Raw genomic sequence first — 57,671 nt, forward strand, 5'->3', positions numbered from 1 at the left:
ATCAGTTGACGAGCAATGTCACTCATGCCTTGTCTCAAGCATTTATCATGCCAGAGGTTTACAGCATCGACTTTGATTTTACTCAACAAATCGTTATTAATATGACTATCAGCTTGGTTACAGTCAAAAGCACGCATATCAATAGCATTATACCAGCTGTTATTCAGCGGTGAGCCAAGTGCTGGTAATTGATTATCAACAGTGACTAACGCTAACGTGGGTACACCTTGGCTTGATAACTCCCCCAAGGTGCCACCCGCTGCCGATATTGCTAACCCTGATTGCATCATTATTTGAGCAACTGATGGAGGGTTACAAATAATCGAAAAGTTTGAATGCTGTCTAGCCAATTGCTCTAAAACTAGCTGTTGCTGATGGACTTGACCAATCAACAAGCAGACATGCGCTTCAGGTAGTGCGTCAATAATGGCTTTTGAAAGTGGTAGCGCCAAAGATTTTGGGTCTGTGCCCCCTAAGGCGATGAGTAAATTTGGACGCTCAGCTATTGGGATATAATCTTGAGCAGCAAACTCTTTACGTAAATAGGTATATTCAGGCCCTAAGCAAAAAGTCGCATTAGGCGCTCGTTTTCGGTACTCTTCAAGACTGACATTGGGGGCCGGATTAATGACAAAGTCCGCCCAAATAGGTTGATGGTCTAAGGCATCATCTAGCTTAACGATAAAAATAGTAAGTTGATTGAGTTCTAACCACTCATCTGTTGTCAGATCATAATCATCAACAATAATGGCGGTAAACGCATGCGGTAAAAGTTCATCTGTCGATAATGGCGCTGCTATTTGTTGCGTGTTGAAATTAGCCTGATGCAGTTTATTAAGTAAAGGCAAACTACAGGTTTTATAAATAAAAGTGATATCAAAAAAAACCTGTGCTGCCTGCGCAAGCGCATATAGACGCATAATATGGCCAGCGCCTATACCATGGGAGTTATTTCCGTAAAATGCGACCCGTGGTTTAACCGGCAAGAAAACCACCATCAACGGCTAAAGTAATACCTGTTGTATTGGCACTTAAGCCACTCAGTAGAAAATAAACACTATTAGCCACATCCTGTGGTGAACTTAACCCTAATGGGTGAGCATCAACTAAAATCTGGCTTTGCTGTTCGCCTAAGGCCGAAAATTGAAGCTCTGCTTTTGCACCACTAACAACAGCAGGCGCAACACAGTTTACTCTAATTTTTTTATTGGCTAACTCCAATGCTGCTGACTGGACCATAGATGATAGCGCCGCCTTTGAAGCCGCATATAATGTCCTAGCCTTTAAGCCTCTTTGACCAGCTGCAGAGCCGATAAATACAAAACTGGCTCCTGAGTTGAAATGTTTCGCCTTAGAAAAAGCCGCTATTAACAATACAGCAGCAGAAAAATTAACATCTAAATATTGGCTAATCTGTTTAGGTGAAATAGTTCTTAGTGGGCTATAGCCTTGATAACTGGCGCTATGCACTAAACCATCTATTGCACCAAATTGGTTGATAAGCGATTTAACCCAGGATTGAATATCTTCAAGGTGACTTAAATCAAAAGCTGCTATTTGATGATGTTGTTGAGTTAATTGACGTTTTGTTTCAATAAGCGCCGCTTCTCGCCGGCCAACTAAAATGAGCTTTGCACCACATTCATCCAGCTTTTTGCAAATAGCGAGTCCAATGTCTGAATCCGCCGCAGCACCGGTAACAACATATAACTTATTGGTTAAATTCATTATAGTTATTGCACCAAGGTTAATGGCTCAAAATCATCACTTATCTCTATAATTTGTGGCGCAAGTATTGGGCCGATATCGGTAATAATAGCTCCCCAAGACCAGCCAACACCAAAACCACCTAACATCACTTTCTTTGTATCAGTTTCGAAAAAACAGCCTAACTTATGGCAAATGGCTAACGGTACAGAGGCGCTGGAGGTATTACCAAAGTCAGCCATGTCGATGAGGTATTTATCTTGTGGGATTTTGGCTTTTTTACGCAAATGTTCAAGAATAAATTGATTAGCCTGATGCATAACGACCATATCTAAGTTATCTGCTTCAATATTAGCTAAAGCCAACGAATCTTTGATTAACTTAGGCACGACTTTCAGCGTAAAAGAGAATACCGCGGCGCCATTTAGATAAAGTCGAGACTCTTTATATAGCTTCTGTTCTTCTTCACTGCTTCTGGCCTCAAGTTTTGGCATCGTCGGGTTTCGTCGCCCACCCGCTTTTACAGCAATATGCTGACCACCAGTACCGTCGGTGCCAAAAACTGCGTATGAATCTGACCAATTTTCATCAAATTGTAATGCTGTAGCTACGCCCGCATCGCCAAAAAGAGGAAGAGTACCGCGATCATCAGGCAAAAGATGACGACTAGACGTGTCGCCACACAGCACTAAAGCCCGCTGACCATCAGAGCCATTAAGCATTTGGCTAGCCATCCAAGTAGCATAAACAAAACCCGAGCAACCCAAACTCACATCAAGACATGCAGCACCTTGAGACAAACCGAGTCTGTTTTGCATTAAACATGCAGTGGCAGGGAGTGCATAATCAGAATCCTGCGAGGCATAAATCAGTACATCAACAGACTCAGGTGCCCAATTCAGTCGTTTTAATAAGGTTTCAGCAGCGGCAATACACATGTCCGATGCGCATAAATGTTTTGGAAGAATTCGACGACTATGTATTCCTGTGCTGGCATAAATCTTATCAGCCTCATCCTGAGTGAAAATATCAGGTGTTTCAACATATGAATGTCTATGGGGAGGAACAGCGGCTTGCATACCTGCAATTTTGACTGATTTTATCACAGTTTTCATAGATAACCTTGTTGAAATAAATGAATAATGTTGGTTTTAACTATAACATTGAATAATATAGCTTGAAAGTGTCATGCTAGCGTCAAATTTGCACTAACCTTTTCTATATAGTGAAAAAATCAGGGATAAGAAATGACCATAACTACTGTTAACAAGGTTTCAATTGCTGGCATTGTCTCCGTCTTACCTGAATCAATTTGTGAAAACACCGACGACACTTCTGAACTTGCGAGTCAAGAAATGGCGCGAATTGTTGCATCTACAGGTATCCATTCAAGGCGTGTAACTGCAGCTGAACAGACGGTATTAGATCTTGGGCTAATTGCATGTGAATCGTTATTAGGCGAGTTAGCTTGGGACAGAGATGACATATCACTAGTAATCTTTGTTACTCAAACCCCAGACTACCCATTACCTGGCAACGCGATACAGTTACAGCATCAACTAGGATTAAGTAAAAGCACTATCGCTTTTGATGTTAACTTAGGTTGTTCAGGTTTTATTTATGGATTGTGGCAGACATCGCAATTACTCAGCGGATTACCAACAGGTAAAGCATTATTGATTGTAGGTGATACGACCAGCCATCAGTACAGCGAAAATAACCGTGCAGTATCATCGCTATTTGGAGATGCGGTTAGTGCTATTGCGCTTGAGAAGATTGAGAATTGCGATGAAATGGTTTTTTCATTAGGTTCTGATGGCGCAGGAGCACCCTACCTTATTCAGCCCAATGGTGGTGCTAGAAAACCCAATTGCGCCCCCGAGCTATTTATGGATGGTATGCAAGTATTTGTATTTACATTAAGAGAAATCCCCACATCTGTTAATACTTGTTTAGCTCATAAAGGCTGGCGAGTGGATGATATAGACTACTGCGTGATGCACCAAGCTAATGAAATGATGCTAAAGCGTTTAGGTGATAAAATAGGTATAAGTCAAGAGCAATTAATCATCTCAATGGGAGAGATTGGCAACACTAGTTCTGCATCAATACCATTAGCATTATGTGTAAGTCTGCAAGCTGTATTGTTGCACCAACCGACTAAATTACTGTTGTCGGGGTTTGGGGTTGGGTGGTCTTGGGGAACCGTAGCTCTTACATTACAGCCACTGAAATCATGTAAGGTTATCGATTTAAAAACATCAACTTAACTTGGATTCAATTACATCTATTATCGCAGTAATGGCGGAAGCTCATATTCTAACTAATCTGCTAAACATAGCCAGTCATGACGTTCTTGTGCAACTAACATACTGGGAATAAGCACTAATATTTGCTTTACATGTAAAAGTGAAACAAGCATTGGTTCTAAATACTCTAAACATTCCCGCAGGCCTTCAGAACCTTCAGCTTCATAACCTAATCTAAATGCATGTGCCGTTGCAATAGCTTCTCCGCTAAGGTATTTGATCTACATAATGTCATAGTTATAAATCCTTATATTGATCACCATGTATCCCAGCACCATCTAGACTTGACGTGGTTTGGTTGATACGACTAACCCAGCCATCAATATAGACGAATACTGAGGCTACATAAGTATCCGTCTGTATCGGTGGCTCGCATACTGAACACCTTGATCTGAACGTATTATCAATCCAGCTTTAGGTTTTCGTTGCCATATAGCCATTGTGAGCGTATCACAAACGAGTTGTGCCTTCATTCTGCTGCCCCATACTCCAACCAACAACTTTACGGGAATAAAGATCGATTATGACTGCTAGATACAACCATCCTTGAGCCGTCCATAGTAGAGTAAGAGGCAGAGCGTAGTCGAACTATTTCTCTGCTTCTCCTCTCCGAACCGTACGTGCACCTTTCAGCGCATACGGCTCTCCGCTTAATTGTGGCTAACTGCCATGGCAACATCGCTATAGCGAGATGTGACAGTATTCCTAATTTCATCTCTAAGGTAGGGGTTTGCTTCTGGTGCTCGCCATCTAAAGGGTAATTTAGTGCTACTCACTAATCTAAATAGTGACGCGCCACATAAATTTCCACGATTGCTTTTGCCAAATAACACCCATGTCGTTGCCTGATTTGGTGTCGGACGTTTGATCCATTTCATCATTAACGATTTAATAGAACAACGATATTTCCTAGCCAACCACTTAGCGAGTTTCCAGAAAATAATACGATCAATTTTGTTGTAAACTTTCGCGGTGTAATCAGTATGTCGATAAAATTGTGCCCAACCCTTAAGTTTGCGATTGAGTTGTTCCACTTTGTCTATCTTGCTACAGCTATGATCCCCTGATAAAGCCTGACTCAATGAATGAGAAAATGCTTTTGCTTTACCGTTTGGAATACCAGACACCACTCGCATATTTCCCTTAGGTCCACGCTTTCGAATGATCCTATGTCCGAGAAATATAAAACCGTCATTCACATGTGTAATATGAGTTTTATCCATATTTAACGTGAGTTGCAGCTTACCTTCTAGGAAGTGTCGACATTGGTCCCGAATTGCCTTTGCTTGTTGTTTATTGCCTTTGACAATCACTAGAAAGTCATCAGCATAACGGCAATAAGCAACGGCTGGTTTCCATTGTCTGTTTTCCTCAACCGCAGGTTTTCGCTTGATTTTGATACTGTGGTTCCAGTACCAGCGGTCTTTACGGGCTTTCTTACTCAAGTAACATTTATCCAAATATTGATCAAACTCATTAAGCATTATGTTTGACAATAACGGAGAAATAACACCACCTTGTGGTACGCCTTCGCTTGTTGCACAAAATAGGTTACGTTCAATGTGTCCAGCTTTAATGAAGCGCCAAAGCAAATCATTAAATCGACGGCAGTTGATCCGTTTACGAACACATTTCATCAATAATCGATGGTGAACTGTATCAAAATAGTTTGATAGGTCTCCTTCAATTATCCAGCGACCTCTAGACTCATTGGATTCGGTCATTTGTAGTTTAACCGTACGAATGGCGTGATGGGCACTGCGCTCTGGTCTAAAGCCATAGGACAACGAATGAAAATCATTTTCCCATATCGGCTCCATTGCCATGAGCATGGCACGTTGAACTATTCCATCCCTAAGTGTTGGTATACCTAAAGGACGTAGCTTTCCATTGGCCTTGGGGATATAGATCCGTCTAGCAGGCATCGGTTGATAGTTACCTGACACAGCAGATTATTTCTGATCTCATCAAGATAACCAGCCAAATTAGCCTGTATATGAATCTTTGTTATTCCATCAACACCAGGCGTTTTAGCACCTTTTGAAGAAAGCGTTACTTCAGCCGCTTGGCGAAGCCAATGCGGGTGACTGATAAGGCGCAGCAGTCGATTAACGCGACGCGTTTTATCGGTTGCTGTCCATGCTGCTAATTTACGTTGCTGTTCGCTGATTATCAAAGGTCTTCACCTCATTAAGGTCAGGTAATTTACTTACGCAAATCAATTAAACTGTGTCCCTTCGCCATGTAATGAGCTTTCCCCATCTCAGACTACTACGAACACTCCGCCAGTTTGTTTGTCATCAGGGTCATGCTCCCTTAGCATTCAAAACAAACCCTCCCCGGTTTACCTACCTGAACTCGAACATATTGGGGTGGATGCCGATCGCAGTCTTTGACCTTATCGTGCTGTAAGGTGATGATGCTTAAACGCAGAATTGTGATTTAACGTTTATCCATTAATAAGTACATATTTATTACTCAATTAATTCGGCAATAGTGCCCATACATTTAGCACTATTACTGCACCATATTGCCTGTTAATTCGTGTAGGCAATGGCGACGTTTCAGCCCATAGATGCGGGTTAATCGGTTCATGTTCTTCATCCGTCCAATACTTAGTCTAGAGAAGCATCTTGGCGTAACGAATTCGCCTCACTCCCCGTTGTCAGCGAGTTACATCACCTTATCAGCATACGATAAGTCACTGCCGCTCAGACTCAACTATCTGCACAACCAGATAGTGCCATAAACAAATTAGCTCCTGCCGTAGTGTTCATGTATTTCAGATAGACTCGTGGTTCATTAAAGCATTCCATGCTAGTGCTGAACTCCGGGCACACTGTACGTAATATCTTGAACCCACGCTTGATTGGCGCATTGAACATCAAAATCCTGTTCAAGCTCATTTTCATATATAGGCTTCTTGTGGTCGCTGTTGGTTGTTGCTTTGTACTTCTTTTTATAGCACACCCAAACGTTAGCTTCTTTCATCAATTGCGCAGTTTTCATACGCCCAGCAGGGTAATCAAGTGAATTCAATGCCTTTTGAATGCGTCTTTGTCCGTAGGTGTTATCGCTAAACTCGGCAATATTCTTCACCCATAGCAATATCTCTTGATGCTCTGTATCAACAGGTGTCAGAGACTTTCGCTTTTGATAGCTGTAGTAATTATTATTTTTCACACCCAACACGTGACACATTAATATCACAGGCCAAATCTTCTTATTTTGGGCAATAAACGCGTATTTTACTTCGCTTCTTGGGCAAAGAAGACCGTCGCTTTTTTTAATATTTCCCGCTCCATTTCTAAGCGTTTTACTTGTGCTTTTAGTTTGCGGGTCTCTTCCTGCTCAGGAGTTAGCTTGCCATTACCTCTAAATGCATGGCCATCATCATTTTCTGCTTCTTTTATCCAGCAGCCGAGTAGTTGAGGAGTCACCTCTAAATTTCTAGCGGCTTCAGCAATACTGTAATTTTGCTCTCTTACCAGTGCAATGGCATCAAGCTTGAATTTTTTGAATAGGACTTACGTGTATTAATTTGAATCTCCAGTTAAATCAATTATGTCTTAACTGGGTTAGCCGTATAAATTAAACCACGTCAGTATTTTTTATGCATCGCTTATGTAAAATTCAACATAAACATAAACAGAAAGATAAGAACTACTTAATATAAATTAAGTAGTATTCCTCTGACTCTTTACAATACGATACATATATCTCACGATTACAATTGGAATGGAAATTGCTTGAATTACTATTAGTCAAAATTAATAGTATGGAAATTTATGAGCAGCGAGTACACATTTTTAAGTCAATGTTTTGATGATTTATTACCTTTTCCACGCTCTATCACTGGATCAGGCATTGAAGCATCAATACATTATTTGCAGCAATTCATGCCCTTGTCTATTGAAAAAGTGCCCTCTGGAAGCCAAGTGTTTGATTGGACCGTTCCGCCAGAATGGCATTTAAAGCGAGCGACTCTTACTGGGCCTGCAGGCGAGCTTATCTGCGATACTAATATCAATAACTTGCATGTAGTAAATTATTCCATTCCCGTAAAAGGTATATTTGAACTTTCAGAACTTCAAGAACACCTGCATAGTCTTCCAAATTTACCAAAAGCAATTCCTTATGTTACGAGTTATTACAATCCCGTATGGGGTTTTTGTATTTCGGATGAAACTAGGCAAAAGCTCAAGCCAGGAGCTTACATTGTCAATATTGATACTGAATTTAAAACCGATGGTGGCGTTCCTTTCGCACATTGTGTTTTAGCAGGCGAAAGCAACAAAGAAATTTTATTAAGCAGTTATTTATGTCATCCATCAATGGCAAACAATGAATTAAGTGGCCCTTTGGTATTGCTATTGCTCTATAAACGCCTAGAAATGTGGCCCAAAAGGCGTTTTAGCTACCGATTTTTACTTAACCCTGAAACTATAGGGTCATTATGTTTTTTGTCGCGCTATGACCAACACCTTAAGCAAAATTTAGCCGCGGGTTTAATCTTAACCTGTGTAGGAGGAAATAATAATACTCTTCGGTATAAGTCAAGCAGGGGAAATAACAGTATATTTGATGAACTTATTTCTAACCTTAGCCAAACAGATACCGATTGGATTCATCAAGAGTTCACCCCATTGAGTGGTTCAGATGAAAGACAATACTGCTCACCAGGTTTTAACTTGCCGATGGGACAAATAGCAAGAACAGTTTACGGTCAATATAGTGGATACCATAATTCTTTAGATGACAAAGAAAGCATGGATATTAATCAACTTATTAAGTCAGTTGATCAAATTGAATCGATGTTAAAAATTGCTGAAGTATGTGGAAAACCAGTTAACCAGTCTCCATTTGGGGAACCTCAATTAGGTAAAAGAGGTTTGTACCCAACGATGAATAAGCCAGGAAATTGGCAATTATCAAATGATAATACTATTGATAACCGCAAGTTTCTTAATATTATTCTGACGACATTAAGCATGGCTGACGGGCAACATTCAAGTATTGACATTGCAAAAAAATGTCACTGCTCGATTCATGAATTAGCCGATGTGATAATGATATTAGAAGAAAAAGGACTCATTAAATTTAATCAGGAGCCATTAATATGAGCATCGTTTTTATTTGTGGCAGTCACCCACGCCATGCATTCATTGCAAGGCAACTGGCTACCACAGGAATTCTTAAAAGTGTTATTGTAGAACAGCGTGAGTGTTTTAATCCTCAGCCCCCGTTGGGAGTTGATAAAGCTCTAAAAGAGATATTTATTCACCACTTCACTCAAAGGGACAGAATTGAGCATGAATTTTTTGGTGAGGTAGATTGGCCCAACGTACCTATTCATCACATACAACTCAATAAACTTAACTCAGAGCAAGTACATACATTACTCACTCAAAGCAGCCCTGATTTATTAATCACATATGGTTGCCATATGTTAACTGAAGCCACATTGGGGTGTGTATCAGGGGAACGCTGGAATTGTCACGGAGGCTTATCACCACAATATCGTGGAGCCATCACACACTTCTGGCCAAGTTATATGCTTGAGCCACAAATGACAGGCATGACAGTACATGATTTAACTCAAAAGCTGGATGCTGGTGATGTTGTCCATCAATGTGTTGCTGATATGGTTAGCGGTGATACCTTGCACCAAGTCGCCTCTCGAGCGGTATTAAAACTAGGTGAAGAGTTACCTCAAGTGATTGTCAAACTGATTAAATGCGGTAGTTTAGTAAAACAAGCACAACGCAACAATGGAACTCTATGGCTCGCCTCTAAATGGCAACCTGAGCATTTACGGCTAATCTACGAAACCTACCAAGATAAGATTGTCGATTTATACTTGGATAAAAAAATCTCACAAAAACAACCTACTCTCTACCGACAGATACTTTAATTGAAAATCAATACTATTGTTTTCATTATATCCACATAGGCAGATTATGATTTTAGTTCAATACAACTTAAAACTTAACCATTATTTGCTATTAAATTTTATAAATAAAATAATGAAAATGGTTAATACTAATGATTGAGTTCAAACTATTAAAAAGCGGAGTTTTGAAGAATGCTTAAAAAAATTCCAAAAAAGTGGTTTCCAGAGGCGGCACATAGGCGGCACAACTTTTGACGATTTTATTAAATTATTGATTTTTAAGACAAAAAGAAGTGTTGTGGTCTCCCCACAGGGACTCGAACCCCGATCGGCCGCTTAGGAGGCGGCTGCTCTATCCTGTTGAGCTATAGAGAGACCCGTTGATTATACTGAGTTTATAATTGATTTAAACCCTTTAAATTTAATTGCTTAAATCTTAATCGCATTAATGATGTTTACGGATAATATTTACCTGATATGTGGTTCAAAACAGCGTTAATGGACTACAAAATACACTTAAATGTTATTGGTGATTAGTTTTTAATCGCAATATCATTTACTTGAATATTATCAGCGCCATCAATGCCATTAAATATTGCAGTGGCACTGTCTTCGCTGACTTGGTCAATAACAATATTTGCCCGACTTTTACTGGCTATTGGCCTCATTGTGTTTAGGCGGTCTGGGATATTTTTTTGCAATACGACCTGAAATTTATCGCCCATTTTCACCCCATTTTTACGGCCCAAATTAATGATAATTCTGTCGCCTTGTCTGGCGATAATTTGACCTAACAACGGGCGGCAATTTAACTGTTTATCTAAATTAAGCACACTCGTTTGAAAAACCTCACTGATGGCTTGACCATAGGATGAACGCCAAAAACGTTGGCTAGCGGGTGATACGGTTTCTTGTTTTTCAAACTCCCACTCTGTTGAGGTGGCAAACGTTTCTGTCCACACAACCTCACCACTAATGCCATGATAGAGCGTGAGTTTTATCATAAACTGCCTGATGGGGTAATCTTCGGTTAACCCCAAAAAACCACTTTGTGGAGGCTCAGTTGAAATATCAATGATTTCAGGCTGTAACACGTATTGGCTTTCGGTTATTTCGCCTAACCAGGTGGGAATACGATAACCTCTAAAGTTAACCAATTGGTTGGTGTTATCTATTTTTTCATCTGCATGTATTCGGGCAAAGCTATAACGTGATTGAGCGTTGATGGTTTTACCCAATTTTTCAGTCATTTGCTGTTCAAAGTTGGCTAATTGGCCATAACGTAATTGGGCGCGTTCTTGTAAATAAGATTGTGGCAACATAATGGCCGCTTTTAATGATTGGCTTTTGCACTGTGCGTTCGGCTCTTGCTCAGAGAGCGCTAACTGTAATACCACGGTGATGGTATTTTGGCTGATCATCTCACTCATTAATTCGACATTATTAGCGGAACCCATGCGTTGAATTTGAAACACATCTTGAGTCAATCGCCCTTGGTCGATGGATTGCTCGCTCGAAAAATTAACACCCGCTTTTAAGCTTGCGTAATTTAACGCTTGGCTAATGGCATCTTCGCGGGCTTTATCTATATCGCCGTTAACAATTTTTGCTCGACCAGTCACCTCAACCAGCTCAGCAAAAGCCGGTTGCACCTGAAATAGACTTGCAAATAGCATTAACGCTAGTGCAATTTTGCTTAAGCGTGTTGCGCGCTTAGTAAGGCGTGTTTGCGTCGGCATACGATATCCTAATGTCAAAAAATCGTCAGTTGGGCAGTTAAAATCGTTGATATTTAACAAGCAAAAATCGCGCCACTAAATTAATTAACACAATTGGGCTTGATCACACTCAAATACAGTAAAGCTTTTAAGGTATTTGCCGATAAAGTTTTATAGTTCATTTGCTGCTTTGTCGCGCACCGTGGTGACAAGCGAGGTAAAAATTATCAAGCCCATGATAAATATAAATAAAACCTTAGCTACTGACACTACAAACAGCAGACATTTAAAAGGAACCATCATGATTAATAGGTTTACTCTCACAGCAGTGCTGGCATTATTAACTGTCGCTGCGTGTAGCCAAACACCGAACCCGGCAAACAATTTAGCGTTTGAAAATAACGGTAAATACTCTAATGTTGCTGATGAAGATGGGGTTTATCAAAATCAGCTCATTTATGACATTCAAGGCGCAGGCTTAGCGCCTAAGGGCCAAGTTAATGTGTGGGCTGAAAAACTGGTTAATGAATTGGTTTTGCAAAACGATGCTTTACGATCGGATCAGCCGCTGCTTATTACAACCCCTGTACTGTCCAATAACTTAAATGCCACCAATGAGTTGGCGTTGCAGTTACAACAAGGCATGTTGGCTGCGTTTCATGCCCGTGAGTTTAATTTGGTTGATATGAATGTTGCGATTAATTTACGTGCAACAGAACAAGGCGAGTTTATGTTGAGCCGCAACTGGGAATTATTACCCTCGGGTTTACCTGTGTCACATGTATTAGTGTCAACAATGTCCATGACACCTGAAGGCGTTGTGTTCAACGGTCGAGTCGTTAATGTAACTAACAACCGTGTACTTTCTGCGGTGCAGTCATTTGTCGCGGCTTCGAGTTTGTCGGGTTATTTACAGCCATCTGAATTAATCGAATCTCGTAACGGCTTACTTTACCGCCATGAGAAAAAAGGCGACAGCCGTTATACCGTGTTAGGAGATGAGCTATGAAGCAACTACTCTGCGTTATTATGCTGGTTTTATTAAGCGGGTGTGCCAGTAAAGATAAATACGTACAGTGGGAAACCGAGGCACCAAAATCATTCCCAACGTTAACGGCGGTAGGTTATGCGCCTTTAGCAACGCAACCCAGCCCTGAAGCATCACATCGGGTTTTAATGGCGATGCAAGCATCAAAAATTGCCGCATACCGTGAGTTAGCAGAACAAGTTTACGGCCAAAAGATTTCAGCGAATAGTGATGTCAGTGAGTGGTTATTAACTGACGACAATGTTAAATCGAGTGTTAGTGGTGTTATTCGCGGTGCTAAAGTGGTTAAGACCTACCCTTCTGGTGAGTTTTATGTCACTGAATTAGCGTTAGACTTTAAACAAGTATGGCAATTGTACGAGCAACAAAACCGCCCTAAACGAGTTAAAGAAGTCACTTATTTTTAATGTTTAAGCTTATTAGCCATTTGGCTGATAGAAAAATGCCGCTGATAACCAGCGGCATTTTTTGTTCTAAAAACGGTAATTTATATCACTAACTTAAAAAGCTAATTTAAACACCAAACCAAACGCGGCCTGGTCTTCAATGTCTTCGGTCACTTTTGGATCGCTCAATTCCATTTCACCTCCAAAGTAATAACCAGCATAAGCATTAAGGCTTAAGCTATCGGTGGCTTTCCAACCTGCACGGACAAAACCGACCCATTCGTCAATCTCGATGGTTTGGTCATCGTCTGCGACTAAAAAGCGTTCGGTACGTTTTGAACTGCCAATGCCAAAATCAATATCTGGGCGATATTGATAACTTAACTCTAAGCCTGCAGGGCCACTGAAACCTGCTTGAAACGGGTTAGCTAGCACTAACTTGTCGTTAATTTGCCAGCGAACGGCTATGTATGGCACAGTGCGCACTTCTGAAATGTCATTCAAATAAGCCACCCCAAAACCCAGCATATTGCCTGAGTCAAAACGGTACATACTGGATGCTACAACACCGTAACTTTGTGCATTAGATGACGATGCAGTATCGGCATAAGCATATTTTAATTGTGGCGCGACTAAAAACATCCAATGTTTATCTAAGCGATATGTCAGTGATAATCCTGCGCTGTATTGATGAACCGTCGACCAGTCTTGCTCGGCTGATCGAAGCTGGGTAGCTTGGTTGATCCGCCAATCATAATCTAAATTATCATAACCAACATTTGCCCCTATAGACCATTGTCGATTTAACGGCATGGAGGCTGAAAAACTGGTTTTCCAAGCGTCACGCTGAAGTTCATTAGCACCATTAGCCCCAACATCCGCTGTGGCGGTTGAGGTGCGCGCAACCGTTAATGAAAAGGGTGAACGGTCAGGTGCGGCAATGGCTTGTTGGCTGAGCAATAAGCCAGGAACCAACAATAACGATTTAATCAATAAGCTCAGTACATTGGGCTTAGCGACAAAAGCTTTATAAGATGTCATAACGATGTGCATCCTTTCAAAATAAAATGATGAGTAGCATTAACTATCTGAACCAATACTGATTAAGTCACGCTTCAGTTCAAATCCTATGTATTATTTTATCGCAACTTTATGAGCCCGCAAAAACATCTCCGCGGTATCTTGTAGGTATTGTTGTCTGCTTAACAATAAATGATCTGTCTCTAACGCTAGCTCTAGACGTAACTTAAGCTCACCAAAAAGCATTAAACATAGCCTTACAGCACTGTCATGTGGGTGCTCAAAGTAGTAATCGCCATGTTGATTAACCTTGGTTAAATATTCACAAATTAATCCTAAAACATGTTTGGGACCCGCGTTGTAAAACAGTTTAGATGCCTCTGGATGGGTATCAGCTTGGGCAACACAGGTTTTAAATACTGTCATGGTGTCTTTGCTAACAATCAACTCTCCAAACTGTTTAGCAAATTGCAGTATGACTCGTTGAGGGTCTGCTGTATCCATTAAGGTATCACTAGTGAGTTGATGTACAACGCATTTTGAATCAATAGCGGCAACAAATAATTCATCTTTAGAACCAAAATGCGAGTAAACCGTTTGCTTTGATACACCCGCATTTTTTGCCACTTCATCCATACTGGTTAACGGAAAACCTTTTTGACAAAATAACTCCATTGCCGACTCAAGCACTTGATTTCGCTTTTGTTCACTGCGACTCAAATTCACTTGCTCGTCGTTATTTTGGGTTGAAGTATCTTTTGTCATGTGGGTTCCGTAGGGTGACTAAAAAGCAATTTCGATTAGCGGTTTGTGCTAGCACGATAAATTCATCATAACCAAAAATAGACTGGACAGTCTAGTTCTATAAAATTAGACTAATAATTCTAGTTAACAAATCAGTTACATCTTACAGTTTGGCGTATCGTTTTTTAGCGCTAAGATCTGAAATAAAGATGAGTTCCCATCGATACACATAGCGCTTTAAAGGATTATTTATGTTTGCTGCAAGCTCATTTACTCAACATGCAAAAGGCTTAGCATTAGGATTAAGCTTAATTCTGCTAAGTGGTTGTGGCTCTGAAGTCAAAGAGCATTCGCACACCATTGAGTATCAGTCCGTACAGGCGCAAACATTAGTCCTGAATGATCGCTACCTACAAATGCAAACTTACACTGGGACAATTCGTTCGGCTAACACCACAGGAATTGGTTTTGAGTTAGCTGGCAAGCTAAATAATATAGTGGTCGACAGTGGTGACAGCGTAAAAAAAGACCAAGTGTTGGCGCAATTAGATACCGATTTACTGATTGCTGAAAAACAACAGCTTGAAGCCAGTTTATTGCAAACTCAAGCAGACATCGATTTAGCCAAAAGTACCCTGCTTCGTACCAAAAAATTAAAAACACAAAACTATGTTTCAGCACAACAACTCGATGAAACCCAACAACAAGTTATCAGCCTACAAGCCAATCAAAAAAGAATAGAAGCAAGCTTAAGTGCCACCAACTTAAAACTTGAAAAATCGACATTACTTGCGCCATTTGATGGAAAAATTAGCCAGCGCTATCATAACCTTGGTGAGGTAATTGCCCTTGGTAGCCCAGTATTTACCTTAATTGGTAATAGCCAGGCAGTGGCTTATATTGGGGTTCCGGTCGATGTTGCGCAGCAATTAACGACTCAACAGCATGTTGATGTACGTGTTGGCAAACAAACCTTTACCGCCAAAATAGCCGGTATAAGTGCTGAGGTGAATGCCATTAGCCGTACCGTGCAGTTGCGGATTCAATTACCTGAGTCCGCAAGAGTGATTAACGGCGAAATTGCCTATCTAGCCTATCAACAAAATAATTTAACCGCCGGATATTGGGTGCCAATGTCTGCGCTTACTGACGGTGTGCGTGGACTATGGAATGTTTATGTACTAGTAAAAGATGATCAAACCCATTATCAAATTGAACGCAGAGACGTCGAGATTATCTACACCAATGAACAACAAGCATTCATCAACGGGGCAATTAAAGCCGATGAACAAATCGTGTCAGACGGGTTGCATAAAATTGTAGTTGGCCAAAAAGTCACTCTCGCCAATACCCAATTAGTGGGGTCGTTATGATTAAAGCGTTTTTAGAAAACGGCCGCTTAACAAGCTTATTTATTGCGCTGTTAATTGTTGCTGGCTTAGGGGCAATATCAAGCCTGCCGCGCACTGAAGATCCGCACATTACCAACAGGTTTGCCTCAGTGATTACCCAATATCCTGGCGCATCTGCAGAGCGGGTTGAAGCATTAGTCACTGAGGTGCTTGAAAACCAATTGCGCCGTTTAGAAGATTTAAAATTAGTGCAGTCGACATCTCGCCCTGGCATTTCGGTTATACAGCTCGAATTAAAAGACACAGTAGTCGATACCGATCCGGTATGGTCGCGTGCACGTGACTTAATCGCTGACAGTAAATTTTTATTACCCGAAGCGGCACAAAATGGTGTGTTAGATGATCAACTAGGCTATGCCAACACGGCCATATTAGGCATAGTGTGGACCGACGATTCTCCAGTAAGAGCCGACATACTTAACCGTTATGCTAAAGAGTTACAAAGCCGCTTACGCTTACTGAACGGTACCGACTTTGCCAAACTTTACGGTGCCCCAGAAGAGGAAATTCTGGTTGAGCTTGATGGCAATAAAATCAGCGAACTGCATTTAACACCTGCAGGAATTGCAGCGATTTTAGCCAATGCTGACAGCAAAATTTCTGCCGGCGAAATCAATAACAGTCAATTTAGAGCCTTAGTTGAGGTTTCTGGCGAGCTTGATTCACAACATCGTATTCGTCAGGTGCCGTTAAAAGTTGATGATTATGGCCAGATTATCCGTTTAGGTGATGTGGCAAATATCTCTCGTCAGGCTAAAACGCCTGCAAGCAGTATTGCACTAATTGATAGCCAACAAGGCATAATGGTCTCTGCCCGTATGCTTAACGACAATAGGGTGGATTTATGGCAACAACAAGTTAGCCAAACCATTGATGCGTTTTCGGTAAACTTACCTGCCAATATTGAAGTACAGTGGCTGTTTGACCAACAAGGTTACACTCAGGATCGCCTTGGCGATTTGGTGGTTAATTTACTCCAGGGCTTCATTATTATCCTGGCGGTGTTAATGCTCACGTTAGGCCTGCGTAATGCCGTCATTGTGGCAATATCACTACCATTAACCGCATTATTCACACTAACTTGCATGAAATACACCGGATTACCGATTCATCAAATGTCGGTCACCGGCTTAGTGGTGGCCTTAGGTATTATGGTTGATAACGCGATTGTCATTGTCGATGCCATTGCTCAGCGGCGTCAACAAGGCATGACAAAACTTGAAGCGGTGTCAAAAACCTTACATCACTTATGGCTGCCGTTAGCAGGGTCAACCGTTACCACTATGCTGGCTTTTGCGCCGATAGTGTTAATGCCGGGCGCTGCTGGTGAGTTTGTTGGCGGGATTGCGATTTCGGTTATGTTTGCCCTGCTTGGGTCTTATATTATTTCACATACTATTATTGCTGGCCTTGCGGGGCGATTTAGCCGCAGTGAAAAACCAAGCGCTTGGTATCAACAAGGCATGGCATTTCCAAAAATTAGCCAGGCATTCACTGCAAGTTTACGCTTTGCGTTGAACCGACCGTTATTGACAGCCGTTGTGATTGGTATTCTGCCTGTGGCTGGCTTTTTTGCGGCCGGTAAAATGACCGAGCAATTTTTTCCGCCATCAGACAGGGACATGTTTCAGCTAGAAGTGTATCTGGCACCTCATGTCAGCATTGAAAACACCCTCGCCCAGGTGAAGTTGATTGATAACAAACTGCAAAAAATTGACGATATTCTCGCTGCCACCTGGGTTGTGGGCGGTAATACCCCATCGTTTTACTATAATTTAACCCAGCGTCAGCAAGGCGCTACAAACTACGCCCAAGCAATGATAAAAGTCACCGACTTTGTTGCAGCTAACAGGCTTATTTTGCAATTACAAAAAGAGTTAGATAAAGAATACCCACAAGCGCAAATACTGGTGCGAAAACTTGAGCAAGGCCCACCGTTTAATGCCCCTGTAGAGCTACGAATTTACGGCCCAAACTTAGACACGTTAAAGACATTGGGCGAACAAGTACGAGGCATTTTAAATGCCACCCCAGATGTGATTCATACTCGTGCCACATTAAGCTCTGGTGCGCCAAAAGTGTGGCTTCAGGTAAATGAAGATGCCAGCCTAATGAGCGGTTTAAGCTTAAGCGACATTGCCAGCCAAATCCAAATGGCCACCACAGGGATTATTGGCGGCAGTATTTTAGAGCAAACAGAATCGTTACCTGTACGAGTCCGTTTAGGCGATATCAGCCGTGAGCAAGCCACTCGTTTAGCCGAAATAAACTTGGTGTCACCGTCGGGTTCTGGCATTCCTTTATCTGCACTTTCTTATAATGAGGTTAATGTGAGCCGCGGCGCCATTCCGCGTCGTAATGGCGAGCGGGTAAACACCATTGAAGCCTATATCACCAGTGGCGTACTCCCCGCTCAGGTGTTAAATGACGCCAAAGGTGCTATCGCAAACCTAAATATTCCAGCCGGTTATCATGTTGAAGTGGGCGGTGAAAGCGCTAAACGTAATGAAGCTGTGGGCAACTTACTGTCTAACATTGTCTTAGTGTTCACCTTATTGCTGGCCACGGTTGTGTTATCGTTTAATTCGTTTAGGTTAACGGCCATTATCCTACTTAGTGCGTTTCAATCGGCGGGGTTAGGCTTGCTCGCAGTATTTGTGTTTGGCTACCCGTTTGGGTTTACCGTGATTATCGGTTTGTTAGGCTTAATGGGATTAGCGATTAACGCCGCTATTGTGATTTTAGCGGAGTTAGAAGATGTGCCCGATGCTAAGCAAGGTAATTTGGCGCTCATTATCGATACAGTGAGCAGCTGCGGGCGACATATTGGTTCAACCACCATCACCACGATAGGTGGTTTCTTACCGTTAATTATCGCAGGCGGCGGGTTTTGGCCACCTTTTGCCATCGCCATTGCCGGCGGGACATTACTGGCTACTATGCTGTCGCTAGTATGGGTGCCGGTAATGTATTTATTGTTGATGAAAACGCGGCGATCAATTCTACACAGACAAGCCGTTACGAGTTAGCACTTTAATACCGTAAGCTAAAATTACAGCCAATAAAAAACCGCTTTATCACTAAAGCGGTTTTTTACTGTATAGGTTCAAAACAATAGATTAATCTTCGTTTTGACGGTCCATGTTTTCAGTGTTCTCAAGCCATAATGCATTGATGATACCGAATGAACAAGCCAGTAATACCCCTAAAATCCACGCAAAATACCACATAGATGTTGCTCCTTAATTTAGTAAAGTGAGGTTTTATTGTTTTCAATAAACTCACGATTTAAACGACCGAACATCTTGTAATAAGTCCAAGCAGTATAAGACAGTATCGTTGGAACGAAAATAGCTGCAACAAAAGTCATTACTGTTAAGGTCATTTCACTCGCCGTTGCATCCCACATAGTTAAGCTCACATTAGGCTCTAATGATGATGGCATTAAGAATGGGAACATCGCAGTACCGCAAGTAAAGATAACGCAAGCAACAGCAAGCGAACTGAACAAGAAGGCAAAACCACTACGATTAAAGCGACTGGCTAAAACAACCAATACAGGCAATATTAAGCCCAAAATTGGGAATAACATTGTCACAGGGTATTTGTCGTAATTGGTTAACCAGGCACCCGCTTCAACAGCAACTGTTTTAGTAGTTGGGTTTGATGGGCCTGCTAAGTCCAGTGTTGATGTAACCACATAGCCATCAATGCCATTGACTAACCAGACACCTGCTGCACCAAATAGTACAAACAACAAGCTCGCACAAATTTGTGATGCTTTAACACTGCGTACACGTAGTTCGCCTTCGGTTTTCATTTGTAACCAAGACGCACCTTGCATCATAAACATGCTGACACTGACAAGACCGGCTAATAGCCCAAAAGGATTTAAAAGACCGAAAAAGCCACCGTGGTAAGTTGCACGTAGATATTCGTCAAAGTTAAATGGTACGCCTTGCAACAAGTTACCAAATGCCACACCAATGATCAGTGGTGGTACGAAACCGCCGACAAACAAAGCCCAATCCCACGACTTACGCCATTTGGGATCTTCAATTTTTGAACGATAATCAAAGCCAACTGGACGCATATATAACGCGAATAACACCAACATCATCGCCACATAAAAGCCAGAGAATGATACCGCGTAAACCATAGGCCAAGCAGCAAATAAGGCACCACCCGCGGTGATAAGCCAAACTTGGTTGCCGTCCCAGTGAGGAGCAATGGTATTGATCATAATACGGCGCTCGGTGTCGTCTTTACCAATAATCGGTAATAAAGCACCTACGCCCATGTCAAAACCATCAGCCACAGCAAAACCGACTAATATTACACCGATTAATACCCACCAGATAAATCTTAATACTTCGTAATCTAACATAATCAAGTCCTCCGATTAGGCGTCTAGGTTTTCAAAGTGATAACGACCAGTCTTTAAGCTACTAGGGCCAAGACGAGCGAACTTGAACATTAAGAAAGCCTCTATCACCAGTAGGATGGTATAGAACACCGTAATCGAAATAATACTGAACCATAAATCCGCAGGGGTTAAACTCGATGCCGACATAAAGGTGGGTAATACTTCTGAGATGGTCCAAGGTTGACGGCCAAACTCTGACACAAACCAACCACATTCAATGGCAACCCAAGGAAGAGGTAAGCTGTAAAGTGCTGCACGTAAAACCCATTTTTTCTCAGCAATTTTATGACGTGTGCTTTGCCAAAATGCTGCGGCAAACACTAGTAGCATTATCACACCGGCACCAACCATAATACGGAAAGTCCAGAACATAGGCGCTACGGTAGGAATAGAATCATATGATGCTGCAATAATTTGCTCTTCTGTTGCATCAACCACTTTATCGGTATAACGCTTAAGTAAGAAGCCATAACCTAAGTCATCTTTAGTCGCTTCAAATTGTGCTCTAACCTCTGGTGTTTCATCACCTGCACGCAATTTTTCAAGCAGTGCATATGCCACCATACCGTTACGAATACGCACTTCATGCTCTTTAATAAGATCTTTAAGGCCTGTCACCTCTTCATCTAAAGAACGTGTAGCAATAATACCCATTACATATGGAATTTTAACGGCGTAATCTGTGTGCATGGTTTCTTGATTAGGAAAACCGACAGCGGTAAACGCTGCAGGAGCAGGCTCAGTGTGCCATTCAGCTTCAATTGCCGCTAATTTTACGCGTTGAACTTCGCCGACTTCATAGCCAGATTCATCACCCAGAACAATAACCGATAAGATTGACGCTAAACCGAAACTTGCAGCAACGGCAAATGAGCGACGAGCAAACGGTAGGTCACGACCTTTAAGGATGTAGTAAGCACTGATAGACAGGACAAACATTGCACCAGCAACATAGCCAGAGGCTACGGTATGAACAAACTTGACCTGCGCAACAGGGTTAAACACTAATGCGGCAAAGTCAGTCATTTCCATACGCATGGTTTCATAATTAAACACAGAACCCACTGGGTTTTGCATCCAACCATTTGCAATCAAAATCCATAATGCTGACATGTTAGAGCCAATGGCCACTAACCAGGTTACCGCAAGATGTTGACGTTTGCTAAAACGATCCCAACCAAAGAAGAACATACCCACTAAGGTAGACTCTAGGAAGAAGGCCATTAACGCTTCAATCGCCAGAGGCGCACCGAAAATGTCACCTACATAATGAGAATAGTATGACCAGTTAGTACCAAACTGGAATTCCATAGCTAAACCCGTAGCAACACCTAAGGCAAAGTTAATCCCGAAAAGCTTACCCCAAAATTTCGTCATATCTTTATATATCTGATTATTTGTCATCACATACAGTGATTCCATAATCGCCAGAATAAAGGCAAGACCTAGGGTAAGTGGAACAAATAAAAAGTGGTACATGGCTGTCAACGCAAATTGAAAACGCGATAGCTCAACAACCTCTTCGATAATCATTGGCGACTCCTTACTTCATTCAGTTCGACCAAATGCGATACGGCAATGGCACATTGCCACAGTGATGATGTTATACCTGAAAACATTATTTTAAAGTTAATAATGTTAATGCGTTTATTAATGAAAATAGACGAATCAAACCATTAGCTTAGATTTTCAAGCCCAATCCTAAACGTTCTATATCTTACGGCATACAAGCGGGTGAGATCAGATTTTTTAATCAAATTTGTGACAAACATTAGATTTTTTGCATGATTGCAATTTAAACTTTAAATAACAATCACTTACAAGAAACCAAAGTGTGTCGAAAACCATAAAATAATCATTTTTGTGACATAAGCCCGAGCAAGTTTTATTATAAAGTCTTGTAGCGCTAGCAAATTGCTCATTTCATCCTCGCTTGAGGTATTGACAATATCAACCCAATTGCTAGGCGCAAGCATTTAAAATACATAAAATGCTTATAAATACTTTATTGATTAATATTGTTAACGAATACATAACCCTTTAGTAAAGTACTAATAACAGATTAGTAAATCTTAATACTCAATAATAATGACATTAAAAATTACCATTACAACTCAGTTAAATAGCCATATTTTAAATCTGACTCCTAGAAAAAATTACAATAAGCATTATTAAAACTAATTCCAAATGTCATTTTTTCTCATTTGAGCTTTGTAAATGTTGATCGTATAATTTATATACAACATTCTCCGTGGTATTTGCCACCTTAGTCTAGATCTACCTTCCCCTTTGATTTGAGATATCGTATGACACTGTTATTTGAAAATATTGTAAACTTATATAAACACGCCTTTTCTGAAATGTTTACCCCGAAAGAGGATAAATAACTGGCGTTAGAATAATACCAATAAGCGGCATTATCAGTATTTTACTGCTCAAAATATGCCATAAAAAAAGCGACTCAATTGAGTCGCTTTTTTTATTCACTAAACATGCTTAGCCAATCTTAACCCGAGCATTACGGAACATGCGCATCCATGGGCTGTCTTCGCCCCAACCATCTGGATGCCATGAGTTAGCAACCGTTCTGAACACGCGCTCAGGGTGTGGCATCATAATGGTAACACGACCGTCAGTAGTACAAATACCGGTTAAACCATTTGGCGAACCATTAGGGTTTTCTGGGTATTGCGTTGCAATCTGGCCGTGACCATCAACATAACGCAGTGCAATCGTCCCCGAAGCTTCAGCACTAGCAAGTGCTTGAGCACTTGCAAACTCTGCTAAACCTTCACCGTGTGATACTGCGATTGGCATACGCGAACCGGCCATACCGTCAAAGAATGCCGATGGTGATTGCTGTACTTCAACCAAGCTAAAACGAGCTTCAAAACGCTCAGAGCGGTTGCGCACAAAGTGTGGCCAATGCTCACTGCCAGGAATGATTTCTTTTAAGTTAGATAACATCTGACAACCATTACACACACCTAGCGCAATGCTTGAGTCACGCTCAAAGAAGCGGCTAAATTCATCACGGGCACGGCTGTTAAATAAAATCGATTTAGCCCAACCTTCACCAGCGCCGAGTACGTCACCATAAGAGAAACCGCCACAAGCCACTAGGCCCTGGAACTCCTCTAAGCTAATACGACCTGATAAAATATCAGACATATGCACGTCGCGGCTTTCAAAACCTGCGCGGTCAAATGCGGCAGCCATTTCAATGTGCGAGTTAACACCCTGCTCACGTAAAATAGCCATTTTAGGCGCTGCGCCTTTTAAAATATAAGGTGCAGCAACATCTTCGCTCGGATTAAAGCCTAATTTAACGGTTAAGCCTGGTGCATCTGCTTGCTGTTTAAGCTCAAACTCTTGCTTAGCACATTCAGGATTATCACGCAGGGCTTGCATGCGGTAGGTAGTTTCAGACCACAAAGTGCGTAATGCGGTGCGGCTATCGGCAAAGATAACGCGCTCGCCATCAGTAATACTGATCTTATCAGCTTTTTCCAGGCCACCAATATGATGGCAGCTCACGCCTTTGGCTTCAAACTGCGCAGCAATGTCGGTTGCTTGCTCTGCACTCACTTGAATAACTGCGCCTAATTCTTCGTTAAATAAACGCTCTAAATCAGTGCCGTTTAAGCCTGCTAAATCGATGCTTAACCCTGTGTTACCGGCAAATGCCATTTCAACTAGGGTGGTAAATAATCCACCGTCGCTGCGATCGTGATAAGCAATGACGGCCTGGTCTGAAACCAATTTTTGCATCACTTCAAAGAAGCCTGCAAGGTTAGCAGTGTGGTCCAGTGTCGGCGCAATATCGCCAAGCTCACTGTACACCTGTGCTAAACATGAGCCACCTAAACGATTTTGGCCATTGCTCAAATCAAGCATTAGCAATGCGCTGTCGCCTTTATCAGAGCGCAGCTCTGGGGTGACGGTTTTGCGAATATCTTGCACAACACCAAAGGCGGTAATCACTAACGACATAGGCGACGTTACGGTTTTATTTTCGCCGTTATCTTCCCATGCGGTTTTCATCGACATTGAGTCTTTACCGACAGGAATGGTAATACCCAGCGCTGGGCATAAGTCTTCACCGATGGCTTTAACCGCTTCGTAAAGGCCGGCATCTTCACCTGGGTGACCCGCTGGTGACATCCAGTTAGCTGATAGTTTAATCCGTTTGAACGAGCCAATATCAGTACCGGCAATGTTCATAATCGACTCAGCAACGGCCATACGCGCAGAAGCATCAAAATCGAGTAACGCTAACGGAGTGCGCTCGCCCATCGACATGGCTTCCCCGGTGTAGCTGTCATAACTTGACGCGGTTACCGCGCAGTCAGCAACAGGCACCTGCCAGGGACCGACCATTTGATCGCGATTCACTAAGCCAGTGACAGAGCGGTCACCAATGGTGATTAAGAACGTTTTGTCGGCAACCGTTGGTAGGGTTAACACACGCTTAACGGCTTCGGTTAACTCAATCTTAGTTTGATCTAATGCCGGAGATACAGCTTTAGCCGTTACCACATCGCGGCTCATTTTAGGCGCTTTACCTAATAACACTTCAAGCGGTAAATCAATGGGTTTGTTATTAAAGTGACTGTCTGCAAGGGTTAAATTCATCTCTTCTGTGGCTTCGCCCACAACCGCAAACGGAGCACGTTCGCGAGCACAAATATCAGCAAACTGTTGTAAATTCTCAGGCGCGACAGATAACACATAACGCTCTTGCGATTCGTTACACCAAATCTCAAGTGGGCTCATGCCTGGCTCATCAGAGGGCACGTTACGTAAATTAAATACGCCGCCACGATTACCGTCGTTAACCAATTCAGGGAAAGCATTAGATAAACCGCCCGCTCCCACGTCGTGAATAAACTGAATAGGGTTGGTGTCGCCCAATTGCCAACAACGGTCAATCACTTCTTGGCAACGACGCTCCATTTCAGGGTTTTCACGTTGTACAGATGCAAAGTCTAAATCTTCACTTGATTGACCAGATGCCATCGAAGAGGCAGCGCCGCCACCTAAACCTATATTCATTGCTGGGCCACCTAGCACGATCAACTTTGCGCCGACGGTGATTTCACCTTTTTGCACGTGTTCTTCACGGATATTACCTAAACCACCGGCAATCATAATCGGCTTGTGGTAACCACGTACTTCAACGCCGTTATGGCTTGACACTTCTTGCTCGTAGGTACGGAAATAACCGGTTAACGCCGGACGACCAAATTCGTTATTAAATGCAGCGCCGCCTAATGGGCCTTCGAGCATGATTTCTAACGGGGTCACGATACGGTCAGGTTTGCCGTAATTGCCTTCCCAGGGTTGAACAAAACCAGGGATTTTAAGGTTAGACACGGTAAAGCCATTTAAACCGGCTTTGGGTTTAGAACCTCGACCCGTTGCACCTTCGTCACGAATTTCGCCACCAGACCCCGTAGCGGCACCGGGGTATGGGCTAATTGCGGTTGGGTGATTGTGGGTTTCTACCTTCATCAATATGTGCATCGGTTCGGTGTGGTAGTTGTATACACCGTCTGGATCGGGGAAGAAACGACCAGCAACAGAACCTGTCATTACTGCAGCGTTATCTTTATAAGCAGATAACACGTTATCAGGGGTCACTTCAAAGGTGTTCTTGATCATTTTAAACAATGATTTCGGCTGTACTTCGCCGTCAATTGTCCAATCGGCATTGAAAATTTTATGACGGCAATGCTCTGAGTTAGCCTGAGCAAACATCATTAATTCAATGTCGTTTGGATTGCGCTTTAAGCGGACAAAGTTTTCGACTAGGTAGTCAATTTCATCATCGGCTAACGCTAAGCCTAACTTCACGTTAGCCACTTCAAGTGCGCGGCGACCTTCGGCTAAAATATTGACGCTGTTAAATTTAGCAGGCTCAGTGCGGGCAAACAGCACTTGGGCGTCATCAAAGCTTGGTAACATCACTTCAACCATGCGGTCATGTAATAAACCTTGTAATTGCTTTTGCTGCTCGGCCGTTAATGTGGCTGACTCAACATAATAAGCAATACCACGCTCTAAACGCTTAACTTTATCTAGGCCACAGTTATGGGCAATATCGGTCGCTTTAGATGACCAAGGAGAAATAGTGCCAGGACGCGGCGTAACAAACAATAACGATCCCTCTGGCGCATGTGACTCAATGGCAGGGCCGTAGGTAAGAATGGTTTCTAGTTGTAGACGTTCATTATCATCGAGTTGTTCAGTCAGATCGGCTAAATGCACATATTCGGCATAAATTTGCGATACTGGAAGCGATGCGTTTTCGCAAGCCTCCATGAGTTTTTGAACTCTAAATGCAGATAGTGCAGGGGCTCCGCGAATGATTTCCATCACGTCTATTCACCTTATAATTTATATAGGAGGGTCAGAATTGGCGCTATTATAGGGAATTGCACCATACAAATCACGCTCGAGCACGGGTGAAAACAGTGTTTCCTGATAGGGAAAATATCCCTGACGATGAATGCTACAGTGAATAGTATGACAACTTTACATCTGAACAATAACAGTACATTTTATGGTGTTTTTTTGTACAAGCCTAGGCGTTTTGCAAAACACCTGATAAAGTATGCGAAAAATAACGCCTACTCCTACATATTTAAAGGCTATTCGACAGTATTAAACTCGTTTTTCTCGTATTACTCTCGTGAACATTAACGATACAACTTAAGATAACCAGTTAATAAATATGATCAAAACCTTATTCATTATTCTACTTTGTGCCATTTTAAGCGCCTGTCAGCCAGTTGATATTCAACAGGTCGATATTGCTGCGCCTGCACAAAAGCGCAGTGTTTTGAAAGTTGGCACCTTGTATGGACCGCAGATTTACCTTAATTCTGAATTAGGTGAAACCGGTTTTGACTTTGAAATGGCGCAGCGTTTTGCTGACTATTTATCGTTGCCATTAGAAATGCTCCCTTACACCGATCGCAAAGCCTTATTTAAAGCATTAAAAGATAACGATATCGACATTATTGCGGCAGGTATTGCTAAAACCCCCAATCGCAGCCAGCAATTTAAACTTGGGCCTACTTTATATAAAGTCAATCAAGTCTTAGTGTACAAAGAAGGCACACCTGAGCCTAAAGACATTGGTACCTTGTCGGGTGAAATCACCGTGATGGCTAATTCTTCATCGGTAAATACTCTGACTCAATTGCAAAAAGATTATCCTGAATTGATGTGGAACCAGGTCAGCGATAAAGATAATGAAGAGCTATTTGCCCTGATCGCCAAAGGTGAATTGAATTACACAATTTCAGACTCAAACAGTCTGCTGATCAATCAGCGTTTTTTACCCGAATTACGCGCAGGGATGATTTTAGAAGAAAAAGTGGAAGTGGTTTGGTTATTGCCGCCAAAAGAAAGTGACCGCCTAATGAGCCAACTATTGGCTTTTTGGCATAAAGAAAAACGCGCTGGCACGCTTGAACACTTAAACGAAAAATACTTTGGCCATGTCAAACGTTTTGATTATGTCGATACCCGCGCCTTTATCCGTGCTATTGACAATATTTTGCCAGAATATCGCGGCATGTTTGAAGAGTACGCTGGCGAACTAGATTGGCGTAAGCTCGCGGCTGCGAGTTATCAAGAGTCACACTGGAACCCAACAGCCCGCTCCCCTACCGGTGTGCGCGGCATGATGATGTTGACTCGCCCTACAGCCACTTATGTGGGGGTGGATAACCGTTTAGATGCTGAACAAAGTATCCGTGGCGGAGCATTTTATTTAAAAGATATGTTAGACCGCTTGCCAGAATCTATTGCCGACTCACAGCGGGTATGGTTTGCGTTGGCTGCATACAATATTGGTTTGGGCCATGTTGAAGATGCGCGCCGCTTAACCGAATCAATGGGCATGGACCCTAGCGCTTGGCGCGACGTGAAAAAAGTATTGCCGCTATTACAACAATCAAAATACTATAAACAAACCCGATATGGTTATGCGCGCGGCAGTGAAGCCGTACACTATGTTGACAGTATTCGTCGTTATTACGACACCTTAGTCTGGGTAGATAACCAAACTAAACAAATGGAAATGATTGAAGAAAACGACAGCATTGAAGTGATTGCTGAAGAAGCACCAATAAATACCAATGTGTCTGCCCAGCAACCTTAATGCCTGTTGATCTTTCTTAATAAACCATTGCATTGTCGGTTTTGAAAAAATATTATGACGGTTATACGATGAGCTATTGCTTATCGTTACACTATTTCACACTGCAATAATGATTGAGGTATGGGTATGAGAAGAAGAATAATGAGCAACATGGTGTCACGCCGCCGTGTGATGCTTAAGGTGCAAAAAAACCGCATTCAAAATCGTCAACGCGCTCATTTTTTACTTGTTCAAACAGAAACTTAATTTAAGTCTTACCACTCATTACACGCTATTGAGTCCCAGCTAAGCGAATGCTAATCTGCGAGTACTCATTAAAAAGTCTTTAATCAGTTTGCTGTTTTGCTAACTGTTTAAGGGCTTTTTTTTCAGCTCGTCTACGCTTAAAAAAAGCACTTAGCTGCGCCGCGCATTCATCGGCTAACACCCCTGCACTCAACGCTAACTGGTGATTAAACGCCGGGTGTTGTAATAAATTAATCACGCTACCCGCAGCACCAGTTTTTAAATCCTCGGCGCCATAAACCACTCGCTCAATACGGCTATGCACCATTGCGCCCGCGCACATTGAACACGGCTCTAACGTCACATACAAGGTTGTGTCCAGCATTCGATAGTTTTCGAGCACTTTACCGGCTTGGCGAATGCATTCCATTTCTGCATGAGCGGTAGGATCGTGATTTAAAATGCTTAAATTAAATCCGCTGGCTATCATCACATCATCTTTTACCAATACCGCCCCGACCGGGACTTCACCTTTTAGCTCCGCTTGCTCAGCAAGCTGCATCGCTACCCGCATCCATTTTTCATCAATGGCTAACTGGGCACGATCTATTTCGGTATTTTTGATGTCATTATCAACATTGGAATGTAACCAAGGGTCGCTTGGGCGTTCTGCCTTTGGAGTATCTGTCACACTATTAACCTAGATAAAGTTTATGCTGTCTATTCTACCAAATAAAAAAGACGCCGCAGCGTCTTTTTTGTAGCACCGAGGGTTAACCCGCTTGGATTATTCCCATTCAATCGTTGCCGGTGGCTTACCTGAAATATCGTAAACCACACGAGAAATACCATCGATTTCATTAATAATGCGGTTCGATACACGACCCAAAAAGTCGTACGGTAAGTGCGCCCAATGTGCGGTCATAAAGTCAATAGTTTCTACCGCGCGTAGCGACACAACCCAATCATATTTACGACCATCGCCCATAACACCCACTGAACGCACCGGTAAAAATACCGTAAATGCTTGGCTGACTTTGTTGTATAAGTCTGCATTATGCAATTCTTCAATGAAGATAGCATCAGCACGGCGTAACAAGTCACAGTATTCTTTTTTCACTTCGCCAAGAACGCGTACACCAAGACCAGGCCCTGGGAACGGATGACGATAAAGCATGTTGTAAGGTAGGCCAAGTTCTAAACCAATTTTACGCACTTCATCTTTAAATAACTCACGTAACGGCTCAACTAATCCTAACTCCATATCGTCAGGCAAACCGCCCACGTTATGGTGCGACTTAATCACATGCGCTTTACCGGTTGCACTGCCTGCAGACTCAATCACATCTGGGTAAATAGTGCCTTGAGCTAACCATTTAGCATTAACGCATTTTTTAGATTCTTCATCGAAGATTTCAACAAACACGCGACCAATGATTTTACGTTTGGCTTCTGGCTCAGCTTCGCCTGCCATCGCATCTAAGAAACGGCTTTCAGCATCAACATGAACAATGTTCAGTCCAAAATGATCGCCAAACATTTCTAATACTTGGTCAGCTTCGTTTAAACGCAATAAGCCATTATCAACAAACACACAAGTTAACTTGTCGCCAATGGCGCGGTGTAGCAGCATGGCCACAACTGATGAGTCTACGCCACCAGAGAGGCCTAAAATCACTTCATCATCGCCAATTTGTTGCTTTAAGCGCTCAATGGCATCTTCGATAATTGATGAGGGTTTCCAATTTGCTTCACAGCCACAAATGTCTAACGCAAAATGCTCAAGCATGCGTTGACCTTGACGAGTGTGGGTCACTTCTGGGTGAAATTGTACGCCGTAAAAGCGTTTTTCTTCGTTGGCCATTACCGCAAAAGGACACGTTGCGGTTTTAGCAACAGTCACAAAGCCTTCTGGGATCACCGAGACTTTATCACCGTGGCTCATCCATACGTCAAGTAATGGCTTACCGTCTGCACTTACGGCATCTTCAATGCTTTTGAACAATGCTGATGTGGTTTGCAGTTCGATTTGAGCATAACCAAACTCGCCCTCGCCTACGCCTTGAATCACTTTACCGCCAAGCTGCTCAGACATGGTTTGCATGCCATAACAAATGCCCAAAACGGGGACGCCTGCAGTAAATACATATTCTGGTGCGCGCGGAGATTGGTCTGCAGTAACGCTTTCAGGGCCACCCGCTAAAATAATGCCGTTTGGAGCGAACTCACGAATTTGTGCTTCGCTTACATCCCACGCCCATAACTCACAATACACACCAATTTCACGAATACGACGGGCAATAAGTTGGGTGTACTGAGAACCAAAATCGAGGATCAAAATCTTATGATCATGAATATTAATCATGGGTAACCTTTACAAATTGATTAAATGCCATGGCCAACACATAGGCCACAATGCGATTAACAAAAGGGCGACAAACGTCGCCCTCACATAAATTATGAACCTGAACGGTAATTTGGAGCTTCTTTAGTAATGGTCACATCGTGAACATGTGATTCACCCATACCGGCAGAAGTGACTTTTACAAATTGTGCTTTTTCATTTAAATCTTTAATGGTGGCACAACCAGTTAAGCCCATGCATGAACGTAAACCGCCCATGTGCTGGTGAATAATCTCTTTAATCTTACCTTTATATGGTACGCGGCCTTCAATACCTTCTGGTACTAATTTGTCAGCGGCGTTATCACTTTGGAAATAACGATCTGATGAGCCTTGGGTTTGACCCATTGCACCTAGTGACCCCATACCACGGTATGACTTATAAGCACGGCCTTGGTAAAGCTCCGTCTCACCAGGCGCTTCGTCAGTACCGGCAAACATAGAACCAGCCATGATGCATGATGCACCTGCCGCTAATGCTTTCGCTAAATCACCAGAGAAACGAATACCGCCATCAGCAATCACAGGAATACCAAGCGCAAGCACGGCTTCAGCAGCATCAGAAACCGCAGTAATTTGCGGCACACCTACACCAGTCACAATACGCGTTGTACAAATTGAACCAGGGCCAATACCCACTTTAACCGCGTTAACACCTGCTTCGACTAACGCTAATGCGCCAGAAGCTGTGGCAACGTTACCGCCAACAATTTGTAACTCAGGATATTTAGCGCGAGTATCACGAATGCGTTGTAATACGCCTTCAGAGTGGCCGTGAGATGAGTCAATTAGCAGCACGTCTACGCCTGCTTTAACAAGTGCATCAATACGCTCTTCATTACCTGCACCAGCACCTACCGCAGCACCTACACGTAAACGACCTAACTCGTCTTTACATGCGTTTGGCTTACGTTCAGCTTTTTCGAAGTCTTTTACGGTAATTAAGCCTTTAAGCTTAAAGTTGTCATTGACCACCAACACTTTTTCAATGCGGTGTGAATGCATTAACTTTTGCACTTCGTCTAACTTGGTACCTTCTGGTACTGTCACTAAACGGTCTTTTGGCGTCATCATGTCAGCAACCGTTTTGCTCCAATCGGTAACAAAACGCACGTCACGGCCGGTAATAATACCCACAAGTTCGTGTGCATCATTTACCACTGGGTAGCCGGCAAAACCATTACGTTCAGTTAAAATACGTAAATCAGTTAAGCTAGTCGTCGGGGTTACGGTAACAGGATCTTGAACGATACCCGCTTCGTAGCTTTTAACTTTACGCACTTCTTCGGCTTGTTGCTCAATGCTCATGTTTTTATGAATAAACCCTAAACCACCTTCTTGCGCGATTGCAATTGCAAGACGAGATTCAGTCACTGTGTCCATAGCGGCAGACACAAGTGGAATATTCAATTCGATTTTATTCGTTAAACGAGTTTTGAGAACTGCGGTATTAGGGAGTACGGTCGAGTGGGCAGGAACCAACAACACATCATCAAAGGTTAGTGCATCTTTCAGTAAACGTAGCATGGCAACATCTCCCTAGTAAGTAGGATTTGAGGTGAAATATTGCGGCGAGATTATACCTTGCATATTACAGTTGGTAAATGGAAAATAGATTTTTATTACCTTTAGAATGAGAACACTCATGAGTGCCACAAAAAACAATGTTTACACTGTTTCGCAATTAAACGGCGAAGTCAGGCATATTCTTGAAGGTCAAATAGGTAAAATTTGGTTAAATGGCGAAATTTCAAACATTTCCTCACCCAGTTCTGGCCATTGGTATCTCACGTTAAAAGACAGCCGATCGCAAATCCGTTGTGCCATGTTTAAGGGCCGTAATCAATCGGTACGCTTTAAACCCATTAATGGTCAACAAGTGTTAGTTAAAGGCGCCATCAGCGTTTACGAGCCTCGTGGCGACTATCAATTACTATTAGAGTCAATGCTACCTGCTGGCGACGGTTTGTTAGCGCAAGAATTTGAAGCGTTAAAGCTCAGATTAGCCGCTGAAGGCTTATTTACCACAGAAACAAAGCGCCCTATTCCCCAAAATATTCAACGCATAGGAGTGATTACTTCGGCAACAGGCGCTGCACTTCGAGACATATTGCACGTATTAGCCAGGCGGGACCCATCAATTGAAGTCATTGTTTATCCAACCCAAGTACAAGGTGCAGCGGCGAGCCAGTTAATTTGCCAGGCCATTGCTAAAGCAAACCAGCGCCTTGAAGTAGATGTATTACTGCTAACCCGAGGTGGCGGCTCGTTGGAAGACTTATGGTGTTTTAATAGCGAGCACCTAGCTCATGCCATTTACAACAGTGCTTTGCCAGTAATTAGTGCTGTTGGCCACGAAATTGATACTACCATCAGCGACTATGTTGCCGACGTTCGCGCCCCTACTCCATCAGCAGGTGCTGAGCTATTGTCTAAAGACAAAGGCAATAAAGCGGAAAAGCTTATTTTGCTGTTATCGCGCTTACAGCAAGGGATGAAGCATTATCAATTACAGCAAAGCGGACGCTTAAGTCAGTTAAGCCACCAGCTTCAGCGCCATGAGCCACAGCGTAAACTGCAACAATTTGAACAACGTTTTGATGAGATGCAAATGCGCTTAGAAAATGCCTTACAGCATAAATTGAGCCGCTTAACCTTACGCCACCAGCAATTACATAACCGCTTACAACAACGTTCACCGGCCAGCACCTTAACATTAGAAAAGCAGCGCCTACAGTATTTAACCGCGCGGTTTAACGACGCCAGCAGCGACTACTTTAAGCAGGCAGCTGAACGCGTTGCCCAAGCATCCCACAAGCTTGATACGGTTAGCCCTTTGGCCACATTGAGCCGCGGCTATTCAATCACTAGCACCAATAAACACGTTATAGAAAATGCTCAGCAGTTAACGCTAGGAGATGAAATTCATACCCGCTTAAAACAAGGTGAAGTGACCTCTACCGTGACTAAAGTATCGAGTAACTAACACAAATCTCGAGACCCTAGATACACAAAAGCCATCTTGCGATGGCTTTTTATTTAAGTAGTAAAACGATTAAAATGTGGTACTTAACCTGAGTTTTGGTTACTTACCGATAGGTGTTAATACAATTTCAACACGACGATTTTGTGCACGGCCATCGGCTGTATTGTTATTTGCTATCGGGTTTGACTCGCCCATGCCGGTTGATGACACGCGTGAACCATTTACGTTTTGGCTAGTGATGTATTGTGCCACTTCACTGGCTCGGACTTGCGATAAACGTAGATTGTATGACTCTGACCCCGAACTGTCGGTATAACCAATCACGTTTAAGCGGGTGTCGCTATATTCTTTGGCCACTAACACGACGCTGTTTAAGACTGATTTAGCGCGTTGGCTTAACACGGTTTGGTCAACGGCAAACGTCACTTCGTTTGGCATGTTAAGGATGATGTTATCACCATCACGAGTCACGCTGACGCCAGTAGACTGTAACTGCTTACGCAATTTCGCTTCTTGCACATCCATGTAGTAACCAATACCACCGCCAACAGCTGCACCCGATGCTGCGCCAATTAATGCACCTTTACCGCGATCTTTTTTGCTCGATGAGGCCACACCAATTGCTGCACCGCCAATAGCACCAATAATGGCACCATTCGTTGCTTTGGCATTTTCAGACTCGCCAGTATACGGGTTAGGTAATTGGCAACCTGACAACAACAGAGCAGCCCCTAATAAACAACCGCATAATAACGATGAATTAAATTTTACTAACATACACTCTCCTAAATACTTATTTTAAAAAAGTAAGTAAAAAACTGAGGACTTCAAAAAAAACGTGATTCTACTCTAGATGAGTCTGATGTTTACGTTATTTTTTGTTCATCAAACGACGGCGCCATGCCAATGCACCAAATAAGCTAACCGTTAACCAGGACAGTGCGCCGCCATGTACTTCTTCCACATAGACTTCTTCAACATATACGGTATCTCTATCGCCACTTTCGAGCGGCAATGCATACAATGAATCGACATCATCACTGCTGATGGTGGCAACAGGGTCAGCATAACCTAGCTCATATAGGTCAACTAACACATCGTAGTGATCGGTTTGATAACCGTTAGTTAACGTGGTTAATACTTCATAATCATCAAAGCTTGAATCAGCATTTAGCGTGAATACGTCGGTCGAGTAATAATGGATCCACGGACCACCGTTTTGGCTTAAATATAACTCAGCAAATACATCTGCTTGCACGTCGCCGCCACTGCTGTTGATGTCAGCATCAAAGGTCACACTAAAGGTTTGATAAAACCCGTCATAATCGAAATCTTCAAATAAACGCGTTTGAGCATCATAAAATGAAAAGTCGTAATAAATGACCTGATTTTGCTGAGCTAATGCCCGTAACTTTTGGTTTGCTTGAGTAGCGGCCGCTTTTTGATGAAGCGCCATACGTTGTTCGCGCGTCACTTTTGAGTGGGTAGCAGTAGCGCTTAATAACGTAGCTTGTTGATGCAATGCTGCCACTTGGGTTTCATTGTCGGCGCTCGCAGGCGCATCCAATAATCTTGCCTGGCTTACCGCGCCATTGACCTGGCTCGCACTGACCTGAATCGCAGTTGCTTCTTCACTGTTGGCGTTAGCAGAGCTAAACCCCAAGGCACATGCAACACCCAAGCTTAATCCTAATTTAACGGTGTTAAATGATGTTATTTTGCTGATTTTATTTGAATATGGGTTCATGGTGATTCCTCACAACCTTAAATGTTGGGTTCATTAAAACCCACTCAAAATGAACACAAGCTGAACATTACCACCTAGTTAACCCCTTTTGATTATTCAACCAACATGTTGTGATTGTCATTCAGTTAATGTTCATCTGTAGACAGGTATACTTACCCTGCAACTCATTTTGAATCGACTCCCATACAATTATTTAAGTAGATGTTTCTATATAGAAAAGGATCTTTTACACTAACGGTAATGAGGTAAATAGGATTAACACCATGCAGCGAATGTTCAAACTCAAGGCCACGCTTTTAGGCTTAATGTTAGTGATATCATCACCCAGCGTTGCTGGCGCTTCGCATGTGTTACCGTTAAGTTCTGCAGCCCCATTTGAGCTTGCACCAGGTCTTAAAAACAATCGTAAAAGTAACAATAATTTGGTGGTCACTAGCGCACAACAAGCCATTCAAATTGCTAAGCGCAGCTATTCCGGCAAGGTGTTAAAAGTTCAATCTAGCAATGTAAATGGACATCCTGGGTATCGAGTCAAACTACTCACCAATGATGGCGTTATTTTTTATGTCTCTGTTGATGCCACCAATGGTTCAGTGAGAAGGAACTAGCCCATGAGATTATTACTGGTTGAAGACGACTTAGCTTTACAAACAAACATTAAGCAGCACCTTATCGAGGCGCAGTACACTGTCGATGTCGCCTCAGATGGTGAAGAAGGCTTGTTCCAGGCTAAAGAATATCAATACGATGTGGCGATTATTGATGTCGGGTTACCTAAAGTTGATGGGTTAACCTTAATCAGCCAACTACGCGAACAAAATATTAGTTACCCCATTATTATTTTAACTGCCCGTGATAGCTGGCAAGACAAAGTGATTGGCCTTGATGCTGGTGCAGATGATTATTTAAGTAAACCGTTTCAGCTAGAAGAGTTAGTCGCACGTATTAATGCATTAATAAGACGCTCAGCAGGCAAAGCCAGCCCAGTGATTCAAAATGGGCCATTTAGTATTAATACCCGCAGCCTTGAAATTAAAATGCACCAAGAAGTGGTTAATTTAAGCGGCTCTGAATACAAATTATTTGAATACCTCATGCTACACCCAGGTTCAGTGCATTCTAAAAGCAGTTTAATTGAACATATTTACGATCAAGATTTCGACCTGGACTCTAACGTTATCGAAGTGTTTATTCGTCGCTTGCGTAAAAAGCTCGACCCAGACAATCAATACCAACTTATTGAAACATTACGAGGCCAAGGCTATCGTTTGCGTCAATTAGGGCAACATGAGTAAGTTATTAGGTTCGCTTAAAGTTCGCATTGTGGTCAGTGCGCTACTGCTTATTTTGGGGCTATTACCCATCATTGGCATTACCGTTAATAATGCCTTTGAAACCCAAATTAACGTTGCCGCCAAAAACCAATTAAAAGCTTATGTGTACTCAGTGTTAGCCATGGCAGAAGTAGAAAACGATGAACTACTCATGCCAGAGCACCTGCTCGAAAATCAATTTAATGTTATCGGCTCCGGACTTTATGCCCTCATTACCACCAAAGATAACCAATTACTGTGGAGCTCAAATTCATTTTTAGGTCTAAATACCCCAATCAACCTACCAAAACCTGCAACAGGTAGAAGCAGTTACGACAGCCTGTTAATTAACGACAAACCGCAATTAATTTACAGTTACAGTGTCAGTTTCGCCACCAGCGAACAACCTTTTACCATGACACTGCACATCATTAAAAACCAGCAAGAATACCAACAGCAAATTAGTCAATTTTCAAAAACTTTATGGACCTGGTTATTGATCTTAATGGCACTGTTATTTAGCGTGCAGTTGAGTTGGTTATTATGGACGTTAAAGCCTTTAGGCAAATTCAGCCAGGAGCTCAGTGCCGTTGAGCAAGGTAAGTCTATGCAGCTAAGCACCCAATACCCCATTGAGCTACAAAAGGTGGCTAAGCAGCTTAATACCCTACTGCAAACAGAGCAAAACCAACGTAAACGCTACCGTAATGCCCTTGCCGATTTAGCCCATAGTTTAAAAACGCCTTTAGCGGTCATGCAAACCCAGGTCAATTTAAATGACGCATCGTTAGAGCAAATTAATCGTATTAATCAAATTGTGGCGTATCAGTTAAAGCGTGCACAAAGTGCTGCTGGCACGGGTTGGCACCTTGGAGTCAGTGTTGATGACATTGCCGCACGGTTAGTGCGAACCTTAGGTAAAATTTATCAACAGCAACAGCTGGCTATTGATTATCAAGGCGATGCCGATGCGCGTTTTAAAGGTGATGAGTCGGACTTAACTGAGGTGCTCGGTAACGTGTTAGACAATGCCTGCAAAGCAGCCAATAGCCGAGTGTTACTCACTGTTAAGCAATTACCTAACAGTTTACACATCTGTGTTGAGGACGACGGCGCAGGCGTACCTAAAGACAAACAACAACAAATTTTTGAACGAGGCATGCGAGCAGACACCTACACACAAGGCCATGGAATTGGCTTGGCAATTGTGCGTGACTTAGTCGACAGCTACCACGGCACATTAAAAGTGACACAATCGTCCACCCTGGGCGGCGCCAAGTTTGAGTTTGCATTTACCCATTAATCAATACCCAGATAATAATCACCAGCTTTTTAAATCCTTTAGTTAGCTTTCAGCTTATGTTCATCTTCGGCTAGTTATGATGGCTTTAACAGTCATCAATGACACTGGAGATAACATGAAAAAAGCCATTCAAACACCCGCTAAAGCGCTTATTGCATTAGCCTTGGTTTGCATGCCATTAGCAAGCGTGCAAGCCGCACAGCCTACTGAGTCATACACTTACAATGCTGTAGATGAAGTAGTCAGTGATGCAGAGTTGGCACAAATGCTCGCGCCTATTGCGCTATATCCAGACAGCCTATTAACGCACATACTGATTGCGTCAACCTACCCGCTTGAAATTGTGCAAGCCAAACGTTGGTTAGCCAGTCAAGGTGATCGGGATACCAGCCAAATTATGACCGCTGTAGAGTCGCAAGATTGGGACCCAAGCGTGAAAGCCTTGGTGGCCTTTCCTAATGTGCTTGAACGCTTAAATGATGATGTAGTGTGGACACAAAACCTAGGCGATGCATTTTTACAAGATGAGGGTCGCTTGTTAGACACTATACAGTCACTAAGACTACAAGCCGATGAAGCGAATAACCTGGCTGATCTTGAACAAGTTAAAGTGACCCGAGTTGAGCGTCGAATTATTATTGAATCTGTTCGTCCTGAAATCGTGTATGTGCCTTACTATGACAGCCGCATTGTTTATGGCAACTGGCGTTGGAACAGATACCCACCTGTGTATTGGCATGCACCTGCTTATGTGCATTACCGCCCAAGTCACAGTGCGATATTTTGGGATGCAGGCGTGCGCATTAGCTTTAACTTCTTTTTTAGTGGATTCCATTGGCATGATCGCCGTGTCATCGCGGTACCGGTTCGTAAAAATTACCGTTATTACACGCCACGTAAAATCAGTTACAGCCATGGTGCACAACATTGGCAACATAAACCTAAACATCGTAAAGGCGTGGCTTATCGCAACCAAGTAGTGAGTAAACGTTACAATGGTCATTTTGAGCAACGTCATAAGCCTGTTAGCTATTCACGTGAGACAAAACGCCAGATGGTTAATGAGCCTCGTAAACAAGTGAGCCACAGCGCCAAACAAAACAAGCGCAGAGAACATGCAACGGTAAAAGGCGTCAACCGTAATCAAGTGGTAGAACATCGCAGCACAGCGCTTAAGCGCGAACTAAGTCAGCAACGTCAAAGCACCACTAAAAGCAAATCGTTTGACCGTAAAGATGAGCCAATGCGTTCGAGCTACAGTAATAAGCGTGATGTGGTGAATAATAAATCCAAGTATGAGGCAAAACCAGTAACCAATGTGGCTCAAAAGTTACGACAGGTTGAATCTAAAAAAGCTGCAACGCAAAAAGTACAACGTGCAGCAAAAGTAGAAAAAACTCGTCAATCACAAGCCGCTTCGCGAAGTGTCCAGCAAGTGGCAAAACAGCAACGCAGAAGCGAACCCAAACAGGTGCGTTCTGTCACTCGAAGTGCACCGCAAAAAGCACAACGCTCAAGCAATTCGAAGCGTAGTATGAGCAACCAACAGCGCAGCAACTCATCGAGGAAAGCAAGCCACTCAAGAAGCAGTAAACCAACCAGAGAAAAACATTAGAACCGCAAAATAAAAAACAGCATGAGTTTGAGCTCATGCTGTTTTCATTTATAGGCTCTAAGCGTGTTATACCAATCCGTTTATGAGATGGCAGGTAAGCGGATGCATACCAATAACCCTTGCGGCTCAATACGGCGAAGACTCAACTCACCTTGATGTAAACTAATAATATGTTGGCAAATCGACAAGCCTAACCCAGCCCCTTGAGAAGCATTTTCATCGACCCGGTAAAAACGGTTTTGGGCTAAACTGATTTGCTCATCTGTCATACCACTGCCCTGATCGCTCACATAAATGTTGATACCCGCATTGGTTTGCTCCGCACGCACAGTAATAACAGAGTCTACAGGGCTATATTTACACGCATTTTCAATGACATTTTTTAACACTAGCTCCAAATAAAATGGGTCGGCATTAACGGTTAACTCATTGGGAATATCAACGTGCCATTGGTAATCGGCGATTAAATGCAATAATTGATTAATTACATTATCAATAATCGCTTGAAGCTGACAATCTTGAGGATTTAAGGCATCTATCGCATCAACCCGTGACAACAATAACAACTGCTCTACCGTGTGGCTGATACGGTTAACCCCTTCATCGATAGCATTAATATAAGGTAAGGTTGCTTGTTGAACCGCCTCTCCATGAGCTGACAACTCATCACTTAACCCATCACTATGAAGCTTAATAATGGCTAATGGGGTTTTAAGCTCATGAGCTGCGTCGGCACTAAAGCGCCGCTCCCGAGCGAGGGTTTCGTTAATGCGCTGTAGATAGTTATTGAGTGCTTTTTGGGTTGAACCTAATTCTGTCGGTAAAGCGTAATTAATCGGGGTTAAATCTTGAGCAGAACGATTAGCGAGATTTCGTTCAAGTAACTTCACGGGCTTAAACAAATAGTAAGTCACCAATAACATCATTAGCATCATCACAGGGGTAATGAGTAGAGGCGCTCGCCATGAGTTGCTAATGATCATCGAGACAATTTCTTGGCGAACATCATCGCGTTGCGCGGTAATAATCCACACTTGTTTAGGCTGAGAGAAAAAACTGTACACATGCCATAATTTACCGCCAACAATGCGGGTGTCATAACCTTGAGTAAAGTGGGTCAATAATTGCTCGCCTGAGCTATCAGAATACGCCAACACTTGCCCTTGCTCTGACAATAATTGAAACGATAATTTGTGTTCATATGACAAGGTGACAGCGTTGGCTTTCTCGGCCAGGGTTTCAATCTGCGAGTCAGCAACATGAAATAACACCGGCTGTTTAATGAGTGCATCTAGTTGCGATGACGTGAGTTGATTAACATAAAATTGTTCAAGCACTTTAGCCGTTTGTACCATTTGGGCGTCAAACAGTTCTTCGACCTCATGGGTTGCATCACGATTACTTAATATGCTCGAAAATGTCACCGTCAACACAATGCCAACAAGCATCAATAAACTTAACAATAATCGTAATGAAAACATAATACCCTTATCTACACCGCAGTTTGGCGACCAATGACTATAGCGTGTCAGTTAAAATATAACCGATACCCCGTACGGTTTTAATTAGTTCTGTGGCGGTTTTTTTACGTAAATGATGAATGTGCACCTCAATGGAATTACTGCCCACCTCATCCCAGCCGTAAGTTAACTGTTCCAATTGATTACGCGTTAATACACGCCCGGCAGATTGAGCAAACTCCAGTAGCACTTGGTATTCACGGCGCGATAATGACACCAATTCGCCACGAAAATGCACCTCGCAGCGAGTAAAATCGATATTGAGTGCGCCATAACTAAATTGATTATTGTCGAGCCCATGTTGGCGCCTAATAATTGCCCGTAATCTGGCAATAAGCTCTCTGACATCAAAGGGTTTACTTAAATAGTCATCGGCCCCAATGTCTAGACAATCGAGGCGGGTATCAAAATCGGTATTGGCCGTTAACACAATAATGGGTAATGATACGCCAGAGCGACGCCACAATTTGAGCAAATCGACACCATTACCGTCAGGTAAACCTAAATCTAAAATGATTGCGCTAAAGTCTTCATTATCAAGTGCCACTTGCGCTTGTTTATAGGAAGGTAAATGGTCGACTTGAATGCCTTCTTTTGCCAAGCTCATCACCACACCTTGAGCCAGTAACTTATTATCTTCAACCAGCAACACTCGCATTTTTTACCCTCGAAAGACGTTAAAATCGACACCTTGTTGCTGCAAAAAGGCTTCAGCATCTGACCCTTTTAACATCGACATAGTGGCTAACATACCGGCCATCACACAATTTGGCGCAAGCACGGTAACCGATAAGGGCGCCTGCTCAACAGGATAGCCCGTTTTAGGATTAATAATATGGCCGTAGCGCTTGCCCTCCACCTCAATGTAACGGCGAGTGGTTCCGCTGGTGGCTAGCGCTCCCTGGCGTATGGTTAATAGCGCTGCGGCATTATCTAATTGTTGCGGATTTTCAATCCCGACCTGCCAACCATCGCTTTTGGTGATCGGGCAAGCAATATCGCCACCAAAGTTAACCAACACAGAGTGATCCGGCCATTGTTTAGCGATCATTTGCGCCGTTTTATCAACCGCATACTCTTTACCTATGCCGCCCAAATCAATACTCATGCCTGAGGGTAAATACACGTGGCTATCGCTAAGGGTCATTTGCGATAACCCAACATGTTCTATGGCCCCTGTTATATCGATGTGTTTCGGTACACTATGTTTACCGTCAAAACGCCATAATGACATTAACGGGCAGGCACTAATGTCAAAGGCGCCGTCACTCAATTGATAACATTGTTGAGCAAATTGCAATAAGTGCACGGTTTCGGCATCAATGGGTTTTGCCACCCCGTTTGCATGATTTACATGCCAAATTAAATTTCCTTCAATAAAGCGACTAAATTTTTGTTCAATACGCTTAGCTTCTTGAAACGCGAGTTGCAGCATTTGCTCGGCAATATGTTGATCATCTAGCGCCATCAAAACTTCACAGGGGCTTGCCATCGCCGTAAACGAACCTAAAAAGCCCCACTCGCGGGGCTGTAAACTTATGTTGTTTGCCTGTGGGTTTGACGAATTAGCGACCATAAGACTCTCGGTTTATAGCAGCAGGCCATTATTACTCATGCAATAATGGCCTACGATTCAAATTACATTAGATCCACATTAAAACGAATAACTGACTTGAGCAACAATCGCTTTCACTGACGGGAACAAATCATAGTTTTGTAATTGCCCCGGGATTTCAGTGCCGTTGTTATCAGGATTTTGCTGATAATACTCAAGACGATATGTCATTTCATGACCACCCGATAAACGCTGACCAAATTTAAGCCCAATGGTATACGCCGTCATATCACCAATTCGGTAATCGGCGCTGGCATATTCAGGTAATGCATCGCCGACCATTAAGAAAGGTTGATAGAACTCAGCCGCTTGTTGTTGATAGTAACGTAAGTGCAACTGACCATAAAAACTCGGGCTAAAGTAATAACGATAATGCGTTTCTAACGTGTGTGAGGTAATGTCCCAATCATCAGTACTGTAGCGATATGAAAAATCCACCACACCAGAGTCAAGCGCGCCTTTTGTCATTAAAAACACACTGTGTTTTAAGCGAGAGTCTGGACGGTTCTCATAACGATAGCCCTGGGTTAACCCGTTAAGGTCTACTTCGCTTAAAATTTTATAAGGGTCGGTCATGTAACCCGACACGCTGGACAAACCGTAATTAGCTTGCATCAACCAGTTACGGTTTAGGATCTGAGTTACACCGATCATCACATCCGTCGTTTGTTTGGTATCATCGCCGTTTAAACGGGTCTGATCAAACGCAGCTTGATACTCAGCGTCACTGTTATAGTCGGCACTAAACACCATTTCAGCCAGCGCCACAGGGCGGCCACCTACAGGGTCAACAACGTCATTCGTAAACGCCCCCGACAATGCAATTGTGGTGTTGTTTTTGTTAAAACTACGTTCTATCCCAGCATTTAAACCCATTGATAAATAATCAAATTCTTTAGAGGCATACATACCGACATTAGTAGTCCAATCTTGATTTAAGATCTCTTGCCAATTGGCACTTAACTGTACGCGAGTATCATGAAAAGTATCGTCAAGCGGCGTATCACCCGCCTTAACTGTGTACTCGCCTTTACCTGAAGGACGGGTAAATGTTTGGCTTTGCGCTTGAGCAACGGCACCTGATGCAGAGGCACCGGTTAAGCTATCTACCACAATCTTTAGGTCTAATAATGACGAGTCGCCAAAGGCTTTTTGTACATTGCCTATCGCTTCAACTGCTTGTACGCGGTCTTGTTCACCGTAATACATAATCGCTGCATCGACTTTCCAATCATCGTTAGCAGGCACGGTTTCTGCCGCTTGGGTTTGGCCAATAAGGCTACAACTGGCTAGTGCCAGTGCACTGGCAATACTTTGTGTTGACGTTAGTTGCATCCACAACCTCCACCGGCTAATGAGCGGCCACCACTGGTGCCTTCTTTACTGAAATAAATGTGATCATCTAGTGCTAAATCCAGCTTTTCACTGCTCAGCGCCATGTCTTCACGGGCAAATTGATCTTTTTCCCATGGCTGCACACCTAAACTCGAACACCCCAACAAACTGCTGGCAATCGCTAATGCCAACACTGTTTTAATTAAAGGCTTATAAAGTACATTACTCATGTGATGACTCCTGTAACAACAATTGAATTTCTTGCTCATAAGCAGGAATATTGTCTTGATAAAATCCCACATGAGTCTGAACTAGTTGCCCCCGACGATTAAACAAAAAGCTACTTGGCATGCCTTGTAAATCATAGGCTTTAGCAACATCACCTTCGGGGTTAAAAACAAGATTAAAATGGGCTGGCAATTGAGCTAAAAACTCATGGGCAAGTGCTGTATCAACATCAAGATTAATGGCCACGACCTCGAATCCCTGTTGTTGATATTTTGCATGCATGGCATTCATCCATGGAAATGACTTACGGCATGGTCCACACCAAGACGCCCAAAAATCAACATAAACCACCTTGCCAGCATATTGCTGCAAACTAACTGATTGACCTTGAGCGTTTAACACTGAGTGCTCTAAAGACGGCGCTGCATACGCTGCAGAGCTTAGACTCAGTGCCACACTAAATAGGGTAAAACTGAATTTATTTGTGAGAGAAAATAACTTTTTAGACATTATATTTTCACCTTATGAGTTGATAAGTCACACACTAGGTTACCAATCTTAAGGTTTACTTAAGCTAAAAACAGATTTAAGTATTAACGATAAACAGCCAATAGTTTCATCTGTATTAACCACCAATCATTTTAGATACAATGCCTTTTTCATCGGTAGATTCGGCAATGAATATACCGGCCACGTGCAAACTGATAAATGGAATAAAATACCATAATGCCAGTTTATGTATTGTTTCTACTTGATGCTCTATGCCCTCAGGACCAAATTTGAGTAGTAACCCGGTGACCACCGACATGGCCACACCGGCATAAAACACCCAATACACCCATGCTTGAAATTTTTGCTTCATTGTCGCCTGACGGCTCAATGGCGAAAGATAATGCAGACCAAATTTAGCCATATACATAAAGCGAGCAAACACCAATACACTCACGGCATAACCAAAATAAATGTGCCATTTAAACATCACTCCACGGATCCCTTTTGCAATATTGACCGCTTGTTTATCGGTGATCATGACATCAATATTGGCTAAGCCTTGAGTGATCACTGCTGCCATGTGATGTTTCTCCATCCAGCCTAAACGTAACAATACGGTTAATAACATCACCAACATGGTTATCGCTAATCCCCAGTGGAGGAAGCGGTGAAGCAATGGAAAATTAGATTGGGTATACATAGACACCTCGATAGATTAAGTTAACCACTGCATTATGGTCTCTTAAGCTTAACATTCACTTACGGTTTTGGATTTTATTCGCAATATGACTGACTGGGCGACAAGATAAATATGAAAGGGATTTATGAATAGGACGCTCTCATGGCTGAATTTTTTAAACGTACACAAACTTTAGCACTGCTGATTGCCGGTATTGGTACATCGTTAGGTGGGCTTTATACTATCGCGCCTCAATGGGCTTTAGCGCAGTTAAACCAATTGCCCTATATTGTTAGCGATACAATATTTATTCAGCATTGGGGCTTTTTAGTGTTGATGATGGGCTGTAGTTTCTTGATTGCGATATTTCGTAATGACTGGATCATCCCAGTGTTTTGGGTGGCATTAATTGAAAAGTTATTTTTTGTCAGTTTAGTGATTAGCCATTCAAGTGAACCGTTTATTAATGGTTTTTGGCTATCCATGGCAATGGACAGTGTTATCTGTCTGTATATTGCCGGCTATCTATTGAGCGCTAGACAATCGAAAACTAAGACGCGCCAATAGCATCTATAGGTTCTTCACGATCACATTTTTTACAGTTAAGTTGCATACCTAAATGTTGAGCGCGACCAAGATCGGTTGTGACCCATTCGCGGACAGTCCAGGGTGGGTCATGGCGCACATGCTGAAAATGCCCACAAACTAACTCGGCAACCCAATGATGTTCTTCATCTTGGTGGTAAGCCATTATAGCTTGTTGCATGCATTTCCCTATTGGAGCCACAAAAAAGCCTGAACATGTCAGGCTTTTTGTCATTGCTTATCGTTATTTTTTACGATCGCGAATATGGCTCATTGCACGCTTACGGCGACGCTCCTGCCCTAAGGTTAACTTGTCTGTTTTACCTTCAAACGGGTTAGCACCTTCGTGGAAACGTAACTGGATTGGCGTACCAACCACTTTTAATGAACGGCGGAAATAGTTCATCATATAACGTTTGTATGAGTCAGGCAGCTTATTGACCTGGTTACCGTGTACCACAACAATCGGTGGGTTATATCCACCCGCATGGGCATATTTAAGCTTAACACGGCGACCATTAACCAATGGTGGTTGGTGATCTTCTTGCGACATTTGCATAATACGGGTCAACATCGACGTGCTCACACGACGGGTTGCACTGTCATAAGCTTCTTCAATTGACTCATATAAATGGCCAACACCGGTACCATGTAACGCTGAAATAAAGTGAATACGGGCAAAGTCGATAAAACCTAAACGACGATCTAATTCACTTTTAACTCGGTCTTTAACAAGTTGATCAATACCATCCCACTTGTTTATAGCAATCACTAGCGCACGGCCAGCATTCAATGTAAAGCCAAGTAAACCAAGGTCTTGCTCTGCAATACCTTCGCGCGCATCAATCACTAACAATACCACGTTAGCGTCTTCTACCGCTTTTAGTGTTTTGATCACCGAAAACTTCTCGATAACTTCATGCACTTTACTACGACGACGAACACCTGCTGTATCAATGAGCACGTATTCACGACCTTCGCGTGACATCGGAATATAAATACTGTCGCGAGTGGTGCCTGGCTCGTCATAAACCACGACACGCTCTTCACCTAAAATACGATTAATCAGCGTTGACTTACCCACGTTTGGCTTACCAATAATGGCCAACTTAATAGGCAAGTTTTGCAAACGAGTTTGTTCAGCTTCAGCTTCTTCTTCGGTGTATTCACGCTCAACCTGCTCGCCTTCTTCGTCAAGCTCACGGACAATGCCCATAGCTTCAGCATAAGGTGTTAGCGCATAGTCAATCATGTTGGTGACGCCACGGCCCTGTGCAGCAGCCATTTGGTATACTTCACCTAAACCAAGTGACCAAAACTCACCACAGGCCGAATCGGCATCGATACCATCAACTTTGTTAGCGACCACAAAGGTCACTTTGTCACGGCTACGTAAATGCTGGGCAATGGCTAAGTCGGCAGCCGTTAAACCGGCGCGGGCGTCAGTCATAAACAAAACGACATCAGCTTCTTCAATGGCAGCTAATGACTGCTCGGCCATTTTAGTTTCGATCCCTTCCTCGGAGCCATCAATACCGCCGGTATCAACAACGATAAACTCGTAACCGGCTAAAAATGCACGGCCGTATTTACGGTCACGTGTTAAGCCAGGAAAATCAGCTACTAACGCATCACGAGTACGTGTAAGACGATTAAATAATGTCGATTTACCGACGTTTGGTCGCCCCACAAGGGCCACTACAGGGATCATGATTTTGCCTCTAAAAAACTTTTCAATAAAAAGCCCCCGGAACGCTTCCAGGGGCTCTAGTAGAGATATTATACCTTAATTAATCCAGAAATGGTCCTAGGACTTATTCTGCACTGGCTACGGTATCGTCCTCAACACGCATTTGTTCTTTGTCTAAGACGACAATGGCAATTTTACCACTGCGACCTTGTACATAAATTTTGTCATCAACCACTAATGGTTGAGCATATAAACCATCGCTGTCTACTTGGATACGGCCTACAACATCTCCGTTAGTACGGTCAATGAAGTGTAAGTAACCTTCTAAATCGCCAACCACTAAATAACTGTCGATAATGGCTGCGGCAGTAAGCTCACGGTTTTTAAGGGTTGAGTTACTCCATAGCTCTAAACCGTTACGACGGTCAACAGAATAAATTCGGCTGTGGTCATCAACAAGGTATAGGCTTAAGCCTGCTTCGGCTAATTCATTAAAGCTTGAATATTTACGCGACCAAACAGTACGTCCGCTGCGCAATTCCATTGACACTAGGTTACCGTTGTAGCTGGCAACATATAAGTTTTCGCCAAGAATTAACGGGGTCATATCAACATCTGCCATACGGGTAAACTCATTACCGCCACTTGGGCTGTATACGGGTTGTTCCCAGGCGGCCTGGCCGTTATTTTTAACCACAACAACCACTTTACCGTCAGCTGTGCCAACAAAAAATCCACCGGCTTCATACGCAGCAGAAGATGTGCCACGCAATGTTAAGTTAGGAAGCTGACTTTCGTAAGTCCATAGCTTTTCGCCAGTATCAATACTAAAAGCTTCAAATGCACCTTTAGCAGTGTTGACGGCCACAACGTCTTCAGCAACCGTTGGCGCTGAGAGTAACTCGCCGTTGGCTTGTGCTGACCAAACCACTTCACCAGTAGCCTCATCTAACGCAACCAATAAACCGGTTTCACCACCCACAAACACTTTTTTACGTGCTGCGGTCACGCCCGCTGCTAAGCGAATGCCTTTGGTTTTGGTTTTAAGCTCTTCTTCAAACGCGTCATTAAAGTCTGTCGACCATAATTTTTCACCGGTTGTTTCATCAAATGCAACAACAACACCGCTTCGATCTGCAACGAATAACTTATCGTAACGAACCGTTGGACGAAGCTGCGAGTAATAATCACCTACGCCTTCGCCTACACTGGTGTCCCAACTGATTTCTGGAAACACGGTTGCTTGAATATCAACTAATTCACTCACAGGCTCTTCTTCAACATCACTCGAAGAACAAGCTGATAAAAAAGCAACACTTAGCCCAACAGCAAGTAGATTTCTACACCACGACTTCATCGGCTAAGTTCCTTATGCCTTGTTTAGATTGTCTAATTTCATTGTCAGCGCAGGACTGGTTAAGGCTCCACCATTATCTACCGCAGCTTGATAAGCTAATTTGGCTTTATCCAAATCACCTTGACGCACTAAAAAGTCGCCTTTTAATTCTTCACGTTGCGAAGCAAATGCTTCGTCTGATACTTGCTCAAGTGTAGCTAATGCCACACCTAAGTTATTTTGTTCAGCTTGCACACGTGCTAAACGAATGGTTGCTACCATGTCTAAACCTGAACCAGGTTTCGCGGCAATCACTTTGGTTAGTGCCGTTTCTGCTTTGGTTAAGTCACCTGCATCAATGGCAGCCTTAGCGACCATTAATTCAAGCAATGCTTGATAACCCGCTTGGTCGTGCTCAGCAGTAAAGTTTTCTGCTTGAGTTAAAAACGCAGCTGGATTTGTTGACTGTTCAGCGATGGTCTGAAAAGTCTCAGATGCTAGTTCAGCTGATTCGACTTTCATGTCTGAATAGGTATTCCACCCATAAAGACCACCAAGACCTACCACGGCCCCTACGGCAATTGAGGTACCATAATCTTTCCAGAACTGCTTGATAGCATCTACTTGTTGTTCTTCTGTGCTATAAATTTCCACTTACGCTTCCCCTCTTAAATCAGTTCTGCAATTTTAGTCACCAGTTCAGTACGGGCGACTAATTGTTGTTCGTTGTTATTTCGTAATGGCTTAATGGCAACTTGGTTATTTGCAACTTCATTTTCACCAATAATCAAAGCATATTGAGCACCGCTTTTGTCTGCGCGTTTCATTTGCTTTTTAAAGTTACCGCCACCGCAATGAGACATGACTTTAAGCGTTGGTAGCTGTTGACGCAACTCTGCGGCAACTTTAATCGCTTCAACTAAGCAATTGTCACCCATTGCTGTGACATATACATCAACTTCAGCGGCAATGTCGTTGGTTAGCTCTAAGGTTTCAAGCAACAATACAATGCGCTCTAACCCCATAGCAAAACCAACAGCAGGTGTATCTTTACCGCCTAACTGGCCAACTAGGCCATCATAACGGCCGCCAGCCAACACAGTACCTTGTGAACCTAAACTCGTGGTTACCCATTCAAATACCGTGCGGTTATAGTAATCTAAACCACGTACTAAACGCGGATTGATGGTGTATTGGATGCCAACAGCGTCTAAGAGTTCACATAAAGTTGAAAAATGTGTTTTTGTGTCTTCTCCTAGGTAGTCCATCAATGCGGGTGCATCGGCTAAAATAGCCTGTACTTGTGGGTCTTTGCTGTCTAATACGCGCAGTGGGTTTGAATACATGCGGCGCTGGCTGTCTTCGTCTAACTTATCTTTGTGTTGCTCTAAAAAGGCAATTAATGCATCACGATAAGCAGCACGCTCAGCAGGATCGCCTAGTGTATTTAACTCAAGCGCGACATGGTCTTTAATGCCAAGTTGGTCCCATAAACGTGCAGATAACATTAATACTTCAGCGTCAATGTCAGCAGTGCCAATACCGTAAACTTCAACACCAAATTGGTGGAATTGACGATAACGGCCTTTTTGAGGGCGTTCATGACGGAACATGGGTCCCATGTACCATAGGCGTTGTTCTTGGTTGTACAGTAAACCGTGTTCATTACCGGCGCGCACTGTTGAAGCAGTGCCTTCTGGGCGTAGCGTTAAGCTGTCACCGTTACGGTCTTCAAAGGTGTACATTTCTTTTTCAACGATATCGGTCACTTCACCAATTGAACGTTTAAAAAGATCGGTACTTTCAACGATAGGAGTGCGGATTTCACTGTAACCAAATGCACTTACTGATGAGCGAAGCACCGCTTCGACTTTTTGCCAAATTGGGCTTTGAGTTGGCAGAATGTCATTCATTCCGCGAATTGCTTGGATTTGCTTTGCCACTGTTACTGGTCCAATTTTAAAATTAGCTTACACTAATAAAAAGTAAATTTACCCGCTCAATCTATGCTTAGCACAACGAGCAGGTTAGAGAATTATTCTGTTTTGTCGGCAATCTCAATACGATTTGCCATCATTGCCGCTTTAGCGCGAATTTTGGCTTCTAGACCATCAACAATACTGTTGTTGTCAAAACGCTCTTTTTGGCGCACGCCATCATCGTAATAGCCACTCTTAGCATGACCACCGGTTAAGCCAATGTGCGACACTAACGCTTCGCCTGGGCCATTCACCACACAACCAATAATTGACACATCCATGGCCGTTGTTAAGTCTTCTAAGCGGCGTTCAAGTTCATTCACAGTGTTAATCACATCAAATTCTTGACGAGAACAAGATGGGCAAGCAATGAAGTTAATGCCACGGCTTCGAATACGTAATGACTTTAAAATGTCAAAACCGACTTTGATTTCTTCAACCGGATCGGCAGCCAAAGAGATACGAATGGTGTCACCGATACCTTCGGCTAACAACATGCCTAACCCAACGGCAGACTTAACAGAACCTGAGCGCATTCCGCCCGCTTCGGTTATGCCTAAATGTAAAGGTTGGCGAATTTGCTTGGCTAGTAAACGATAAGACTCAACCGCTAAAAAGACATCAGACGCCTTAACACTGACCTTAAATTGATCAAAGTTAAGACGGTCTAAAATATCCACGTGACGCATTGCAGATTCAAGTAATGCCTCAGGTGTTGGCTCGCGGTATTTGTCCATTAAATCTTTTTCAAGTGAGCCGCCATTAACACCAATGCGGATAGGAATATTGTTGTCACGGGCACACTCAACCACACTGCGGATACGCTCTTCGTTGCCGATGTTACCTGGGTTGATACGCAAGCAATCAACGCCGTATTCGGCCACTTTTAATGCAATACGGTAATCAAAATGAATGTCGGCAACTAACGGTACATCAACCGATTGTTTGATGATTTTGAATGCTTCAGCAGCGTCCATCGTCGGCACTGAAACGCGCACAATGTCGGCACCCACTTTTTCTAAGGCTTTAATTTGCGCCACAGTGGCTTCAACATCTGTGGTTTTTGTATTGGTCATCGACTGTACAGCAATCGGTGCACCGTCACCAATAGGCACTTTGCCCACGTAAATACGTGTGGAAGGTCTGCGAATAATTGGGGATTCGTTATACATGCAAATACGCTCTACTGCTTGTTGCTAAAGCACACATTATGCTTTTGGCAGGGTTAATCTTGCGACTCGACCGTTAGCAAATTCAGCTAAGCTGACTTGGTCACCGTCAAGGCTGATACTGGCAACCTGTGGGGCGCCGAGTATCACTTTAAAAGGTTTGGTACCACGCACTTCAACTGACTTAGCGGCGGTTTTCACGCCATCGACCAATACTTTACCATTAGCATCTGTCACGTTAATCCAGCAATCACCACTTAATTGAATCGTGAGTAAGCCTTCAGTTCCAGAAACACTTAACGCTGTACTCTCAAGATTAACGATTGATTCAGTGCTAGCTTGATTTAAGGTACTGTTAGCCGCGGGTGTTAACGAACTGGCAGGCATTGCAATGTTTGATGCATTAGGCTGCTCAAGATTGTTAGTTACAGCATCGATTTCGGCACTGGCGGCAACACTTGCTTGCTCTGCATTGACATCAACAGCGGTGCCGTCATCCATCGTGGCTTGAGTATCATCCGTTTGTTCGGTTGGGATTATTTGCTGCGGTTCAGGCATGTCGGCTTCTGCGGCAATTTCTTCAACCGTTGGCATCGATACATCAATATTGGTTAATAATGATGACTTTTGCACCCACCAAAGTACAAACATGGCAATTAACACGGCCAAGATAAGGTAAGTGACTAAGTTAAGGCGACTGTTACGAGCCTGATGAGTTGTTTTGCGTGAAAAGCTTTGCATTGCCGGAGGGACAATTTCAGGCAACTGATGGCTTAAACATAATTGAATGTCGTTCAAGTCCGCATTAATGAAACGCGCATAGTTTCTGATATAGCCCCGAACATAAGTCGTTGAAGCAATGTTATCAAAAATGTCTTGTTCTATGTCGCTGATTATTCTTGGCCGTAAATGTAATTGCGTCGCCACCGTCTCAATAGACAGTCCCTTGGCTTCGCGAGCCGCTTTTAAAATAGCACCCGCGGTAACAACGTCATTCAACAACTCGGCCTTTTCAGCGTCTTGTTCTACTTCGAATTCTTTAGTCATTAATTCAAGTTAGCTCTATAATTTTTGGCTTGTGGAGATGCAGGAAACTTCGCAATTAATAAAATGCCAAATCGTTTTACGGCCTCTAAGTCATTTGCCGCCCGCTCAATCTTGATCCCTAAGGCTAAACTTTCTGCTGATTCACTTACAACTCGATGGTATCTTGCGAGTTGTACGCGCGCATCGTCGTAGTCAGCTTCTTCCATGGCTAACTCGGTTAACTCTAATAAGGTTACTTGTCTTCTTGGATCATACTTTAACGCCATATTAAAATACTGTCGCGCTTTTTCTTTATCGCCTGCCTTGCGACTACACACACCTAAATTTTCGTAACTTGATGCGGAGCGGGTGTATTTAGGCGTATTAATGGCCTCAAGAAACATTTTTTCTGACTCAGCAAATTTACCTTGCTGACATAAAAACACCCCAAAATTATTACGCGCGTCACCGGTTGCATCGCTAAGGCTAATGGCCCGCTTATAAGACTCTTCGGTACGAACCACATCGTCAACCGTTTGGTAATAATACGCCATCGCCACATGCACTTCACTTAAGTTTGGTGCATGCTCAACCGCTTTATTTAAATTGTATTTTGCTTGCTCGCTGTTACCTCGGCTTAAATATTTCAATCCAAGTTGCATGCGCTCGCGGGCCGCACTCACTTTATCAAATTTACGTTCAGCCACCGGAGTATCAGTACCACTATAGGTGCGTTCGGTTACACAACCGGTAACCGACAGCGCCATTAAGGTCATCACAAAAATTTTGTGCATTCCATGCTTCATTTATAAGCCTATTTACTATGCAAACAACAAGTTAATCCATTGTGACTGAAATCTGGTTTTGTTGCATTTGTTTTTTTGCTAAACGCTTTGTTCTATCACGAATATCACCCGCTAATTGACCACAAGCCGCATCAATGTCGTCACCACGGGTTTTACGAACAATGACAGTTAAGCCGTATTCCATCAAGACTTTAGAGAAGCGGTCAATACGTGAGTTCGACGAGCGACCGTAAGGAGAACCTGGATATGGATTAAATGGAATTAAATTAATTTTACAAGGCGTGTCTTTCATTAACTTAGCTAATTCATGCGCTTGGTCGGTACTGTCGTTGATGTGGTCCAACATTACATACTCAACGGTTACACGGCCACGGTTAGCGTTAGATTTTTCTAGGTAACGACGAATACCCGCTAAAAACTCTTGGAGCGGATATTTTTTGTTAACAGGTACAAGCACATCACGCAGCTCATCATTAGGCGCGTGGATACTCACAGCTAATGCGACATCAATCGCATCACCAAGTTTATCAAGCGCGGGGACAACACCAGAGGTCGACAAGGTGACACGGCGTTTTGACAAACTAAAGCCAAAATCGTCTAGCATAATGTCCATTGCAGGGATCACGTTGGCTAAGTTCAGTAACGGCTCGCCCATCCCCATCATAACAACGTTAGAAATTGGACGGTCACCAGTGTCTTTATGAAAACCTAAAAATTGCGATACACGCCAAACCTGGCCAACAATTTCAGACACGCTTAAGTTACGGTTAAAGCCTTGTTGAGCTGTTGAGCAGAAGGTACATTCTAGTGCGCAGCCAACTTGCGATGACACACATAAGGTCGCACGGTCTTCTTCAGGAATATAAACGGTTTCAACTTCTTGGCCTTGGCCTACGTTAATGGCAAATTTAATGGTGCCATCATTTGATTTTTGGAAACTTGAAATATCTGGCGCAACAATTTCACATCTTGCCGCAAGCTTTGCTCGCAACGCTTTGTTAATGTTGTTCATATCTTCGAAGTCACTGACGCCAAAGTGATAAATCCACTTCATTAATTGATCGGCACGAAACGGCTTTTCGCCCATTTCGCTGAACAACGCACGCAGTCCTTTACGATCAAGATCTAATAAATTGATTTTTTTTACACTCATTTGCCTAACCTCAAAACGCCAAAACCTGTAACAGGGCGGCAAATTATACAGGTAGCATTACCTTTTAGCCAGTATATCTACATTAAGCTTGCGTTAACTATAAACTCAGCCAGTTATCCTCATTTGAGTCACCTTAACCTCGTTGATTTTCAACCATTCTGATTGAAATTCAGTTTGTATTAACTTAGATGAGTGTAATATCACGCCTGGCTATGTGGCCTGCCATGAGGCAGTATTGACTTTCAACCTATGATAACCCTTCTGTTTATCGTGTTTTTCGCTATATTTATCTCGTTTTTATTCAGTATTTTTGAAGCCGTATGACTGTCGGTTCTCCCTAGTTATATTGCTAACCTTAAAGAACACCACCCTCACGCTGCTACAAGGCTGCATCAACAAAAGCAAAATATCGACTCGCCGCTCGTGTCTATTCTCACCTTAAACACCATTTCTCATACTATGGGAGCATCGGTAGCAAGTGCCTAGGCGGCAATTATTTTTGGCAGTGAGCTACTTGGGGTGTTTTCTGCGGTTTTGACATTTTTAATTTTATTTTTTTCTGAAATTATCCCTAAAATTATTGGAGCTAATCATTAGCGTAAAGTCGCCCCCGCGGTGTCGCTTTGTTTATATTGGATGGAAAAATTTGCCCAGCCGTTGATTTGGTTATCACAGAAAGTCACTGGCTTGTTGGGGAAAAGTGATAGTCATCATTATATTCGCCAAGAACTCAGCGCCATGAACCAAATGGCCAAAGACAGTGGTGAATTCAGCGAACAAAAATCGCAAATTTTAACCCAAATGTTGGCGATGAAAAACATGACGGTCAGCGACATCAAGCTCCCAAGAACGGTGATATTTAAATTGCCAACGAGCGTAACCAATGAACAATTTATGCGTCAGCACTTAAATAACCTGAGCTCGGGATAATAAACGCTTTTCAAACAGCCCTTTGCCCTGCTAACTGCGTTGAATCGACTTACGACACCTAAACCAGTGAATGAATAAAAAGCACAACAGCGAGCATTTAACATTGAAATAGCAGCACCTAACGCTTTTATGGGTAAGTAAGGTGCAGATAAAGAAGGTGTAGATAAAGAAGGTGTAGATAAAGAAGGTGTAGCGCAGACTGAACTTTACCCAATAAACTGCCGTACTATATGGCAGTTTATTGGGGGCGACACGATAAACATAGCACTCTTTTTTACGTACAAAAATCAGCACATACTAATATTTTATTGTTTTCAAATGACTGCGGATGACAGCATTACGCCAGATACGTTAAGATGATGTCATTACACAGAGGGAACTAATGCAAAATTCTTATCGCTTATCCATTGCACATATCAACGACACGCATTCAAACTTTGAACCAAGCCCAGTCCAATTTAGTTTAACCACCGAGCAGCAATCTTATAAGCTGGAAACAAACTCAGGTGGCTATGCACGCTTAGGGTTTCAAATTGACCAGGCAAGGCAGCAAGCAGTCCAGCAGCAAACCCCATTTTTGTTTTTGCATGGTGGTGATAGTTTTCAAGGCACGCTGTATTTTCGTGAGTTTCAAGGCGCAGCCAACGCCCACTTACTTAACTTGTTAAAACCTGACGCCATGGTGCTAGGTAATCATGAA

Annotated in this window: 49 protein-coding genes, 1 tRNA gene and 2 pseudogenes (2 of these 52 cut by a window edge); 16 read left to right on the plus strand and 36 right to left on the minus strand. The window is 42.9% G+C overall.

Annotated features, from left to right (window positions below; all coding sequences use genetic code 11):
- The 3 genes in view from IEY42_RS01745 to IEY42_RS01755 are tightly spaced (at most 55 nt apart) and all read right to left on the minus strand, a layout consistent with a single transcriptional unit that may run on beyond the window.
- Positions 1-920, minus strand: the 5' portion of a protein-coding gene (locus tag IEY42_RS01745) for a PseG/SpsG family protein (protein WP_188923654.1). Its footprint begins 70 nt before the window's first position; 920 of the gene's 990 nt are visible here — the first part of the coding sequence; it begins with the start codon at positions 918-920; its stop codon lies off the left edge, out of view.
- Between the two features lie 55 nt (positions 921-975).
- Entirely contained in the window at positions 976-1,728 is a 753-nt protein-coding gene (locus tag IEY42_RS01750; RefSeq protein WP_188923655.1) for an SDR family NAD(P)-dependent oxidoreductase, read from the minus strand.
- A gap of 5 nt (positions 1,729-1,733) precedes the next feature.
- The gene (locus tag IEY42_RS01755) at positions 1,734-2,822 is read right to left on the minus strand and encodes a 3-oxoacyl-ACP synthase III family protein (protein ID WP_188923656.1); all 1,089 of its coding nucleotides are present in this window, start codon (positions 2,820-2,822) and stop codon (positions 1,734-1,736) included.
- Between the two features lie 132 nt (positions 2,823-2,954).
- Between IEY42_RS01755 and IEY42_RS01760 the strand changes: the two genes are divergently transcribed.
- Entirely contained in the window at positions 2,955-3,977 is a 1,023-nt protein-coding gene (locus tag IEY42_RS01760) for a ketoacyl-ACP synthase III (protein ID WP_188923657.1), read from the plus strand.
- Between the two features lie 386 nt (positions 3,978-4,363).
- Here IEY42_RS01760 and IEY42_RS01765 read toward each other — a convergent pair.
- The 4 genes and pseudogenes from IEY42_RS01765 to IEY42_RS22300 all read right to left on the minus strand — a co-directional run.
- Positions 4,364-4,583: pseudogene (locus IEY42_RS01765) on the minus strand (DDE-type integrase/transposase/recombinase); the annotation flags it as partial.
- An 83-nt stretch (positions 4,584-4,666) separates the two neighbouring features.
- Positions 4,667-5,941 (minus strand): group II intron reverse transcriptase/maturase, encoded by a 1,275-nt coding sequence (ltrA, locus tag IEY42_RS01770; RefSeq protein ID WP_444544464.1) that lies wholly within the window; start codon positions 5,939-5,941, stop codon positions 4,667-4,669.
- Positions 5,887-6,192 carry a hypothetical protein gene (locus IEY42_RS22755; RefSeq protein WP_444544465.1) on the minus strand — a complete coding sequence of 102 codons (306 nt, stop codon included), beginning with the start codon at positions 6,190-6,192 and terminating at the stop codon, positions 5,887-5,889. Before IEY42_RS22755 ends, ltrA begins: the two co-directional genes overlap by 55 nt.
- Positions 6,193-6,857: 665 nt before the next feature.
- A pseudogene (locus IEY42_RS22300) lies at positions 6,858-7,557 on the minus strand (IS3 family transposase); the annotation flags it as partial.
- 247 nt (positions 7,558-7,804) lie between these two features.
- On the opposite strand from IEY42_RS22300, the gene IEY42_RS01785 reads away from it, so the two are divergent.
- Positions 7,805-9,139 (plus strand): DUF4910 domain-containing protein, encoded by a 1,335-nt coding sequence (locus IEY42_RS01785; RefSeq protein ID WP_188923659.1) that lies wholly within the window; start codon positions 7,805-7,807, stop codon positions 9,137-9,139.
- A complete protein-coding gene (locus IEY42_RS01790) occupies positions 9,136-9,930 on the plus strand; it encodes a formyltransferase family protein (RefSeq protein ID WP_188923660.1) in 795 nt (264 codons plus the stop codon). The genes IEY42_RS01785 and IEY42_RS01790 overlap by 4 nt, the downstream gene beginning before the upstream one ends.
- Positions 9,931-10,208: 278 nt before the next feature.
- Here the strand turns inward: IEY42_RS01790 and IEY42_RS01795 are convergent.
- Positions 10,209-10,284 (minus strand) — tRNA-Arg (locus IEY42_RS01795).
- A 158-nt stretch (positions 10,285-10,442) separates the two neighbouring features.
- On the minus strand, positions 10,443-11,585 hold the full coding sequence (locus tag IEY42_RS01800; protein ID WP_373292768.1) for a flagellar assembly protein FlgT: 1,143 nt from the start codon (positions 11,583-11,585) through the stop codon (positions 10,443-10,445).
- 343 nt (positions 11,586-11,928) lie between these two features.
- Here IEY42_RS01800 and IEY42_RS01805 point away from each other — a divergent pair, with 343 nt between their 5' ends.
- Positions 11,929-12,636, plus strand: a complete 708-nt coding sequence (locus tag IEY42_RS01805; protein WP_188923662.1) for a FlgO family outer membrane protein — start codon at positions 11,929-11,931, stop codon at positions 12,634-12,636.
- Complete coding sequence (locus IEY42_RS01810; RefSeq protein ID WP_188923663.1) at positions 12,633-13,082, plus strand: LPP20 family lipoprotein; 450 nt, start codon at positions 12,633-12,635, stop codon at positions 13,080-13,082. The genes IEY42_RS01805 and IEY42_RS01810 overlap by 4 nt, the downstream gene beginning before the upstream one ends.
- A gap of 93 nt (positions 13,083-13,175) precedes the next feature.
- Here IEY42_RS01810 and IEY42_RS01815 read toward each other — a convergent pair whose 3' ends face one another.
- Both IEY42_RS01815 and IEY42_RS01820 read right to left on the minus strand, forming a co-directional pair.
- Positions 13,176-14,102 carry a DUF6268 family outer membrane beta-barrel protein gene (locus tag IEY42_RS01815; RefSeq protein ID WP_188923664.1) on the minus strand — a complete coding sequence of 309 codons (927 nt, stop codon included), beginning with the start codon at positions 14,100-14,102 and terminating at the stop codon, positions 13,176-13,178.
- A 93-nt stretch (positions 14,103-14,195) separates the two neighbouring features.
- Positions 14,196-14,846, minus strand: coding sequence for a TetR/AcrR family transcriptional regulator (locus tag IEY42_RS01820; RefSeq protein ID WP_188923665.1), 651 nt, complete (start codon positions 14,844-14,846; stop codon positions 14,196-14,198).
- 230 nt (positions 14,847-15,076) lie between these two features.
- Between IEY42_RS01820 and IEY42_RS01825 the strand changes: the two genes are divergently transcribed.
- Both IEY42_RS01825 and IEY42_RS01830 read left to right on the plus strand, forming a co-directional pair.
- Positions 15,077-16,198, plus strand: coding sequence for an efflux RND transporter periplasmic adaptor subunit (locus IEY42_RS01825; protein WP_188923666.1), 1,122 nt, complete (start codon positions 15,077-15,079; stop codon positions 16,196-16,198).
- On the plus strand, positions 16,195-19,266 hold the full coding sequence (locus tag IEY42_RS01830) for an efflux RND transporter permease subunit (RefSeq protein WP_188923667.1): 3,072 nt from the start codon (positions 16,195-16,197) through the stop codon (positions 19,264-19,266). Before IEY42_RS01825 ends, IEY42_RS01830 begins: the two co-directional genes overlap by 4 nt.
- Before the next feature lie 90 nt (positions 19,267-19,356).
- Here the strand turns inward: IEY42_RS01830 and cydX are convergent, their stop codons facing one another.
- From cydX to purL, 4 genes are all read right to left on the minus strand, one after another.
- Positions 19,357-19,467 (minus strand): cytochrome bd-I oxidase subunit CydX, encoded by a 111-nt coding sequence (gene cydX, locus IEY42_RS01835; RefSeq protein ID WP_188917829.1) that lies wholly within the window; start codon positions 19,465-19,467, stop codon positions 19,357-19,359.
- Between the two features lie 17 nt (positions 19,468-19,484).
- A complete protein-coding gene (gene cydB / locus IEY42_RS01840; protein ID WP_188923668.1) occupies positions 19,485-20,624 on the minus strand; it encodes a cytochrome d ubiquinol oxidase subunit II in 1,140 nt (379 codons plus the stop codon).
- A gap of 15 nt (positions 20,625-20,639) precedes the next feature.
- Positions 20,640-22,196 carry a cytochrome ubiquinol oxidase subunit I gene (locus IEY42_RS01845; protein ID WP_188923669.1) on the minus strand — a complete coding sequence of 519 codons (1,557 nt, stop codon included), beginning with the start codon at positions 22,194-22,196 and terminating at the stop codon, positions 20,640-20,642.
- 963 nt (positions 22,197-23,159) lie between these two features.
- Positions 23,160-27,041 (minus strand): phosphoribosylformylglycinamidine synthase, encoded by a 3,882-nt coding sequence (purL, locus tag IEY42_RS01850; RefSeq protein WP_188923670.1) that lies wholly within the window; start codon positions 27,039-27,041, stop codon positions 23,160-23,162.
- A 358-nt stretch (positions 27,042-27,399) separates the two neighbouring features.
- Between purL and mltF the strand changes: the two genes are divergently transcribed.
- Positions 27,400-28,836 carry a membrane-bound lytic murein transglycosylase MltF gene (mltF, locus tag IEY42_RS01855; protein ID WP_188923671.1) on the plus strand — a complete coding sequence of 479 codons (1,437 nt, stop codon included), beginning with the start codon at positions 27,400-27,402 and terminating at the stop codon, positions 28,834-28,836.
- Between the two features lie 325 nt (positions 28,837-29,161).
- Here mltF and tadA read toward each other — a convergent pair whose 3' ends face one another.
- The 3 genes from tadA to guaB form a co-directional block, all read right to left on the minus strand.
- Positions 29,162-29,650 carry a tRNA adenosine(34) deaminase TadA gene (gene tadA, locus IEY42_RS01860; protein ID WP_373292769.1) on the minus strand — a complete coding sequence of 163 codons (489 nt, stop codon included), beginning with the start codon at positions 29,648-29,650 and terminating at the stop codon, positions 29,162-29,164.
- Between the two features lie 198 nt (positions 29,651-29,848).
- The gene (gene guaA / locus IEY42_RS01865; RefSeq protein WP_188923672.1) at positions 29,849-31,426 is read right to left on the minus strand and encodes a glutamine-hydrolyzing GMP synthase; all 1,578 of its coding nucleotides are present in this window, start codon (positions 31,424-31,426) and stop codon (positions 29,849-29,851) included.
- 92 nt (positions 31,427-31,518) lie between these two features.
- Entirely contained in the window at positions 31,519-32,991 is a 1,473-nt protein-coding gene (gene guaB / locus IEY42_RS01870; protein WP_188917817.1) for an IMP dehydrogenase, read from the minus strand.
- A 118-nt stretch (positions 32,992-33,109) separates the two neighbouring features.
- Here guaB and xseA point away from each other — a divergent pair, with 118 nt between their 5' ends.
- Entirely contained in the window at positions 33,110-34,450 is a 1,341-nt protein-coding gene (gene xseA, locus IEY42_RS01875) for an exodeoxyribonuclease VII large subunit (protein ID WP_188923673.1), read from the plus strand.
- Between the two features lie 99 nt (positions 34,451-34,549).
- Here the strand turns inward: xseA and IEY42_RS01880 are convergent, their stop codons facing one another.
- Positions 34,550-35,227: a YiaD family glycine zipper/OmpA-like lipoprotein gene (locus IEY42_RS01880; protein WP_188923674.1), complete on the minus strand. Its 678-nt coding sequence runs from the start codon at positions 35,225-35,227 to the stop codon at positions 34,550-34,552.
- A gap of 94 nt (positions 35,228-35,321) precedes the next feature.
- Complete coding sequence (locus IEY42_RS01885; RefSeq protein WP_188923675.1) at positions 35,322-36,197, minus strand: choice-of-anchor H family protein; 876 nt, start codon at positions 36,195-36,197, stop codon at positions 35,322-35,324.
- A gap of 263 nt (positions 36,198-36,460) precedes the next feature.
- On the opposite strand from IEY42_RS01885, the gene IEY42_RS01890 reads away from it, so the two are divergent.
- From IEY42_RS01890 to IEY42_RS01905, 4 genes are all read left to right on the plus strand, one after another.
- A complete protein-coding gene (locus IEY42_RS01890; RefSeq protein ID WP_229779861.1) occupies positions 36,461-36,805 on the plus strand; it encodes a PepSY domain-containing protein in 345 nt (114 codons plus the stop codon).
- A 3-nt stretch (positions 36,806-36,808) separates the two neighbouring features.
- Positions 36,809-37,492, plus strand: coding sequence for a response regulator transcription factor (locus IEY42_RS01895; RefSeq protein ID WP_188923676.1), 684 nt, complete (start codon positions 36,809-36,811; stop codon positions 37,490-37,492).
- Positions 37,485-38,813, plus strand: a complete 1,329-nt coding sequence (locus tag IEY42_RS01900; protein ID WP_188923677.1) for an ATP-binding protein — start codon at positions 37,485-37,487, stop codon at positions 38,811-38,813. Before IEY42_RS01895 ends, IEY42_RS01900 begins: the two co-directional genes overlap by 8 nt.
- 115 nt (positions 38,814-38,928) lie before the next feature.
- A complete protein-coding gene (locus tag IEY42_RS01905) occupies positions 38,929-40,428 on the plus strand; it encodes a DUF3300 domain-containing protein (protein ID WP_229779863.1) in 1,500 nt (499 codons plus the stop codon).
- Between the two features lie 80 nt (positions 40,429-40,508).
- On the opposite strand, the gene IEY42_RS01910 is transcribed toward IEY42_RS01905, so the two are convergent.
- The 7 genes from IEY42_RS01910 to IEY42_RS01940 form a co-directional block, all read right to left on the minus strand.
- Entirely contained in the window at positions 40,509-41,909 is a 1,401-nt protein-coding gene (locus tag IEY42_RS01910; RefSeq protein ID WP_188923678.1) for a sensor histidine kinase, read from the minus strand.
- A 37-nt stretch (positions 41,910-41,946) separates the two neighbouring features.
- On the minus strand, positions 41,947-42,606 hold the full coding sequence (locus IEY42_RS01915) for a response regulator (RefSeq protein ID WP_188923679.1): 660 nt from the start codon (positions 42,604-42,606) through the stop codon (positions 41,947-41,949).
- Between the two features lie 3 nt (positions 42,607-42,609).
- Complete coding sequence (locus IEY42_RS01920; protein WP_229779865.1) at positions 42,610-43,524, minus strand: FAD:protein FMN transferase; 915 nt, start codon at positions 43,522-43,524, stop codon at positions 42,610-42,612.
- Between the two features lie 78 nt (positions 43,525-43,602).
- Positions 43,603-44,898: a DUF3570 domain-containing protein gene (locus IEY42_RS01925; protein ID WP_188923680.1), complete on the minus strand. Its 1,296-nt coding sequence runs from the start codon at positions 44,896-44,898 to the stop codon at positions 43,603-43,605.
- Positions 44,889-45,128: a DUF4266 domain-containing protein gene (locus IEY42_RS01930; protein ID WP_188923681.1), complete on the minus strand. Its 240-nt coding sequence runs from the start codon at positions 45,126-45,128 to the stop codon at positions 44,889-44,891. Before IEY42_RS01930 ends, IEY42_RS01925 begins: the two co-directional genes overlap by 10 nt.
- A complete protein-coding gene (locus IEY42_RS01935; RefSeq protein ID WP_188923682.1) occupies positions 45,121-45,636 on the minus strand; it encodes a TlpA disulfide reductase family protein in 516 nt (171 codons plus the stop codon). Before IEY42_RS01935 ends, IEY42_RS01930 begins: the two co-directional genes overlap by 8 nt.
- Positions 45,637-45,751: 115 nt before the next feature.
- Complete coding sequence (locus IEY42_RS01940; RefSeq protein WP_188923683.1) at positions 45,752-46,318, minus strand: cytochrome b/b6 domain-containing protein; 567 nt, start codon at positions 46,316-46,318, stop codon at positions 45,752-45,754.
- 141 nt (positions 46,319-46,459) lie between these two features.
- Between IEY42_RS01940 and IEY42_RS01945 the strand changes: the two genes are divergently transcribed.
- Complete coding sequence (locus tag IEY42_RS01945; RefSeq protein WP_188923684.1) at positions 46,460-46,864, plus strand: hypothetical protein; 405 nt, start codon at positions 46,460-46,462, stop codon at positions 46,862-46,864.
- On the opposite strand, the gene IEY42_RS01950 is transcribed toward IEY42_RS01945, so the two are convergent.
- The 9 genes from IEY42_RS01950 to rlmN form a co-directional block, all read right to left on the minus strand.
- Positions 46,848-47,063: a DUF3565 domain-containing protein gene (locus IEY42_RS01950; protein WP_188923685.1), complete on the minus strand. Its 216-nt coding sequence runs from the start codon at positions 47,061-47,063 to the stop codon at positions 46,848-46,850. The genes IEY42_RS01945 and IEY42_RS01950 overlap by 17 nt on opposite strands.
- A gap of 63 nt (positions 47,064-47,126) precedes the next feature.
- Positions 47,127-48,593, minus strand: a complete 1,467-nt coding sequence (der, locus tag IEY42_RS01955) for a ribosome biogenesis GTPase Der (RefSeq protein WP_188923686.1) — start codon at positions 48,591-48,593, stop codon at positions 47,127-47,129.
- Positions 48,594-48,696: 103 nt separating this feature from the next.
- Positions 48,697-49,929 (minus strand): outer membrane protein assembly factor BamB, encoded by a 1,233-nt coding sequence (gene bamB / locus IEY42_RS01960; protein ID WP_188923687.1) that lies wholly within the window; start codon positions 49,927-49,929, stop codon positions 48,697-48,699.
- A gap of 12 nt (positions 49,930-49,941) precedes the next feature.
- Complete coding sequence (locus IEY42_RS01965; protein WP_188923688.1) at positions 49,942-50,562, minus strand: tetratricopeptide repeat protein; 621 nt, start codon at positions 50,560-50,562, stop codon at positions 49,942-49,944.
- 14 nt (positions 50,563-50,576) lie between these two features.
- Positions 50,577-51,851 carry a histidine--tRNA ligase gene (hisS, locus tag IEY42_RS01970; protein ID WP_188923689.1) on the minus strand — a complete coding sequence of 425 codons (1,275 nt, stop codon included), beginning with the start codon at positions 51,849-51,851 and terminating at the stop codon, positions 50,577-50,579.
- Between the two features lie 92 nt (positions 51,852-51,943).
- Positions 51,944-53,059 (minus strand): flavodoxin-dependent (E)-4-hydroxy-3-methylbut-2-enyl-diphosphate synthase, encoded by a 1,116-nt coding sequence (gene ispG / locus IEY42_RS01975; RefSeq protein ID WP_188923690.1) that lies wholly within the window; start codon positions 53,057-53,059, stop codon positions 51,944-51,946.
- 36 nt (positions 53,060-53,095) lie between these two features.
- Positions 53,096-54,103 carry a RodZ domain-containing protein gene (locus IEY42_RS01980; protein ID WP_188923691.1) on the minus strand — a complete coding sequence of 336 codons (1,008 nt, stop codon included), beginning with the start codon at positions 54,101-54,103 and terminating at the stop codon, positions 53,096-53,098.
- The gene (gene pilW / locus IEY42_RS01985; RefSeq protein WP_188923692.1) at positions 54,103-54,888 is read right to left on the minus strand and encodes a type IV pilus biogenesis/stability protein PilW; all 786 of its coding nucleotides are present in this window, start codon (positions 54,886-54,888) and stop codon (positions 54,103-54,105) included. The genes IEY42_RS01980 and pilW overlap by 1 nt, the downstream gene beginning before the upstream one ends.
- Positions 54,889-54,919: 31 nt before the next feature.
- Positions 54,920-56,041 (minus strand): dual-specificity RNA methyltransferase RlmN, encoded by a 1,122-nt coding sequence (rlmN, locus tag IEY42_RS01990; RefSeq protein WP_188923693.1) that lies wholly within the window; start codon positions 56,039-56,041, stop codon positions 54,920-54,922.
- A 636-nt stretch (positions 56,042-56,677) separates the two neighbouring features.
- Between rlmN and IEY42_RS22655 the strand changes: the two genes are divergently transcribed.
- Positions 56,678-56,971: a hypothetical protein gene (locus IEY42_RS22655; RefSeq protein ID WP_188923694.1), complete on the plus strand. Its 294-nt coding sequence runs from the start codon at positions 56,678-56,680 to the stop codon at positions 56,969-56,971.
- Between the two features lie 382 nt (positions 56,972-57,353).
- A protein-coding gene (locus IEY42_RS02000) for a bifunctional metallophosphatase/5'-nucleotidase (protein WP_188923695.1) crosses the window boundary here: on the plus strand, positions 57,354-57,671 show its start. It continues 1,437 nt past the right edge of the window; the window shows 318 of its 1,755 coding nt (coding positions 1-318); it begins with the start codon at positions 57,354-57,356; its stop codon lies beyond the right edge, outside the window.

It is taken from the genome of Shewanella algicola (assembly GCF_014648035.1).
GTDB classification, from domain to species: domain Bacteria; phylum Pseudomonadota; class Gammaproteobacteria; order Enterobacterales; family Shewanellaceae; genus Shewanella; species Shewanella algicola.

Excerpts from the sequence above, each read along its gene's own strand:
- IEY42_RS01915 (WP_188923679.1), bottom strand. The coding sequence starts at position 42,606 with ATGCGAGTGTTGCTGGTTGAAGATAATAAGTTACTGGCTCAAGGTGTG.
- cydB (WP_188923668.1), bottom strand. The coding sequence starts at position 20,624 with ATGTTAGATTACGAAGTATTAAGATTTATCTGGTGGGTATTAATCGGT.
- rlmN (WP_188923693.1), bottom strand. The coding sequence starts at position 56,041 with ATGAGTGTAAAAAAAATCAATTTATTAGATCTTGATCGTAAAGGACTG.
- IEY42_RS01980 (WP_188923691.1), bottom strand. The coding sequence starts at position 54,103 with ATGACTAAAGAATTCGAAGTAGAACAAGACGCTGAAAAGGCCGAGTTG.
- IEY42_RS01750 (WP_188923655.1), bottom strand. The coding sequence starts at position 1,728 with ATGAATTTAACCAATAAGTTATATGTTGTTACCGGTGCTGCGGCGGAT.
- guaA (WP_188923672.1), bottom strand. The coding sequence starts at position 31,426 with ATGATTAATATTCATGATCATAAGATTTTGATCCTCGATTTTGGTTCT.
- IEY42_RS01830 (WP_188923667.1), top strand. The coding sequence starts at position 16,195 with ATGATTAAAGCGTTTTTAGAAAACGGCCGCTTAACAAGCTTATTTATT.
- IEY42_RS01825 (WP_188923666.1), top strand. The coding sequence starts at position 15,077 with ATGTTTGCTGCAAGCTCATTTACTCAACATGCAAAAGGCTTAGCATTA.
- cydX (WP_188917829.1), bottom strand. The coding sequence starts at position 19,467 with ATGTGGTATTTTGCGTGGATTTTAGGGGTATTACTGGCTTGTTCATTC.
- IEY42_RS01910 (WP_188923678.1), bottom strand. The coding sequence starts at position 41,909 with ATGTTTTCATTACGATTATTGTTAAGTTTATTGATGCTTGTTGGCATT.
- pilW (WP_188923692.1), bottom strand. The coding sequence starts at position 54,888 with ATGAAGCATGGAATGCACAAAATTTTTGTGATGACCTTAATGGCGCTG.
- IEY42_RS01755 (WP_188923656.1), bottom strand. The coding sequence starts at position 2,822 with ATGAAAACTGTGATAAAATCAGTCAAAATTGCAGGTATGCAAGCCGCT.
- IEY42_RS01945 (WP_188923684.1), top strand. The coding sequence starts at position 46,460 with ATGGCTGAATTTTTTAAACGTACACAAACTTTAGCACTGCTGATTGCC.
- IEY42_RS01925 (WP_188923680.1), bottom strand. The coding sequence starts at position 44,898 with ATGCAACTAACGTCAACACAAAGTATTGCCAGTGCACTGGCACTAGCC.
- IEY42_RS01885 (WP_188923675.1), bottom strand. The coding sequence starts at position 36,197 with ATGAACCCATATTCAAATAAAATCAGCAAAATAACATCATTTAACACC.
- IEY42_RS01800 (WP_373292768.1), bottom strand. The coding sequence starts at position 11,585 with ATGCTATTTGCAAGTCTATTTCAGGTGCAACCGGCTTTTGCTGAGCTG.
- der (WP_188923686.1), bottom strand. The coding sequence starts at position 48,593 with ATGATCCCTGTAGTGGCCCTTGTGGGGCGACCAAACGTCGGTAAATCG.
- IEY42_RS01760 (WP_188923657.1), top strand. The coding sequence starts at position 2,955 with ATGACCATAACTACTGTTAACAAGGTTTCAATTGCTGGCATTGTCTCC.
- IEY42_RS01880 (WP_188923674.1), bottom strand. The coding sequence starts at position 35,227 with ATGTTAGTAAAATTTAATTCATCGTTATTATGCGGTTGTTTATTAGGG.
- IEY42_RS01785 (WP_188923659.1), top strand. The coding sequence starts at position 7,805 with ATGAGCAGCGAGTACACATTTTTAAGTCAATGTTTTGATGATTTATTA.
- IEY42_RS01810 (WP_188923663.1), top strand. The coding sequence starts at position 12,633 with ATGAAGCAACTACTCTGCGTTATTATGCTGGTTTTATTAAGCGGGTGT.
- IEY42_RS01920 (WP_229779865.1), bottom strand. The coding sequence starts at position 43,524 with ATGGTCGCTAATTCGTCAAACCCACAGGCAAACAACATAAGTTTACAG.
- IEY42_RS01905 (WP_229779863.1), top strand. The coding sequence starts at position 38,929 with ATGAAAAAAGCCATTCAAACACCCGCTAAAGCGCTTATTGCATTAGCC.
- IEY42_RS01940 (WP_188923683.1), bottom strand. The coding sequence starts at position 46,318 with ATGTATACCCAATCTAATTTTCCATTGCTTCACCGCTTCCTCCACTGG.
- IEY42_RS22655 (WP_188923694.1), top strand. The coding sequence starts at position 56,678 with ATGGAAAAATTTGCCCAGCCGTTGATTTGGTTATCACAGAAAGTCACT.
- guaB (WP_188917817.1), bottom strand. The coding sequence starts at position 32,991 with ATGCTACGTTTACTGAAAGATGCACTAACCTTTGATGATGTGTTGTTG.
- IEY42_RS01805 (WP_188923662.1), top strand. The coding sequence starts at position 11,929 with ATGATTAATAGGTTTACTCTCACAGCAGTGCTGGCATTATTAACTGTC.
- IEY42_RS01820 (WP_188923665.1), bottom strand. The coding sequence starts at position 14,846 with ATGACAAAAGATACTTCAACCCAAAATAACGACGAGCAAGTGAATTTG.
- IEY42_RS01935 (WP_188923682.1), bottom strand. The coding sequence starts at position 45,636 with ATGTCTAAAAAGTTATTTTCTCTCACAAATAAATTCAGTTTTACCCTA.
- IEY42_RS01930 (WP_188923681.1), bottom strand. The coding sequence starts at position 45,128 with ATGAGTAATGTACTTTATAAGCCTTTAATTAAAACAGTGTTGGCATTA.
- IEY42_RS01890 (WP_229779861.1), top strand. The coding sequence starts at position 36,461 with ATGCAGCGAATGTTCAAACTCAAGGCCACGCTTTTAGGCTTAATGTTA.
- bamB (WP_188923687.1), bottom strand. The coding sequence starts at position 49,929 with ATGAAGTCGTGGTGTAGAAATCTACTTGCTGTTGGGCTAAGTGTTGCT.
- IEY42_RS01895 (WP_188923676.1), top strand. The coding sequence starts at position 36,809 with ATGAGATTATTACTGGTTGAAGACGACTTAGCTTTACAAACAAACATT.
- IEY42_RS01790 (WP_188923660.1), top strand. The coding sequence starts at position 9,136 with ATGAGCATCGTTTTTATTTGTGGCAGTCACCCACGCCATGCATTCATT.
- IEY42_RS01900 (WP_188923677.1), top strand. The coding sequence starts at position 37,485 with ATGAGTAAGTTATTAGGTTCGCTTAAAGTTCGCATTGTGGTCAGTGCG.
- IEY42_RS01815 (WP_188923664.1), bottom strand. The coding sequence starts at position 14,102 with ATGACATCTTATAAAGCTTTTGTCGCTAAGCCCAATGTACTGAGCTTA.
- mltF (WP_188923671.1), top strand. The coding sequence starts at position 27,400 with ATGATCAAAACCTTATTCATTATTCTACTTTGTGCCATTTTAAGCGCC.
- purL (WP_188923670.1), bottom strand. The coding sequence starts at position 27,041 with ATGGAAATCATTCGCGGAGCCCCTGCACTATCTGCATTTAGAGTTCAA.
- IEY42_RS01950 (WP_188923685.1), bottom strand. The coding sequence starts at position 47,063 with ATGCAACAAGCTATAATGGCTTACCACCAAGATGAAGAACATCATTGG.
- ltrA (WP_444544464.1), bottom strand. The coding sequence starts at position 5,941 with ATGCCTGCTAGACGGATCTATATCCCCAAGGCCAATGGAAAGCTACGT.
- IEY42_RS01845 (WP_188923669.1), bottom strand. The coding sequence starts at position 22,196 with ATGATTATCGAAGAGGTTGTTGAGCTATCGCGTTTTCAATTTGCGTTG.
- xseA (WP_188923673.1), top strand. The coding sequence starts at position 33,110 with ATGAGTGCCACAAAAAACAATGTTTACACTGTTTCGCAATTAAACGGC.
- ispG (WP_188923690.1), bottom strand. The coding sequence starts at position 53,059 with ATGTATAACGAATCCCCAATTATTCGCAGACCTTCCACACGTATTTAC.